We start from the raw sequence: 55,906 nt of genomic DNA, 5'->3' as shown, positions 1-55,906 counted from the left end.
ACCCGCCTGTCGCTCGACGTGCCGGCCAAGGGGGCGGAGTTCGACATCATGGTCGAGACCCGCGACTCCAAGCACACCGACGAGATCACCGAGGCGCTGCGCCAGCACGGCTATCCGCCTAGGACGATCTAGGGGCCCCTTCCTTCTCCCCTTGCGGGAGAAGGAAGGGGCCCGGGTGTCGATAGACGCGTGGGAAGGTTGAGGAGGCCTGCTGAGTTTGGCGGCGAGCGTCCGTCGACCCCTCACCCTCCCAGCCAGCGGCCGGGCCCCTCCCTCTCCCGCAAGGGGAGAGGGGATCAATCCTTCGGCCGTGCGGCCTTCTCCACCAGCCCCGAGGTCCCCTCGCGGGCCTCCAGCTTGGCGGCCACCGCGTCGGGCGTGACCCCGGCCGTGCTCAGCAGCACCAGCCAGTGGTAGAGCACGTCAGCGCTCTCGGCGGCCAGCGCGTCGGCGTCGCCCTGCACGGCGGCGATGACAGTCTCCACCGCCTCCTCGCCCAGCTTCTTGGCTACGTAGGCCGGCCCCTTGGACAGCAGCTTGGCGGTATAGGACGTGTTCGGATCATCTCCGCGGCGCGCTTCGATGGTCGCCTGCAGCCGCGCCAGGGCCGAGGCCAGCCTGTCCATATCCGCCATGCTCAGACCTCCCGCACCGGCAGTCCGGCGGCGGCGAGCTCGGCCTTGGCCTGGCGCACGCTCACCTCGCCGAAGTGGAAGATCGAGGCCGCCAGCACCGCGTCGGCCCCGCCGTCGCGCACCGCCTGCACCATGTGCTGGGCCGATCCGGCGCCGCCCGAGGCGATCACCGGGATCGGCGCCGTGCGGCTGACGGCGGCCAGCAGCTCCAGATCATAGCCCGATTTCACCCCGTCGCGGTCCATCGAGGTCAGCAGGATCTCGCCCGCGCCCTTGGCCACCACGGTGGCCACATAGTCCAGCACGTCCAGCCCGGTGGCCTTGCGCCCGCCATAGGTGAACACCTCCCAGCGGCCGGGCGACGTCTGCTTGGCGTCGATGGCGGCGACCACGCACTGGGCCCCGAAGGCGTCGGCGCAGGCGGCGATCAGGTCGGGGTTCTCCACCGCGGCGGTGTTGACCGAGACCTTGTCGGCGCCAGAGCGCAGCAGCCGCCGGGCGTCCTCCACCGCGCGCACCCCGCCGCCGACCGACAGGGGCATGAAGCAGACGTCGGCGGTGCGGGCGATCACGTCGTACATGCTGGCGCGGTTCTCGGTGCTGGCGGCGATGTCCAGGAACATCAGCTCGTCGGCGCCGGCCGCGTCATAGGCCTGGGCCTGCTCCACCGGATCGCCGGCGTCGCGCAGGGAGACGAAGTTGACCCCCTTGACCACGCGCCCGTCCTTGACGTCCAGGCAGGGGATGACGCGGACCTTGACCACCGCCTAGCACCGCGCGGCGGCGAGCGCCTCGGTGGGGTCTAGCGCGCCGGTGTACAGCGCCTTGCCCAGCACGGCGCCGGCGATCGGCACGCCCTTGCGCGCCTTCAGCCGGAAGATGTCGTTGACGTCGGCGACCCCGCCGCTGGCGATCACCGGAATGGCCACCGCGTCGGCCAGGGCGCCGATCTCCTCGACGTTGACGCCGGAAAGCGTGCCGTCGCGGCCGATGTCGGTGACGATCAGGGCGGCGACGCCCGCGTCCTCGAATCGGCGGGCGAGGTCGACGGGGTTCAGGTCCGAGGTCTCCACCCAGCCGTGCACGGCCACGCGGCCGTCGCGGATGTCCACGGCCACGGCGACCTGTTCGGGGAAGGCGGCGGCGGCCAGCTTGACCAGTTCGGGCTCGCGGACGGCGGCGGTGCCCAGCATCACCCGGCTGACCCCGGCCTCGATCCAGGCCTCCACCGCCTCGAAGGTGCGCACGCCCCCGCCGACCTGGACCGGGATGGCGGCGGTCTTGAGGATGGCCTCGACGGCGGCCTTGTTGACCGAGCGGCCCTCGACCGCACCGTCCAGGTCCACCACGTGCAGCCAGGCGAAGCCCTCGCTGGCGAACTTGCGCGCCTGGTCGGCCGGGTCGTCGTTGAACACGGTGACCTGGCCCATGTCGCCCTTGATGAGGCGCACGCAGCGGCCCTCCTTCAGGTCGATGGCCGGATAGAGGATCAAGGGCGCCACTCCAGGAAATTGGCGATGAGCTGCAAGCCGGCGCCTTGGGATTTTTCGGGGTGGAACTGCACCCCCGCGACATTGGCCTTCGCCACCGCCGACACGAACACGCCGCCATGGTCGGTGGTCGCCAGGACGTCGTGCGGCAGGTCGGGATGGAAGGCGAAGGAGTGGGTGAAATACATCTGAGGCTGCTCGCCCGAAGCCTTGATCAGGCCTTGGAACAGCGGGTGGGGCGTGGCGTCGACGTCGTTCCAGCCGACGTGGGGCACCTTGGCGGCGGGCGTCGTGGGCTCCAGCCGGCGGACCTCGCCCGAGATCCAGCCCAGCCCCGTATGAGCGCCGAACTCCAGCCCCAGCGTCGCCAGCAGCTGCATGCCGACGCACACGCCCAGGAAGGGCGCGCCACGGGTCTGCACCGCCTCGGTGATCGCCTCGATCACGCCGGGACGGCCCTTGAGCGCGGCCATGCAGGCGGCGAAGGCCCCGACGCCGGGCAGCATCAGCCGGTCGGCCCTGGCCAGCACCTCGGGGTCGTTGCTAACCACCACCTCGCAGGCGTGCGGCAGCGTTCCGGCCGCCCGGATGAGCGCCTTCTCCGCCGAGCGCAGGTTGCCCGAGCCATAATCGATCAGTGCGACAGTGGACATGATGGGGTCAGAGGACGCCCTTGGTGGAGGGCGCCGCACCCTGGGTCTTGGGGTCGATCTCCACCGCCGCGCGCAGGGCCCGCGCCAGCGCCTTGAAGCCGCTCTCGGCGATGTGGTGGGTGTTCTGGCCGTAGAGGGTCTCCAGGTGCACGCAGGCGCCCAGGTTCATGGCGAAGGCGTGGTGGAATTCCTTGAACAGCTCGGTGTCCATGGTCCCGACCTTGTCGCGCGGGAACACCACGTTCCACACCAGGTAGGGGCGGTTGGACAGGTCGAGCGCGCAGCGGGTCAGGGTCTCGTCCATCGGCACGTAGGCGTGGCCGAACCGGCGGATGCCCTTGAACCCGTCCAGCGCGTCCTTTACCGCCAGGCCCAGCACGATGCCGGTGTCCTCCACGGTGTGGTGCATGTCTATGTGCAGGTCGCCCTTGGTTTCGACCTCGATGTCGATTCCGGCGTGGCGGGCGAAGGATTCCAGCATATGGTCGAAAAAGCCCACGCCGGTGGAGACGGTCGACACGCCGGTCCCGTCCAGGTCCACCCGCACGCGGATGCGGGTCTCCTTGGTGTCGCGCACCTTCTCGCCGATCCGGTGCGTCAGCTGTGCAGAGCCGTCCGCCATGGCTGATCTCCCCAAAGTGGTGGCCTAGATCAGGCCGGCGGCTTCCGCCAGCCCTTTCAAGGGCGTTTGCGGACGCGGACCGTAGTGGCTGATCACTTCGGCGGCGGCGATGGCGCCCAGGCGCCCGCTCTGAGCCAGCGTCAGGCCCCGCGCCAGGCCGAACAGCACGCCGGCCGCGTACTGGTCGCCGGCGCCGGTGGTGTCGATCACCTTGGCCACCGGCTCGGCCGCGACGTCGGCGCGCTCGCCCTTGGAGATGAGGGTCGACCCGGCGGCGCCGCGCGTGACCACGGCGGTCTCCACCTTGGCCGAGAGCGCCTTCAGCGCGGCGCCGAAGTCCTCGGTTTCGAACATGGCGCAGACCTCGACCTCGTTGGCGAAGACGATGTCCATGTCGCCGGCGATGAAGTCGAGCAGGGCGTCGCGGTGGCGATGGACCACGAAGGCGTCCGACAGGGTCAGGGCCACGCGCCGGCCGGCCTTGCGCGCGATCCGCGCCGCCTTGGCGAAGGCCTCGCGGGCGGCGGGGGGGTCGAACAGATAGCCTTCCAGGTAGACGATCCCGGCCGCCTCGATCAGGGCGGGGTCGACGTCGTCGGGGGTGAGCGCGTTGGCGGCGCCGAGATAGGTGCACATGGTGCGCTGGGCGTCGTCGGTGACGTTGATCAGGCAGCGTCCCGTGCCCTCTTCGCCGACCATGGGGGTGGGGTCGAAGTGGACGCCGATGGCGGTGATGTCGTGGCGGAACACCTCGCCGAGCGTGTCTTTGGCCACCTTGCCGATATAGGCCGCCTTGCCGCCCAGGCTGGCCACGCCCGCCACCGTATTGCCGGCCGACCCGCCCGAAGCTTCGATCCCCGCCGCCATCCGCTTGTACAGACTGTCCGCGCGGGCGGTGTCGATCAGCATCATCGCGCCCTTGTCCAGCTTCTCCTCGGCCAGGAAGGCGTCGGAGGCCGGGGCGATGACGTCGACGATGGCGTTGCCGACAGCGGCGACGTCGTAGGAAAGCGGCATGAGTTCGGGCTCGGCGTTGAAAGGCGGCGGACTATAGCGGCCGGACCCGCCAGGGCAACGCGGCGTTGCGTCTTGCGGACAGCGGAGCGAAATGGCGCGAACAATTCGTGAACTGACGGAGCGCTTTTTCCGGGCGGGCGTCGGTTCCGACGTGTTCGGATTGGGGCCATCGCTGGCATTTGTTCCGAACCGGTGGGGAACATGTTCCGAACCGATTCCCCACCGGTTCCGAACCGGTTCGGAACTTTCTCCGCAGATGGAGGATGGAGGATGGAGGATGGAGGGAAGGGAAGAAGGAACGTCGGCTACGCCGACTCGTTTTTGTTCTTGATTTGTTCGTATCGATCGGTCTAGCTTGAGGCATGCCCCATCCACCCCGACAGAGCGAAGCCCAGACCCTGCCGCAAGAGGTCGCGGACTGGCTAGACGCTCTGTTGGGCGAGTTGGAGGCGTTCGCGGATGCGATCCTCGTCACGCCGGTAGAAGGTCCACTGCTTGATCCGTTTGGACGCCACCAGGCCCGCGTCGGTCAGCACGCCCATGTGCTGGCTGAGCGTCGGCTGGGTCACCCCCAGCTTCTGGGCGATGTAGACCGCGCACACCCCGTCCTCGACCAGGTCGCCGTCGGTCTGGGGCGGAAAGTGCGCACGCGGGTCGCGCAGCCACGCCAGGATCTGCAGGCGGGGCGGGCTGGCCAGGGCGCGGAAGAGGTCGGCGTTTTCCACTTTGGCTCTTTGCTAATCACCTAATTTATGACAGCGTTCGGTCCCTTAGTCGAAGCGATTTTCAGCGCCTCGATCATCCGATCGTTGGAGGCGAGATGGCGACCTACCCCTTCGTCACCCTGGACGTGTTCACGGACCAGCGTTTCGGCGGCAATCCCCTGGCCGTGTTCCCGGACGCCCGGGGCCTGGACGGCGCGCAGATGCAGGCGCTCGCCCGCGAGTTCAATCTGAGTGAGACGGCCTTCGTCCTGCCGCCGCAGGACCCGGCGAACACCGCCCAGGTCCGCATCTTCACCCCCCAGACCGAGCTGCCCTTCGCCGGGCACCCGAACGTAGGGACGGCCTGGGTCCTGGCCACGGCCGGCCGCGACCGGGACGGCGCGCTGCGGTTCGAGGAGATCGCCGGCCTGGTCGAGATCGCGGTGGAGCGGCGAGAGGGCGAGGTCGTGGCCTGTTCGGTCGCGGCCCCCCGGCCGCTGGCGCGCGACACCGCTCCCGGCGCTGCGCTGATCGCGGCCTGCGCCGGCTTGGCCGCCGAGGACGTGGGCCAGGCCTTCACCGCTTCGGTGGGGGCGGGCTTCGTCTGCGCGGCTGTGTCCGCCGAGGCGCTGCATCGCGCCAAGCCCGACCTGGCCGGCTTCGAGGCGGCAGGCAAGGCGTGGCCGGCCGGCGACTTCGCCCTGTGCCTCTATGCGCGCGGGACCGGGCGCGACGTGGCCATGCGCATGTTCGCGCCGGTGTTCGGCATCGCCGAGGACCCCGCCACCGGCGCCGCCGCGGCTGCGCTTGGCGCCCTGTTGCTGGACCTGGACGGCGGCGACGCCGCCAGCTTCGAGATACGGCAGGGGGCCGAGATGGGGCGTCCCAGCTTCATCCGGGTCGGGGCGCGCCGCACCCCGGATGGCGTCCGCGCCACAGTCGGCGGCGGCTGCGTGCCGGTGCTGAAGGGCGAGGCGCAGATCTAGTCGCCGCCCGCATCGTTCTTGTTATGTTCTATTGGCCGTGCGATGCTCGGCTATGGCTTCATCCGTCCCCATCGTCGGCGCGGTCAAGGGTCGCGGCGCCAAGTCCAACCATGTCGGCCGCTATGAGCCGACCCAGCACGAGGATTTCGACGACGGCTGGACGCTGGACGACCCGGCGCCGAGGAGGCTCGACACCACTCTGACGGCGGAGACGGCGCGCACCATCCTCACCCGCAACGACAGCCCCGACGTCGGCTTCGACCGCTCGATCAACCCCTATCGCGGGTGCGAGCACGGCTGCATCTACTGCTACGCGCGTCCTGCCCACGCCTATATGGGCCTGTCGCCGGGGGTGGATTTCGAGACCAAACTGTTCTTCAAGCCCGACGCCGCGCGCCTGCTGGAACGGGAGCTGTCCAATCCGCGCTACGCCTGCAAGCCGGTCCACATCGGCGGCAATACCGACCCCTACCAACCGGTGGAGGCGCGCACCCGGGTCACGCGCGGCGTGCTGGAGGTGCTGGAGCGGTTCAACCACCCGCTCAGCATCATCACCAAGTCGGCCCTGATCGTGCGCGACGCCGACATCCTGGGACGGATGGGCCGGGCGGGACTGGCGCGCGCCTTCGTCTCGGTGACGACGCTGGACCGCAGGCTCGCCCGCGCCATGGAGCCTCGCGCCGCCACGCCCGAGCGCCGGCTGGACGCGGTCAGGGCGCTGAAGGCCGCCGGGGCCAGCGTGGGGGTGTTGTTCGCCCCGGCCATACCCGGGCTCAACGACCACGAGATGGAGGCGGTGCTGACCCGTGCGGCCGAGGCGGGCGCGACCTCGGTCGGCTTCACGGTCCTGCGCCTGCCGCTGGAGATCAAGGACCTGTTCCGCGAATGGCTGGAGGCCGAGCGGCCCGACCGCGCCAGGCGGGTGATGTCGCTGGTCCGCCAGATGCGCGGCGGCAAGGACTACGACGCGGAGTGGGGCCAGCGGATGCGCGGCCAGGGGCCGATCGCCGACCTGATGCGCCAGCGCTTCGATCGCGCCTGCGCCAGCCTCGGGCTCAATCGGGAACGCGCGCCGCTGAGGACGGACCTGTTCCGCCCGCCGCCGAAGGCCGGAGACCAGATGAGCTTGTTCTGACGCCTCGTCCGCTAAGGCTGGGGCAGGGCGGCCTGTATCTGCTGCAGGACTTCGCCGGCGAAGGCGTCCTTGGTCGTGCACGATAGCGGCTTGTCCTCGTGCGCCCCAAAGCCTCGGACCTCGAGAATCCCGTCCATGCCGCTGCGCACCGTCAGCCGGCCGGACGCGACGGAGACGGTTATCGAGACGCGGGTCTTGGTGCGGCTGTCCCAGAGGAAGGGAATGCCGAGTCCGGTCCCGCAGTCGGCCTCTTTCTGGGTGAACTTGTGATCGGTCGGCAGCGTCGAGAAGCTCGTGCCGTCCGCGCTCATGGGCTCCAGCGCATAGCCCAGCGCCTCCAGGACCTTGCGCGCCGTGGCCAGCACGACATCCCCGCCCTGGGCGACTTGGACGGAGGCGCCTTCGCCCTGGGGTGGGAGCGGCTTGGGCAGCGTGACCCTGCCGGCGGCCTTGTCTGCGAGGGTTTCCTGGATTTCCCTGATCGCCGCCAGTTGAAGCGCGATCTGTTCGGTCGAGACGGTGATGATCAGGCCGTCGCCGAACTTGGGACTTAGTTTTATCTCGTAGATTTTCCCTTCCCGCCCCTCCAGTGTCGCCTCATCGAATTCAACCACGACATCTTCGGTGTAAATGCACCCAAAAAGCTTATCGCAATGAGAAGAGTCGGACGTTATTTTTTTCAGGGGTAGAAAATTTGCGGTGTCGTCAGAAGCAGTTTCGTAGAATTTCCATTCTTTTCCAGTGTATGTGATATGGACATAAAGCTGGTTTGCCACTTCTCCTGTCTTTTTATCTATAAATGTGCGTAGTCGCGAGTCGTGATCTATCCCGACAAAAGGGTCCACCTTGAGTTCCGGGCCGACCAATTTTGCACTTGGATCGAACCGGTCATTGGAGACCTGGACCGGCGGCAGGGCCGCATAGCTCGCTGAAGCGCCAGCCGACATCGCCATTCCGGCGACCAAGGACACGCCGAAGCTTTGCGCTGCGCGCAGATTCCAACAATTCATCACGCCCCCACGGCCGGGCGATCCGCCCGGATACAACCGTGTGTAAATTCCGCTGACTTCGCCCGTCAACGGCGGACTCGACGGGCGGGTGTGGCTACTCGCCCACCGTTTCCGGCGGGATCGCGTAGACCCGCGAGCAGTATTCGCAGGTGACGTGGATGGCGCCGTCGGGCTCGGTCATCTCGGCGATGTCGGCGGCGGGGAAGCTCTTCAGCATGCCCACCACCCGATCCTCCGAGCAGCGGCAGTAGGCGCGCAGCGGCTTGGGCGGATACAGGCGCACGCCGTCCTCGTGGAACAGGCGGTAGAGCAGGGTCTCCGGCGGGATCAGCGGATCGACCAGTTCGTCCTCGCCGAGCGTCTCGAACAGGGCCTGGGCCCGCACCCAGGCGTCCTCGGTCGAGCCGCGCGCGTCGTCCTCGGCGATGTTCTGGATCATCATGCCGCCGGCCCGATAGGCGCTCCCGTCCGCGTCGTGGACCTCGCCCACCGCCAGGCGCACGCGGGTCGGCACCTGCTCGGACTGGGCGAAATAGGTCTCTGCGCACAGGGCCAGGGTCTCGCCGTCGATCGGCGTGACGCCCTGGTAGCGGTCATTCATGTCGGCCGGGTCGACGGTCATGACGAACACGCCCTCGCCCAGCAGGGTCCGCGCGCCCGGCCGCACGAAGCTCTTGGCGGCCTCCGCCACCGCCTCGGCCACCCGTTCGGCGTCGAAGCTGCAATAGCCGCGCAGGCCGCCGGAGGTGTCGTAGTCGGCGACCACATAGCTCACCGGCCCCTTGCCCTGGGCCTGGACGATCAGCCGGCCCTCGAACTTCAGCGCCGAGCCGACCAGGGCGGCGAGCGCGCAGGCCTCGCCCAGCAGGTTGGCCACCGGTTCGGGATAGTCGTGGCGGCGCAGGATCTCGTCGACCACAGCCCCCAGGCGCACGATGCGGCCGCGCGCGGGCTGCTGCTCGATCTGGAAGGTGGCGACGAGGTCGTCGCTCGGCGTGGCGGAAGGCGATGAAGCGTGGGCGGGAGCTTGGGTCACGGACAGTCTCTGGCGCGACGGCGGCGTCGCGGCGTCTGGCGCACCGGAAGATGCGGATGATCGGGTCGCGCCGAGAGATAGGAAGCGGGATCGGCTTTTGCGAGCCGTGCATCGCTGAAGCCCTTGTCCGGCACGGTTGACGGCGCGAGCTGGGCGGGCGAGGTTAACCCCGCAACCAGGCCTCGGGGGACGCATGTCGCTGCTGACGGAATTCCGCGCCTTCATCGCGCGCGGCAACGTGGTCGACCTGGCGGTCGGTGTGATCATCGGCGCCGCCTTCGGCAAGATCGTCACCAGCCTGGTCGACAATATCATCATGCCGCCGATCGGCCTGCTGTTGGGCCAGGTGGACTTCTCCCAGCTCAAGGTCGTGCTCAAGGCCGCCGACCCGGCGGCCAAGCACGCCGAGGTGGCGATCGGCTACGGCGTGTTCGTCAACACCGCGGTGCAGTTCATCATCATCGCCGCGGCGGTGTTCCTGATTGTGAAGTTGGTCAGCATGACCCAGCGCAAGGAAGCCGAGACGCCCGCGGCCCCGCCCGCGCCCACCACCAGCGAGGCGCTGCTGATGGAAATCCGCGACGCGTTGAAGGCCAAGGTCTGACGCCGTTCTCCTCTCCCGCAGGGGGAGGGGGGAAGACCAGATGACAACAGCCACGCGGAACGCCATATCCGCCCCATGTCCGTCCGAGCCAAGATTTGCGGTCTATCCACGCCCCAAGCCGTGCAAGCGGCGGTGGACGGCGGCGCGGAGCTGATCGGCTTCGTCTTCTTCGCCCCCAGCCCGCGCGACATCGCGCCGGAACGGGCAGCGACCCTGGCCGCGCCCGCGCGGGCCAAGGGGCTGGACGTGGTGGCGGTGACGGTGGACGCCTCCGACGCGCTGCTCGACGCCATCGCCCGCACGCTGAAGCCCGACCTGATCCAACTCCACGGCCATGAAACCCCGGCCCGCGCCGCCGAGGTCCACGCCCGCACCGGAGCCGGGGTGATCCGGGCTTTCCGCGTCTCGGAGGCCGCGGACCTCGAGGCGGCCAGGGCGTTCGAGGGCGTCGCCGACTACCTGATGTTCGACGCCAAGGCCCCCAAGGGCGCGATCCTGCCCGGCGGCAACGGGGCGGCGTTCGACTGGAGCCTGCTGACCGGGCGCAGCTTCGCCAAGCCCTGGTTCCTGGCCGGCGGGCTCGATCCGGACAATGTGACCGAGGCCGTGCGCGCGTCCGGCGCACCGCTGGCGGACGTTTCCTCTGGCGTCGAGACCGCCCCCGGCGTTAAAGACCCCGCTCTCATCAAGGCCTTTCTGGAAGCGGTCCACCGCGTCTGACGCGACGGCCGCAGAACGCCAGCCCCCGAGCCGTCAATCATGACCGTCCCGCTGAAGCCCAACGACTATTCCGCCTATCCCGACGCCCAGGGCCGCTTCGGCGCGTTCGGCGGTCGCTATGTGGCGGAAACGCTGATGCCGCTGGTGCTGCAGCTCGGCGACGCCTACGCGGCGGCCAAGGTCGACCCGGCCTTCCAGGCGGAGCTGCGGGGCTATCTGACCCACTATGTCGGCCGGCCCAGCCCGCTGTATTTCGCCGAGCGGCTGACCGCCCATTTCGGGGGGGCCAAGATCTACTTCAAGCGCGAGGAGCTGAACCACACCGGCGCGCACAAGATCAACAACTGCATGGGCCAGATCCTGCTGGCCATGCGCATGGGCAAGACCCGCATCATCGCCGAGACCGGCGCGGGTCAGCACGGCGTGGCCACCGCCACCGTCTGCGCCCGCTTCGGCCTGCCGTGCATCATCTACATGGGCGCGGTCGATGTGGAGCGGCAGAAGCCCAACGTCTTCCGCATGAACCTGCTCGGCGCCGAGGTGCGGCCGGTGCATTCGGGCGCCTCGACGCTCAAGGACGCCATGAACGAGGCGATGCGCGACTGGGTCGGCAACGTCGAGGATACCTACTACATCATCGGCAGCGCCGCCGGTCCGCACCCGTACCCTGAGATGGTGCGCGACTTCCAGGCGGTGATCGGGACCGAGACCCGCGCCCAGATGCTGGAGGCCGAGGGCCGTCTGCCCGACGTGGTGGTCGCCTGCGTCGGCGGCGGCTCCAACGCCATCGGCATGTTCCACCCCTTCCTCAACGACGAGGGCGTGCGCCTGATCGGCGTGGAGGCGTCCGGCCATGGGGTCCATACCGACAAGCACGCCGCCACCCTCACCGCCGGTCGACCCGGCGTGCTGCATGGCGCCCGCAGCTACCTGCTGCAGGACGAGGACGGCCAGGTGCTGGAGGCGCACTCGATCTCCGCCGGCCTGGACTATCCGGGCGTGGGGCCTGAGCACTCGTTCCTGTTCGACGTCGGCCGCGCCCAGTACATCTCCTGCACCGACGACGAGGCGCTCGCCGCCTTCCAGCTCTGCGCCGAACTGGAGGGGATCATCCCGGCCCTGGAAAGCGCCCACGCCATCGCCAAGCTCGGCGACCTGGCGCGCGACATCGGCAAGGGCGGGATCATCGCGCTCTGCCTGTCGGGCCGGGGCGACAAGGACATCTTCACCGTGGCCGACGTGCTTGGGCGGTCGATATGACTGGGAGCCTCTCCCCTCTTCTCCCCTCCCCCTCGAGGGGGGAAGGGTCGGGGATGGGGGTGTATGCGCCCGGGTTTTCGAAGCTCACATACGAGGCGCCGCGCCTCTTGCGCTCCAGCCGTCGTCGTCCTGCACCCACCCCCACCCAACCCTCCCCCTTCGAGGGGGAGGGCTCGGAAGCCTGACATGCCTAATCGTATCGACGCCCGCTTCTCAGCCCTCAAGGCGCAGGATCGCGCCGCCTTCGTGGCCTATGTCATGGCCGGCGACCCCGACGCCGCCACGGCGCTGGAAATCCTGCGCGGCCTGCCCGCCGCCGGGGCCGACATCATCGAGCTGGGCTTCCCCTTCTCCGACCCCATGGCCGAGGGCGTGCCGATCCAGCGCGCCGCCCAGCGGGCGCTGAAGGGCGGGATGCGGATGAAGGGCGTGCTGGAGCTGGTGCGCGCCTTCCGTCAGGGCGACGCCGAGACCCCGGTGATCCTGATGGGCTATCTCAACAACTTGGAGGCCTATGGCCACGCGGCCTTCGCGCGCGACGCGGCCGAGGCCGGCGCCGACGGCCTGATCGTGGTCGATTGCCCGCCGGAAGAGGCCGATCCCCTGGCCGACGCGCTGGACGCGGAGGGACTGGCCCTGATCCGCCTGGCCACGCCGACCACCGACGACGCGCGGCTGGAAGTGGTGGCGCGGCGCACCTCGGGGTTTGTCTACTACGTCTCGGTCGCCGGGGTGACCGGGACCAAGGAGGCGGACGCCGACATTGTCGCCCCCGCCGTGGCGCGGGTGCGCGAGGCGACCGGCCTGCCGGTGGCGGTGGGCTTCGGTATCCGGACGCCCGAGCGGGCTGCCGCCATCGCCAAGGTGGCCGACGCCGCCGTGATCGGTTCGGCCCTGGTCGACGAGATCGCCGGAGCGCTTACCGATGGAACGCCGGCCGCGGCCCGTGTGCTGGCCCTGGCCAAGCGGCTGGCGGACGCTGTGCATGGCGCGCGCGTCTCCGAGACGGTAGGCTAGCCCATGGCCGACAGGAAACCCCCCAAAGGCGTCGGCCCCGCCGAACCGCCCAAGCCCGACGAAATCGTGGACGCGGCCGGGCACGCGCCGCACCGCCAGCGCGGCCTGGGCTGGCTGTCCAAGATCGCGCCGGGCGTGCGCGGCTTCGTCGGCCGGAAGGAGACGCCGGACAACCTGTGGGTCAAATGCCCCGACACCGGCGAGATGATCTACCGCGCCGATCTGGACAACGCGATGTGGGTGACGCCCTCGGGCTTCCACATGCGGATCGGGCCGGACCTGCGGTTCCGCTTCACCTTCGACGGCGGCGTCTACGACAAGATCGCCTCGCCCGTGGTGCGCGACGACCCGCTCGGCTTCTCCGACCAGAAGCCCTATCCGGAACGTCTGGCGGCGGCGCGCAAGGCGACCGGGCGGCAGGACACCGTGGCCATCGGCGCCGGGGTGATCCGCAGCGTGCCGGCCGTGGCCATGGTGCAGGACTTCGCCTTCATGGGCGGGTCTCTGGGCATGGCGGCGGGCGAGGGCTTCATCAAGGCCGCCGAGACCGCGCTGGAGCGCGAGGTGCCATTGGTGGCCTTCACCGCCGCCGGCGGCGCGCGGATGCAGGAAGGCGCCCTGTCGCTGATGCAGATGGCCCGCACCACCCTGGCGATCCAGGACCTGAAGCGCGCGCGCCTGCCCTATGTGGTGGTGCTGACCGATCCCACGACCGGCGGCGTCACCGCCAGCTACGCCATGCTGGGCGACGTCCACCTGGCCGAGCCCGGCGCCCTGATCGGCTTCGCCGGCCCGCGCGTGATCGAGCAGACCATCCGCGAGACCCTGCCCGAGGGCTTCCAGCGCTCCGAGTACCTGGAGCAGAAGGGCATGGTCGACAAGGTGGTCAACCGGCGCGAACTGCCCGACACCCTCGGCTCGATCCTGAAGACCCTGATGCTGGGACGCGCGCGCCGGGCGGCTTGATTTTCTCCTCTCCCACTGTGCAGGGGAGGAGACATGAGCGACCTGCTGCTTCCCCATGACGCCGCCCTGGAGCGGCTGCGCACCCTGCATCCCCTGCTGATCGACCTGTCGCTGGGCCGGGTGCAGCGGCTGCTGGCGGCGCTGGGCCATCCCGAGCGGCGGTTGCCGCCGGTGATCCACGTGGCCGGCACCAACGGCAAGGGCTCGACGGTCGCCTATCTGCGCGCCATCGGCGAGGCGGCCGGCCTGCGGGTCCATGCCTTCACCTCGCCCCACCTGGTGCGGTTCTCCGAGCGCATCCGCCTGGCCGGGACCCTGATCACCGACGCCCAGCTGGCCGACGTGCTGGCGCGGGTCGAGGCGGCCAATGCGGGCGAGCCGATCACCTTCTTCGAGATCACCGCCGCCGCCGCCCTCCAGGCCTTCGCCGAGACCCCGGCCGACCTGTGCGTGGTCGAGGTGGGGCTGGGCGGCCGCTACGACGCCTCCAACGTGTTCGAGCGACCGGCGGTGACGGTGATCGCCCCGGTGGACCACGACCACAGCGAATATCTCGGCGACACCCTGGCCAAGATCGCTTTCGAGAAGGCCGGCATCCTCAAGCCCGGCGTCGCCGCCGTGGTCGCGCGCCAGCCGGACGAGGCGCTGGCGGTGATCGAGGCGGAGGCCGAGCGGGTCGGCGCGCCGCTGATCCTGGCCGGCCGCGACTTCGACGCCTGGGCGCAGGGCGGCCGGCTGGCGTTCCAGGCCGAGGACGGCCTGTTCGACCTGCCGCCGCCGGCCCTGTTCGGCGCGCACCAGTTCGACAATGCGGGGCTGGCGGTGGCCGCCGCCCGGGCGCTGAACGATCCGCGCATCGACGCCGAGGCGCTTGGCCGCGGGATCGCCGGCGTGAGCTGGCCCGCGCGGATGCAGCGCCTTACGGCCGGGCCGCTGGCGGCGATGGCCAAGGCGCGCGGCTCGGACCTGTGGCTGGACGGCGGACACAACCCGCATGCGGCCCGCGCCCTGGCTGTGGCGGCGCGTAGCTTGTCGGCCCGCGATGGGCGGCCGGTGGCGATCGTCGTCGGCCTGCTGAAGCGCAAGGACGCGGCCGGGGTGTTCGCCGAGCTGAAGGCGGCCGAGGCGCGGCTGTTCGCCACGGGCTTCGCCTCCGACCTCTCCGCCCCGCCCGAGGAGCTGGTCCAGGCGGCGGCGGGGCAGGGGATGACGGTCGAGGCCTGCGCGGACGTGACCGAGGCGCTGGGCCGGGCGTTGGGCGTGGACGGGCCAGCGCCGCATGTTATCGTCTGCGGCTCGCTCTATCTGGCGGGCGAGGTGCTGGCCATGTCGCCGGACACGTGGCCGGCATGATCGGCGGACGCGGCGTATGGCTGCTGCTCGGCCTACCCCTGCTGCTCGCCGCCGCGCCGCCCAATCCGGCCGATCCGAGCGTTCCGGCCTTGCGCGGCGCGGTGGACACCCAGCGTCAGGCGCGGGCGGTGGCGCGCGATGCGGCCCAGCAGGGCGCCAGCGCGGCGGCGGTCCAGGTGAAGAAGCTGCAGGCCCAACTGGTCGATCTCGGCCGCTCGGAGTCCGACGGGCGGCGCACCATTGGCGGCGCGCGCGAGCGGCTGCAACAGGTCAACGTTCAGGAGGCCGAGCTCAAGCTGAAAATGGGGCGCAACCAGGAGAGCCTGACCCGGCTGATGGGCGCCTTGCAGATGTACCAGCGCGACCCGCCGCCGGCCCTGCTGGTCGACCCCCGCTCGGCGCGCGACGCGGTGCGCGCAGCCATCCTGATCAAGGCCATCGCCCCCGAGCTTGAGCGCCGCGCCCACGTGTTCACCTCCCAGTCCGAGGCGCTAAAAGGGCTGCGCCGCCAGGCCGACGCCGCCAGCGGGACCCTGTTCCAGGCCGAGAGCGCGGTGGCCGACCGCCAGGCCCGCATCCAGGACTTGATCGAGCAGAAGCGTGCGCTCCAGGTCCAGCTGGTCGCCGACGCGGCGGTGGCGAACGGCGACGTTCAGCGTCTGGCGGCGCGCGCTCGCTCGCTGGGCGAGCTGGTGACCACGCTGGGCGATCACGACGCCGCGGGGAGGGACACGGACGAAAATCTGCCGCCCCGCCTGACCCAGCCGGTCCAGGGCGCCGAGGTCTATGGGTTCGGCGCCGCAGGGGGCGATCCGCAGCACGCCAAGGGCCTGACCTGGCGCGCCGATGCGAATGCAACTGTTTTGAGCCCCACCGCCGCGATGATCGACTATGCGGGGCCCTTGAAAGGCTGGGGTCTTGTATTGATCTTAAAGGCTGGCGACTATCATCTGGTCATGGCGGGCCTGGGTTCGGTCGTTGCGGAGGTCGGGCGTACGGTGGCGGCGGGAGAGCCCGTCGGTCGGATGCCCCCGGACGGTCGTCCGGAGCTCTATCTGGAGGTTCGCAGGGCCGCGCGGCCCGTCGATCCCTCCCGATGGTTCGCTGCAGCCTCCGTGAACGGCCCTGTTCGCTAAGGGTTGATGACGGCTAAGCTTGCGTTCGCGGCGAAGGCGAGGGCAGGTAACGTGGACTTCCGAGGACCCTGATGCGCAAGATCCTGCTGATCGGCATTTCCACATTCGCGCTGGGCGCGGCCGCCATGGCCTATGCAGACCAGCAGCAGAGCCATCCGCCGAAGGCCGACACCTACAAGATGCTCGAGCTGTTCGGCGACGTGCTGACCACGGTCGACCAGCAGTACGTGGTGCCGGTGGACAACAAGAAGCTGATCCAGGCGGCGCTGGACGGCATGCTGACCTCGCTTGACCCGCACTCGGGCTATCTCGATCCCGACAGCTTCGACGACATGCGCGACCAGACGCGTGGCGAGTACGGCGGCCTGGGCCTGCAAGTCACGGCCGAGGACGGCGCGGTGCGCATCATCTCGCCGATGGACGACACCCCCGCCTCGCGCGCCCACATCCAGCCCGGCGACTACATCACCGCCATCGAGGGCCAGTCGATCCTGGGCCAGTCGCTCAACGACGCGGTCAAGCAGATGCGCGGGCCGGTCGGCACTTCGATCTCGCTGACCATCGCGCGCGACAAGACCCCGTCTTTCACCGTCAAGCTGACGCGCGAGATCATCGAGGTGAAGTCGGTCACCCACCGGCTGGAGGGCGACTACGGCTACCTGCATCTGTCGGGCTTCGACGAGAAGACCGGGGCCGAGACCGCCTCGGCCATCCGCGACATGAAGGCCAAGAACCCGCACCTCAAGGGCCTGGTGCTCGACCTGCGCAACAACCCCGGCGGCCTGGTGGACCAGGCGGTCGACGTGGCCGGCGACTTCCTGAACGGTGGCGAGGTGGTCTCCCAGCGCGGTCGCGACGCCAAGGACATCACCCGCTACAACGGCAAGGTGGCCGGCGACCTGATCCACGGCCTGCCCATGGTGGTGCTGATCAACGGCGGTTCGGCCTCGGCCTCCGAGATCGTGGCCGGCGCCCTGAAGGATCGCGAGCGTGCGACCATCGTGGGCCTGACCAGCTTCGGCAAGGGCTCGGTGCAGACCGTGATCCCGCTGCATGGCGGCGTCGACGGCGCGCTGAAGCTGACCACGGACCGCTACTACACGCCGTCGGGCGGCTCGATCCAGAAGACCGGCATCGCGCCTGACCTGTTCGTCGCCCAGTCCAAGAAACAGGCCGAGGCGGTCTACGACACCGCCCTGCAGTACACCGAGGCGGCGTTCAAGAACGCGCTGGACGCCCAGGAGGGCCGCAAGCGCTTCGTCCCCACCTCGATCGAGATTCCCGCCGCTCTGCCCACGACCGGGATCAAGAAGGTCTCGCTCAAGGACGACGACCAGGACGAGGACGAGCCCCCGCCCGCGCCCAAGCCCTCGGCGACGCCCGACGACAAGAACGACTTCCAGCTCCAGCGGGCGCTGGACGTGCTGAAGTACGGTTCGGTCGAGGCGGCCGAGCGCGCCAAGCCGGTCAAGAGCTACAGCAAGCCGACGCCCAAGTTCATCACCGCCCAGGCGGGTCCCGCGCCGACCATCCCCGGCGGTTCGGTCCCGGTGGCCGCCGCGGTCAAGCCGGCGGTCGCGGCGCCGTCGGCGGCGAAGAAGCCCTAGCGTTCCGGCGATGGCCGCCGTCGTCGACAACGCCGCCCATCGGCGTTTCGAACTCGAGGAAGACGGCCACCTGGCCTTCGCCGACTACCGGCGCGAGGACGACCGGCTGGTGATCCCCTATGTGGAGGCCGCGCCGGCCCTCAGGGGCTCAGGCGCGGCGGGCCGTCTGATGGAGGGTGTGCTCGCGGTCGCGCGCGAGGAGGGCCGCAGGGTCGTTCCGCTCTGCAGCTACGCCGCCGCCTATATCCGCCGGCATGCGGAGCACCACGACCTGCTGGGGTGAGAGTTGGCTGGCCTGCTGCGTCCTTCGAGACGCCCCTTTGGGGCTCCTCAGGATGACGATGCGTAGGGCATGTCTCAAAACCTACGTCATGCTGAGGAGCGCACAGCGCGTCTCGAAGCACGCAGCGCGATTACAGCTCCCTCACCGCAGCGACGCCAGACCGCCCTTAAGGGTTTCCGGTCGAACCTCGCGCCGCGTCTGCAGCACCATGGCGCAGCAGGCGATGGCGATGGCGCCCAGACCCAGCCACCATTCCTGCCAGACGCCGAAACTGATGGCGCTGATCAGCAGATAGGCCGCGGCGGTGGCGCAGGCCATGGCGGCCCACACCGGGTCTTCGCGGCCGACGCGCTGGATGCGGAAGAACAGCCAGCCCCAGAACAGCGCGCCCAGCAGCGCGCCCAGCACCCCGGTCTCCAGCCAGAGCTGGATGGCGGCGTCGTGGGGATGCATGGGGATGGCGTCGCCGAAGGCGCGGCTGGCGTCCAGGCCGTAGCCGAGCAGGGGCCGGTGCGCGATCAGCGCCGAGGCGAAGCGCCAGATGCTCACGCGGATGTGCCAGGACTCCTTGCCCATGTCGGAGGGGATGTCGGCCGCGGCATGGCCGTGGGGCAGGAAGACCAGCGGCGCGGCCAGGAAGTAGACCACCACCGCGACCATGCACACCCACGCCCCGAGCCTCGCATTGACCCGCATCCCGCCGAACACCACCAGCGACAGCAGTAGCGCGGCGACCGGAGCGTCCACGCCGAGCATCAGCGAGCTGACCACCAGGCAGGCGGCGACCACGCCGGGAATGGCCACGGGGATCTTATTCCAGGTGAGCAGCGCCAGCGGCCAGAACACCAGCACCACCGCATAGCATCCGCGCGCGGCGTCGCGCTTGGCCAAGTCTGCGCGCAGCGGGTGTTTGCCGAAGGAATTCAGGAAGCCGTAGATTTGGCCGCCCTCCGCCGCCTCGATCATCAGCACGCCCATCACCGCCAGCAGCAGGATTCCGGTCAGCTTCAGCGCCTTGGCGCGCTGGTCCGGCGGCAGGATCAGGGCGCCGAGGACGAAGGCGCAGTCCAGCACAGCCTGCAGCAGCAGCTTGGGCGCGGTCAGGGCCTCCAGGTCGCCGTAGCGATGGATGGTGTAGAGCCGACCCGCCAGCGGGCTCCAGGCGAAGCTGATCGCCGCCCAGATCGCCAGCGCGCCGATCAGCACGACGCCGAGCGGCGGGGCGCGCAGGCGAAAGACGAACAGCAGGGAAAAGCCGCCGCCCACCGCCACGATCACCGCCTCGCCTTGGTTGCCAGCATAGGCCACCGGCATGATCAGGGCGAACAGCACGATCATGAGCGCGCCGAACCAGCGAGGCGGGAAGCGGGTCGGCGCCGGGGCGGCGAAGGGGGCCGCGGCGGCCGGGCTGTCGCTGATGTTCAAGCAAAATCCTTGGCGAGAAACGCCGTTGTTCCCGGCTGTCGTGCCCCGGCGGGATCGGTGGCGGAAAGGGGCGCGCTTGGCAAGTGGGGCGCGGCGGTCTACGGGTCCGGCCCCAAGCCAGCCTCGCCGACGTCGTCGGCGCCGGTGGCCCGCCGCCAGACCGCAGATGTCCCACACCTCGCCGATGTCCCACACCAAGCCGATCCCATGTGCGGAATAGCCGGCGTCATGATGCGCGGCGGCCGGTCGGTGGACCGCGCCGTGCTCGACCGCCTAGCCGCGGCGCTGGACCATCGCGGCCCGGACTCGCAGGGCTTCCATGTCGACGGGCCGGTGGGCCTGGTCGACACCCGGTTGGCCATCGTCGATGTCGAGGGCGGACGCCAGCCCCTGTTCGCGCCCGGCGGCGCGGCCCTGGTCGCCAACGGCGAGATCTACAATGCGCCGGAGCTGCGGGCCGAGCTTGGCGGGGTGTTCCAGACCCTGTCGGACTGCGAACCGGCCGTGCACCTGTATGAGCGGCGCGGGCTCGACTACGCCCAGGCGCTGCGGGGCATGTACGCCATCGCCATCCACGACCCGACGGCGCAACGGCTGGTGCTGTCGCGCGACCAGTTCGGCATCAAGCCGCTGTATTACCTGGAGACGCCGGAGCTGTTCGCCTTCGCCTCCGAGCCCCAGGCCCTGTTCGCCGCCGGCCTGATCCAGCCCGAGATCGACCCCGCCGCCGAGGCCGAGCTGCTGCAGCTCAAATACACCTCGGGCGAGGCGACCATCTTCGACGGGATCGACCGCGTCGCGCCGGGCGAGACCGTGGTGGTGGTGGATGGGGTGGTGACCGAGCGTCGTCGCATCCCGACCCTGGCCGACCGGCCGGTCGAGCGGATCGATCTCGCCGAGGCCCTGACCCGCTTCGAGATGGTGATGACCGAGAGCGTCGCCGTCCACCTACGCACCGACGTGCCCTACGGGCTGTTCTTTTCCGGCGGGGTGGATAGCTCCATCCTGCTCAAGCTGATGCAGCGGCTGTCGCGCACCCCGGTGCAGGCGTTGACGGTGGGCTACGAGGGCCGCCAGTCCGGCGACGAGAGCTTCACCGCGCTGGAGCTGGCCAAGTCCGTGGGCGCCGACTGCCGGCGGATCGAGATGACGGCCGGGGACTTCTGGACCCTGGCGCCGCGCATCGCTGCGGCGATCGACGACCCCACCGCCGACCCCGCCGTGCTGCCGACCTATCTGCTCGGCCGCGCCGCGCGGGAGGCCGGGCTGAAGGTGACCCTGTGCGGCGAGGGGGCGGACGAACTGTTCGGCGGCTACACCCGCTATCGCCGCGCGCGCCTGCCGCTGCCGAGGTTCGGGGACAAGGAACGCCGTGGGGTGTTCGAGGCCATCCCCGCCCTGAACCACCGCTTCGCCGGCTGGGCGACGGGGTTCGACGCTATCGAGGCGCGCGAGACCCAGCGCTGGCCGTCGCATATGGCCCTGCTGCAGGCGGTGGACTGCATCGAGCGCCTGCCCAACGGGTTGCTGATCAAGCTCGACCGCTGCCTGATGGCCAACAGCGTGGAGGGCCGCACGCCCTTCCTGGACAAGGCCGTGGCCGATTTCGCCCTGTCGCTGCCGCCGGGGCTGAAGGCCAACCTGCGCTTTGGCAAGGTGCTGCTGCGCGAATGGCTGTCGCGCGCCCTGCCCCAGGCCAATCCCTTCGCACCCAAGCAGGGCTTCAACCCGCCGGTGGGTGGCTGGATGGCGGCCCAGGCCGAGCGGCTGGGCGAGCTGGCGGCGGCCCAGCCCGCCATCGCCGAGTTCGCGTCCTTCGAGACCGTGCGCGGGGTGTTCGAGCAGGCGGGCCAGAAGTCCCAGCCGGCGTGGAGCCTGCTGTTCTATGCGCTCTGGCACAGCCATCATGTGCTGGGCGTGCCCGCCGACGGCGATATCGCCGAGGTGCTGTCCCAGGCGAGCCGGGCATGATTTCCGTGCGCTGCGCCGTCGCGCCGGCTGTCGCCGCCCGCGTCATCCCGCTACACTGACCGCCCCGCTCATCGTTCGCGTCCCATGGCCTTCATCCAGAAATACCTGTTCCGCGAACTGCTGACGCCCGTGATCGCCACCACCGCCGCGCTCGCCGGGGTGGCGATCCTGAGCAGCAGCCTGGGCCTGCTCACCGTGGTGGTGAGCCAGCGCCAGGCGGCGTTCACCCTGTTCAAGCTGGTGCTGCTCTCGGCGCCCAACCTGGTCGCGCTGGTGCTGCCGATTTCGGCCTTCGTGGCGACGCTCTATGCGATCAACAAGCTGCATACCGAGCAGGAGATCGTGGTCTGCTTCGCCGCCGGCCTCAGCCGCTGGCAGGTGGTCAGCCCGGCCATGCGGCTCAGCGCCTTCGCGGTCCTGATCATGCTGGTGATCAACATGTGGGTCGCACCCGCCTGCGGCCGGATCGCCCGCGAGGAACTGTTCAAGGTGCGCACCGATCTGATGGGCAGCATCGTCAAGGAGGGCGAGTTCACCGAGTCCCCCGGCGGTCTGACGGTCTACGCCCAGAGCGTCGACGCCCAGAACGTCATGCACAACCTGTTCATCCATCAAGTGAAGGCCGACAAGAGCTCGGCCACCTACGACGCCAAGACCGGCATCATGGTGAAGCGGCCGAGCGGGCCGGTGCTGCTGATGAGGAACGGCTCCAATGAGCAGTTCACCGCCGCCGGAACGCTGAACTTCCTGCGGTTCGGGGAATACACCCTCGACCTAACCCCCTACGTCGACACCCAGGATCAGCTCGCCTACAAACCTTCGGATATGTACCTGCACGAGCTGGTGTTCGCCGACAAGCATGCGAACCTCAACAAGCCGCTCCGCCGCAAGATGTGGGCGGAGGCCAGTGCGCGCCTGTCGACGCCGCTCTACATCCCGGCTTTCGTGCTGTTCGCGCTGCTGGCGGTGATCGGCGGATCGTTCAGCCGCCTCGGCTATGTGCGGCGCATTATCGTCGCCATGGTGGCGGCGCTGCTGGTGCGCCTGCTCGGCGTCACCATCGAGGCGATCTGCGAGAACACCCCGGTGCTGAACTTCCTGCAGTATCTGGTCCCGCTGGTCCCGGGCTGGATCGCCGGCCGGCGGCTGTTCCTCGGGCCCCGCGCTATCTCGGACACTGCTCCGCTAGGCAAGGCGTTGCGACCGCTGGGAGCGTCGGCCTAGACCGATGTGCTGCGTCCTTCGAGACGCCCCTTGGGGGCTCCTCAGGATGACGTAGATGGGTCGCCAAAACATTCGTCATGCTGAGGAGCGCGGAGCGCGTCTCGAAGCACGCACTCCGCAAGCCTTCCCTCAGGGTTTGGCGGGCGGTGCGGCCCCGATCTGCATCAGCAGTTCGGTGAGCAGGTACAGGCGCGGCGTCACCGTCCTCAGCTCCAGATACTCCCGCGTGCTGTGGAAACCCCCGCCCACCGGGCCCAGCCCGTCCAGGGCCGGCGTACCCGCCGCGTGGGCCAGCGCGCTTTCGGACGCGCCGCCGTTGCCGGCGGTCTCCAGCGGCCGGGCGATGCCGGCGTAGATCGCCTTGGCCCGCGCCGCCAGGGCGTCGGTGGCCGGATTGTTGGGCAGGGGCGGGAAGGCCGGGGTCGTGCTGATCTCCACCTTGGTGTCGGGAACCACGGTGGTCTTGGCCTGGGCCTCCAGGGCGTCCTGGACCAGCTTGAGCTGGTCGGCGCTGCGCACCCGCACATTGACCTGGGCCTCCGCCAGGTCGGGGATGATGTTGTTCCGTTCGCCCGCCTTCAGCACCGTCAGGTTGGCGGTCAGCCCGTCGCCGGTATGGGGCAATTTCTCCACCGCCTGGAGCTGGTGGATCAGCTCCACCGCCGCGTTGCGCCCGTCCTGCGGGGCCACGCCCGCGTGGGCGGCGCGGCCGTGCACTGCGATTGTGTAGGTGGTCGAGCCCTTGCGCCAGACCGTGATCGCGTCCGGAGCGTCGCCGGGCTCCAGGTTCAGTTCGACGTCGTTCTGGCGCATCAGGCTGTCGATCAGTTTGCGCGTGCCGGGCGAGCCGGTCTCCTCGCTGGTCTCGATCAGCAGGGTGATGCGGGCGTAGCCGGTGAACTTCAGCTCGTGCAGCAGGGTCAGGGCGGTGATCCCCTCGACCACCCCGCCCTTCTCGTCGGAAACGCCGGGGCCATAAGCCTTGAGGTTGTCGGTGTGGTAGGCCCAGTGTTTGACCGTGCCGGCGGGAAACACGGTGTCGATGTGGCCGATCATCAGGATGCGGCCCTTGCCGGTCCCCTCCAGGGTGGCCACCACGTTCTCGCCCAGCCCCGGGGCCTCGGCCGGGACCTTGCGGATCGAGGCGCCCAGCGCCTGCAGACGGGGGATCAGGATCGCATCGACCCTGGCCGCGCCTTCCGCGTCGCCGGTGCCGGAGTCGATGTCCACCACCGACTTCAGCAGATCGAGCTGTCCGGCGCGCGCGGCGGTGGCGGCGTCGAACACCCGTGCGTCGCGGGGGGCGGCCTGAGCGCCCCAGGCCATCGCCATGGCCCCCGCCGTTCCGCAGAGCCAGAGCGCCCTATGTCCCAAAACCGTCATCTGAACCGTCCCCCGCCATTCGGCCTCATGCTAGCCGGACTACGTTGTTTTGGAAGGGATCGATGTCGCTGAGACGTTTTCGTGAATGCAACTATAGGAATTAATCGCAATCCGATCGCGGCCGCTCTGGATGGAAACCAAATGGAAACGGGATGGCCCGATAGTCCCTCGCGAGTGGGCAGGGCGGAAATGTCTCGCACGAAGTTGAGCCTGGTAGCGATCGTCAGTCTGCTGACGTGCGTATGGGGACATGCGCAGGCCCAGGGCGTGCCCACGCTCTGGACGCCGCGCAGCGTCGCCGCCGCGATAGAGGCCAAGGCCGCCGCCAGCAGCTTTGCAAAACTGGAACAGTTCGGGCGCGACAGCCGGCGGGTTCCGGTCCCCGAACGGCTGAACCGCCTCTATTACGTCGCCTGGATATTCCTGAACCAGTCCGACTATCCCCGCTTCGACTACTGGAACGGCGAACTCGCCCGCCAGGCCGACCGCAGCTTCAACCACCGCTATCGGATGGTCGCCCGGATCAACGTCCTGTTCAGCCGCTACGACCAGGGCGACAACACCGCCATCGCCGCCATCCGCCATATCGCCGACGGTGAGCGCGACTGGTTCGCCCGCGTGCATGCGATGCGCCTGACGGCCCTGGCGATGAGCAAGGACGGCCAGGTCGGCGCGGCGCTGCGGGTGTTGTCGGAGGCCGATACGTTGGTCCCGGCTGGCGATCCCCTGGCGAACATGGCGCGCTCGGGCATCTGGGAAATCGAGGGCGTAGCCCTGATGCAGATCCACGATCTGCGGGGCAGTGCGACGGCGTTCGGGCGCACGGAGTTCGAGTTCGGCACGCCGGGCTATCCCAGCCCCGATTTCGACGGCATCTACAATATGGCCAGCCTGGCCGCCCAGCTTGGGGACGGTCCGCTGGCCGCCAGCCTCGCCGCAGCCCACCATCGGCTGGCGGAGCGGTCGGACATCGTCGCGCTCAAGCAGTGGGACGCCAACCTGTGCGCCGCGGTGGCGGAGCACACGTCTCCGCGCGACGTGCTGGCCTGTCTCAAAGACCTTGGCCCGGACCTTGGAGCGGCCAAGTTCCTGGCGCCCAAGCTCCTGCCGGCGCGGGCGATCGCCTACGCCCAGACCGGGGACGTGGCGGCCGCGCGGCGCGACCTCGACGCGATCGGCCACCTGCGCAAGACCGGCGCCTTCTCCGCCACCCTGTTCGAACGTGAACCCATGGTGGAAGCCGCGGTGCTGAACGCCGAGGGGCGCTACAAGGAGGCCTACGCCAAATTGCTCGCCTATTCGGACCAGCGCGCCGTCACCACCTCGCAGCGCTTCAGCGCGGGCATCGGCCAGGTCACCGACGAGATGCAGAAGCAGCTCGGCGTACGGCGCGACCAGCTCGTCACCGCCCGGCGCAACGTGGCCCTGCAGCAGGATGTGATCTCCACCCAGCGATTGCTGGACGTGGTGGGCGGGGTGGTCGCGGCCTCGGTGTTCGCCCTGCTGCTGTGGCAGTGGAGGGTGACCGGCCAATTGCGCCGCGCCCGTCTGGCGGCCGACGCCGCCAACCGCTCCAAGAGCGAATTCCTGGCCAATATGAGTCACGAGATCCGCACGCCCCTGAACGGGGTGGTGGCGGTGGCCGATATGCTGGTCCGCTCCAACCTGGCGCCCAAGGAACTGGAGATGGCGGAGATCATCCGCTCTTCCGGCGACATCCTCCAGCGGCTGCTGTCCGACATCCTGGATGTGGCGCGCATCGAGTCCGGCCAGATCACCATCGAGGCCGCGCCCTTCCATGTGGGCAAGATGGTGCGTGCGGTCGCCGGCCTGTCCCAACTCAAGTGCGACGAAAAAGGCGTACGCCTGGTGATCGAGGTGGCGCCGGAGATCGATCGGGCGGTGATGGGCGATCTGGTGCGCGTGCGCCAGGTGGTGACCAACCTGCTCAGCAACGCCGTCAAATTCACCGAACGGGGCGAGGTGACGCTGGTGGTCGAGCGCACTGCGTCAGGCGCGGCCCGCTTCATGGTGATCGACACTGGGGTCGGCTTCGACATGGCCGACAAGGCCAAGGTGCTGGGCCGGTTCCAGCAGGCCGACAGCTCCATCACCCGTCGCTTCGGGGGCACGGGCCTGGGGCTGGCGATCTGTTGCGACCTGGCGACCCGCATGGGTGGCGCGGTGGACTGCTCGAGCGCGCCGGGCGTGGGCTCGCGCTTCTGGATGGAGCTGCCGCTCGAGCCGGCCGAAATGGAGGCCGTCGCCGAGACGGACGGCGGCGCGGAGGTGATGGCGACCGCGCTCCGTATCCTGCTGGCCGACGATCACCCCACCAACCGCAAGGTGGTGGAGTTGATGCTGGAAGGCGGGCTGGCGGACCTGACCTCGGTCGAGGACGGCCGGCAGGCGCTGGAGATGTTCAACAACCACCGCTTCGACTTGATCCTGATGGACATGCAGATGCCGGTGATGGATGGCGTGACCTGTATCCGCGAAATCCGCCGGCTGGAGCAGGCCGGCGGCCAACCGCGCACCCCCATCGTCATGCTCACCGCCAACGCCCTGCCCGAGCATGTGAGCATGGCCATGGCCGCCGGCGCCGACCTCTACCTGGCCAAGCCCTTCACCGCTTCGGCTTTGTTCGACACCATCGCCGCCGCCTTCCCCGCAGAGGCGGGGGAAGAGGGAGAGGGCATGGCGGCTTAGGGAGCCGCGAACGGGTCCGCCGCCATCTCCCGCACCGCGTCGCGGTATTCCGAGATCAGCCGCTGGCACAGCTCGGCGGCGGCCGGCACGTCGCGGATCGAGCCTACGCCCTGTCCGGCCGACCAGACCGTCTTCCAGGCCCGCACCTCGGCGTTCATGTTCATCTCGGTATGGCCGGGATTGGCGTCGTCCAGCACGCCGTTCGCCTCCAGGCTGGCGCGCAGGAAGTTGGCGTTCACCCCGCTGACCTTGGAGGTGTAGACGATGTCGGCGGCGCGGGCGTCGAGCATCATCTGTTTCTGCTCGTCGCTGACCATGCTCTCGCGCGTGGCGATGAAGCGGCTGCCCAGATAGGCCAGGTCGGCGCCCATCAGGTGGGCTGCGGCGACGTCGCGGCCGGTGTTCATCGCCCCCGACAGGATCAGCGTTCCCTTGAACACCTCGCGGATCTCCGCCAGCAGGGCGAAGGGACTGAGCAGGCCCGCGTGACCGCCGGCCCCGGCGGCGACGGCGATGATCCCGTCGACCCCCGCCTCGGCCGCCTTCTCCGCATGGCGGCGCCCGATCACGTCGTGGAAGATCAGCCCGCCATAGCTGTGCACTGCGTCCACCACCTCCTTGACCGCCCCCAGCGAGGTGATGATCAGCGGGACCTTGCGCTTCACCACGATCTCCAGGTCGGCCTGGAGGCGGGGATTGGTCTTGTGCACGATCAGGTTGACGCCGTAGGGCGCTGCGCTTGCGGTCTCGGCCAGCCGCGCCTCGATCTCCTGCACCCAGGCGTCGAAACCCTCGGTGGTGCGCTGGTTGAGCGCCGGGAAGGTCCCCACCACGCCCGAGCGGCAGCATTCCGTCACCAGGTCCGGCCCGGAGGTCAGGAACATGGGCGCGGCGATGGCGGGGATGGCCAGACGCCCGGCCCAGGCCTTGGGAAACGAACCTTGGGAAATCGGCATGCGGGTCTTCTTGCGTGAACCGGTTGACGCATAAGAGAGCGTTTTCGCCCCCGACGCCAGCCCGCGAAAAGCGGCTCCGGCCTAGTGGATCGTTTCCTTCCGGGTGCGATGCACCTCGACTGTCAGGTGGCTGAAGGCGGCGATCTCGGCGATGCGCCGGCGATAGACCGCGACCGGTTCGGGATCGGGCGAGGCGATCACCACGATGGCGGCGTCGTGGCCGGGGCCCAGGCGCCAGACGTGCAGGTCGCTCACCCGGTCGCCGTCCCGCTCCAGCCGGGTGCGCAAGGCGTCGGCCAGGTCCGGGGCGCCGCCCATGTCCAGCAGGTTGCGGCCCGCCTGCCGGGCCAGGGTCCAGGCGAAGCGGGACACCACCACGGTTCCGACCAGGCCGGCCACCGCGTCGAGCCAGGTCCAGCCCAGCAGCTTGACGCCCACCAGGCCCAGCACCGCCAGCACCGAGACCACCACGTCGCTGACCAGGTGAATATAGGCGGCGCGCAGGTTCAGGTCCTGTCGCCCGCCCGGCTTGGCGGTGTCGTGGGGATGGCCGTGCTCATGGTCGTGGCCATACCCGTGCGCGTGTCCGTGCTCATGGGAGTGGTGATCCTGGTCGTGCAGCAGCCAGGCGCTGACCAAGCTTACCACCAGGCCGAACACGGCGATCGGCAGGGCGTCGTCGAAGGCGATCGGGACCGGATGGATCAGCCGCTCCAGGCTCTGCGTCCCGATCAGCAGCGCCACGCCGCCCAGCAGGATCGCGCTGCCGAAGCCGCTGAGATCGCCCACCTTGCCGGTGCCGAAGCTGAAGCGGGGGTCCTCCGCGTGCCGGCGGGCGAAGCGGTAGGCCAGCATGGCGATCAGGAACACCCCGGCGTGGCTGGCCATATGCAGGCCGTCGCCGAGCAGCGCCATCGAGCGGAAGGCCAGCCCGCAGCCGATCTCCACCCCCATGGCCACGATCGAGATCGCCACCACCCAGCCGATCCGGCGCGCATTGCGGTCGTGGGCGGCGCCGAGGAAGACGTGGTCGTGACGCAGGCCCTCGGCCGGGTCCGGGTCGCTGAGGAGAGGGTCGAGAGGCGCGGCGGTCTTCACAGGCGGGTCCGGGATCGCCGTCGCCGGGCGGGGCGGGCGTTGGGCCGCCCATAGCCCTCAATCGGGCAAATGCCTACAGCGCCTTTTTCAGCACCAGGCTGAAGGCTGGGCCGCCGTCGGTGCGTTGGTCGGTTCGCACCACCCGACCCGAGGCGCGCGTCCCGTCATAATAGGTGTCGTAGTATTCGCGATCCGCGCCGGCCAACCCGTCGACCTGTAGGCGCAGGGCGAAGGCGGGTGGGCGGTACTCGACGAACATGCCCAGCGACTGGGCCTGGGCGGCGGTGGAGGTCTCTTCGGGCGTGTAGGAGACCTGCGCGGCCTGGGCGTTGGCCTGCAGCCCCCAGCGCAGGGACTTGGTCAGGTCCTGCTTCACCGCGATATGGGCGTCATAAGGCGCCTCGCCTGAGAGCCGCCGGGCCGTTCCTGTCACCGGGTCGACGATGTCGGAGCGCCGCACCGCGCCGCCGGTCTCCACCGACAGCCCATTCAGCCCGACCAGCGACAACGGCACGGCCAGCGACACGTCCACCTGCTGGCGCTCGCCGCCGATCACCGCGCCCGGCAGGTCGACGCCGGCGACGTTGCGGGTCAGCTCGGTGACGCTCTCCAGCCGCGCCTGGGTCAGGGACAGGTTCAAGGCGCCGGCCCCCGGCAACGCCTGGATCAGCTGGGCCTGGGTGCGCCATTCCCGGTTGGGGGCGAGGTCGGTGACCATGCCGCTGTCGCCGGCTCGTTGCAGGCTCTGCGCCACCGTGACGAAGGCGCCCAGGTCCACCGGCGTCACAGCGCGGCCATAGGACAGCACCCACTTGCCGCCCGACCACGGGGTCAGCGTCGCGTCGATCTTGGGGTCGGCGGAGGTGTAGCCCTGGCGCGCCTGGGCCTGGTTGCGCCAGGTCAGGTCGGTGTAGCCGAGGTCGGCCCCCGCATCGAAGCTGAGCCGCTTGGACGCTGCCCAGTGCAGGGCTCCGCCCGCCGTCGTCTCGTCGGTGCGCAGTTGCATGGGCCCCTCCGCCGGGCCCGAGGCGTCGTCGATGGCGTCGTCGACCTGGCGCACGCGGCCGGTCAGGTCCACGCGCAGGCCGTGGTCGACGTCTAGCCCGGCCTTCAGGTTGGCGAAGGTCTCGTTGTGATCGTTCTGGGCCGTGCTTCCTTCGCCGATCGGCAGCACCGACTGGATCTCCAGGCTGTGGCCGGCGTCCAGGGCGAGGTGAGCCCTGGGCGTGGCCATCCAGGCGGCGTCCACCTCCAACCCCACCTTGCGCCAGGGGGTCTGCTGGCCCTCGGCGGGGGCGAAGCCGGGCCAGCTCACGCTCGGGTCTATCGCGTCGCCGGCCTGGAGGTCGATATGGGCGTTGAACTGGATGTCGTCGCGCGCGGGGCCGTTCAGCGTCCAGCCCCCGCCGATGGTGCTGGCGCCCAGCCGGCCCTGGACCAGGGTGGCGGCGGACGGGGTGGTCGGTGCGGCGGTTAGCACCTGGGCGCGGGCGGAACTCACAATCGCGATAGCGAACAGGCAAGCAGAAGTCAGCGCTGTCAGGCGCCGCACCTCCTTCCCCCGCCTCGTATCGCCCATATCCGCCCAGCCCCAGCCGTCGCGTTCCTGGCTGTATCTAAACTTACAGCGATGTAAGGCAAGCGGACTCAGGGTCGCCGCTCCGGTCCCGGCCTACGGCGCCGCTTCCTGTTGCAATCCGGCCATGGGATGCGCCCTGGACAAGCAGGGCCGGTCTGGCCACACCAGCGGTGACATGGACGGATCGTCCATCGGGAGATCGGCCGGATGGCGCACCTTGTCCTGTTGAACGCCGGCGGCACCATCTCGGCGGAGGCGGGGCCGGGCGGGGTGCTGCGAGGTGGGGCGGGACCGGCCGTTCTGGCCCAGGGCCTGCCCGACGCCGCCCTGCCGGTTCGCGAGATCGGGGTCTATCGCGGCCTGTCGGAGGATATGACCTTCGCCGACGTCTCGGGCCTGCTCGCCGCCCTGGCCATGGCCGTCGCCGATCCGCAGACGCGAGGCGTGGTGGTGGCCCACGGCACCGACACCCTGGAGGAGAGCGCCTTCCTGGCCGACCTGATGCACGGCGCCGACACGCCGGTAGTGTTCACGGGCGCGCAGCGGGCGCCGGGGGCGCTGGGCTTCGACGGGCAGATCAACCTGATGGACGCCTTGGCGGTGGCCGGGTCCGAAGAGGGGCGGGGACTGGGCGCGGTGATCGTCTTCGCCGGCCGCATCCTGGCCGCCCGCCACGCCCGCAAGCGCCGGACCACCGCGCCCGACGCCTTCGGCGCCGACGGCGGGGACCTGGGCCGGGTGGCGGCCGGCGCGGTCCAGTTGTTCGCCCGGCCCGTCCGCAGCCCGCCGATGGACTTCCATGGCCTGGACGCCTCGGTGGAGATCGTCACGGCGGGGTTGGGCGCGTCCGGCCGTATCCTGGACCTGCTGACCCAGCAGGGCGCGCGCGGCGTGGTGCTGCAGGCGCTGGGGCGCGGCAATGTCGGTCGCCCGCTGGTCGAGGCGACGGCCAGGGCCACGGCTTCCGGCTGCGCGGTGCTGGTGGTGTCGCGCAGCGACGAGGGCGGGGTGGCTCCGGAATACGAGGCGGGCCGACGGTTGGCGGATGCGGGCGCGCACTTCTGCGGCCGGCTCGACGCCGCCAAGGCGCGGCTGGCCCTGGCCTGCCTGCTGGCCAACGGACTGGACTCCGCCGGTGTGGGCGCGGCGCTGAAGACCTACGGATTCTCCTGAGCGCGCAGCCCGCTCAATCGCTCGGGATGAAGTCTTCGCCCTGTAGGCTCGGCGCGGGTTCGGGCCTTACGGGCTCGCCGTTGCGCGCGGGTTCGTCGACCCAGGCGGGACGGTCGGCCAGTTCGGGCGCCAGCCGGCGCAGGCCGTCCTGTACGTCCTGCCGCCGTCGCCAGGGCCGCCAGCTGTCGGACGGCGTCACCGGGTCGCCGAGGTGGAAAGTGGCGATCACCGAGGCCAGTGGCCCGATCCCGACGGGCCCCAGCTTGCGCAGCCGTCGCTGCGAACCCGTATCCAGGGCCTCGACGGCGGCGGCCAGTCCACCCGTGCGGGCGAAGGCGGCTTCGAACGTCGCCGGCTCCACACCCAGGAAGTGGGCGAGGCTGCGGGTCCGATGCCGCCGGATGGCGGCGCGCGCCTCCGCGTGTTCCGGGCCCTGGCCGACCTCGATGGCGAGATCGCATTCGGTGTCGAAGCCGGTGGAACGGTTGTTCAGGTTGGTGGAGCCGACCCGCAGCATCACATCGTCGATGATGGTGTGCTTGGCGTGGACAATGATGGTCTTGCCCGCCTGGGTTTCGGGACAATAGGCGTGGAAGCGGCCGTGGCGGTCCGCCCCCTGCAGTCGCCGGATCAGGGCCGAGCGGGTCTTGTCCATGGTCATGCGGTCGAACCAGCTCGGGCTGTGCTCGGTGGAGACGATCAGCACCTCGGGCCCGTCGTCCTGCTCCAACCGCGCGGCCAGGGCCTCGCCGATGGCCGGCGAGGCGACGTACTGGTTCTCCATGTAGATGAAGCGCCGGGCCGCCTTGATCGCTTGGAGATGCAGGGCCTCGTTCTCGCAGACCTCCGGCTGGTCGCGCCAGGCGGGTTCGGTGCGGGCCAGCCCGACCTGCACGTCGTGGAAGTCCGCCGTGAACCCCTGCGGCCAAAGGTCCTGGGTCGTGGCCTGGGTCGGGGAGGGGGCTGGCGGCAGGGTCACGCCCGTGGAGCGGCGCCAGCGGCGGCGGAACAGGTCGCCCAGCATGGCCGCCGCCTCGCCCTCCACCATCAGCATCACCTCGTGGCGGGGATCGTGCATCCCGCCGGTGGGCATGTTGCGGCGGCGGTCGCCGTCCAGGTGGCGGACGCTGTCCCAGCGGTCGGTGGAGATGTCGCCGCCGCCGCAGAAGGCCAGGCTGTCGTCGATCACCAGCACCTTCTGATGATGGCAGGCCCCGAACGGCACGCTGGCGTCCAGGCGGAAATGCACCGGCGTGTGCTTGAAGCAGGCCCGCGCGCGATGGGGGAAGAAGTGCTGGGAAGCCGCGACGGGCAAGGCCGATTTCCAGATCAGCACCCGCACGTCCAACGCGGGCCGAGCCTGGGCGAGCTGGCGCAGGAAGGGGCCGGCCCGGTCGTCCTCGGGCCCGCCGCCCTCGGTGTCCGGGGTGAGCTGGGTCAGGGGATCGAACGACCAGCCGAGCAGATGGATGGAGCGGCGGGCTCGGCGCATCGCCGCCTTGGCCGCCAGGAAGTAGTCCTGGGTGTCCAGGATCGCGAGGGCGCGCGAAGCCGGAGCGGTGCGCCAGCAGGTCGATCCCGGTTGCAGCAACACCGCCGTCGTTCCCCGCATTCCGGCCTCGATCCCAGGCCGGGTCGATCCGCATCGACCTGTCCGGGCTTGCTGAAATGCTCGTCGCGACGGCGGGTTCCGAGCTTGGCTGTTGGCTCCGCGACCCTGTGTCTTAAAGAGTCCACATCGTCCGTCATCGAACTGTGACAGGCCCGAGATATTTGGGATACGGCGCTGGGGCTACGCGCCTAAGGAGATATAAAATGATCAGGACCCTTGCGGTCGCCCTTGGCGCGACTCTCATGGCTGGCGTGGTCGCCGCGCAGGCCGCCATCATCACCGGCGCCGGCGCCACCGCGCCCGCGCCGATCTATCAGAAGTGGGCCGAGGCCTATAAGGCCAAGACCGGCGTCGGCCTGAACTATCAGGGCATCGGCTCGGGCGGCGGCATCAAGCAGATCGAAGCCAAGACCGTCGACTTCGGCGCCTCCGACAAGCCGCTGGCGGCCGCCGATCTGGAGAAGTTCGGCCTGCTGCAGTTCCCGACCGTGATCGTCGGCATCGCGCCGGTGGTCAACATCCCCGGCGTCGCCGCCGGCCAGCTGCACCTGAACGGCCAGGTCCTGGCCGATATCTACCTGGGTGAGATCAAGCGCTGGTCCGACCCGCGCATCGCCGGCCTGAACAAGGGCGTGCGCCTGCCCAACCTGCCGATCACCGTGGTCCACCGCTCCGACGGGTCGGGCACCACCTTCCTGTACACCTCCTACCTCAAGGCGGTCAGCCCGGCCTGGGGCAAGGTCGGCGCCAGCGACAGCGTCGCCTGGCCGGTGGGCCAGGGCGGCAAGGGCAATGACGGCGTCGCGGCCTATGTGAAGCAGACGCCCGGCTCGATCGGCTACGTGGAATACGCCTTCGCCAAGAACAACAACCTGGCCTATGTCGACATGGCCGACCGCGAAGGCCACTTCATCGCCCCCAACGAGCAGAGCTTCAGCGCCGCCGCCGCCCACGCCGAATGGCGTTCGGCCGACGGTTTCGCGCCGACCCTGCTCGATCAACCGGGCGCCAACGCCTGGCCGATCTCCGGGGCGACCTTCATCCTGATCTATAAGAACCCGGGCAACGCGGCCTCCACCGAGTCCGTGCTGAAGTTCTTCGACTGGTGCTACGCCGCGGGCGACGGCATGGCCAGCGAGCTGGCCTACGTGCCGCTGCCGGCCAATGTGAAGACGGCGATCCGTCACGCCTGGGCCACGGAAGTGAAGGCCGGCGGCAAGCCGGTCTACGTGGCTCACTAAGGACTTGTAGATCGACGGGAACGCCGGCGCGGTGTGTCGGCGTTCCTTGTCGCAACTGAACCTTGCCCAGGCGATCCGGCCCGACCGGGTCTGTCCCGGGCGGATTTTGTCGCGGGCGGATTTTAGACGATGGCCGAACTGATGGTGGGTGCAACCAAGCGGGCGAGGCCGGCCGGCGCCGGATTCGATCCCGTCTTCCGCATCCTGTGCTTCGCGGCCGCCACCACCCTGCTCACCGCCATCGCCGGCGTGCTGATCTCGCTGCTGATCGGCGGCGAGCCGGCCTTCGCCAAGTTCGGGCTGAGGTTTTTCACCTCCACGGTGTGGAACCCGGTCACCGACGAATACGGCGGCGCCGGCCCCATCGTCGGCACCCTGATCACCGCCGCCTTGGCCCTGCTCCTCGCCCTTCCTCTGGCCTTCGGGGTGGCGGTCTTCCTCACCGAATTCTGCCCCCGTCCCCTGCGCCGGCCCATCGGGGTGGCGGTGGAGCTGCTCGCGGGCGTGCCGTCCATCGTCTACGGCATGTGGGGCCTGTTCGTGCTGGCGCCCCTGTTCGCCAAGTATGTCGAGATCCCGATCATGGGCCTGGCCCCGCCCGGCTCGATTTGGGAGACCATCCTTTCGGGCGTGCCCAACGGCTCGGGCCTGATCGCCGCCTCGATCATCCTGGCGATCATGATCCTGCCCTACATCGCCGCCACCCTGCGCGAACTGTTCCTGACCGTGCCGGCCCGGGTGCGCGAGAGCGCCTACGGCGTCGGCTGCACCTCGCTGGAGGTGGTCTGGTCGGTGACGCTGCCCTATGTGCGCAAGAGCGCCATCGGCGCGGTCATGTTGGGGCTCGGCCGGGCGCTGGGCGAGACCATGGCGGTGACCTTCGTCATCGGCAATTCGCACGGCTTCCCGACCGGGATTTTCGACAGCGGTTCGACCATCGCCTCGACCATCGCCAACGAGTTCGCCGAGGCCACCAGCGACATGCACACCTCCGCCCTGCTGGCCCTGGGTTTCGTGCTGTTCCTGATCACCTTCGCGGTGCTGGCCATGGCCCGCGCCCTGCTCGGCCGCAAGGATCCCGTCTGATGGCGCTCGCCTTCAATCGTCGCGGCCGGCGCAGCGTGGCCAACGGCGCCTTCATCCTGGCCTGCACCCTGGCCACCGCCCTGGCCCTGGTGTTCCTGGTGGCGATCCTGGCCTCGTTGCTGGTCAACGGCGTCGGGGGGATCAACCTGGACGTCTTCACCATGAGCACGCCCGCCACCGGATCGAGGGGCGGCCTGCTCAACGGCATCGTCGGGTCGTTGGCCATGTGCGCCATCGCCATGGTGCTGGCGATCGTGATCGGCATCCTGGCCGGCACCTGGCTGGCGGAGTTCGCCCGCGACAGCACCTACGGCAAGGTGGTGCGCTTCACCAACGACGTGCTGCTCTCGGCCCCCTCGATCCTGGTCGGCCTGTTCATCTACTGGCTGCTGGTCCGCCCCTTCCACGGCTTCTCCGGCATCGCCGGGGCCGTGGCCCTGGCCCTGCTCGCGGCGCCGGTGGTCACGCGCACGACCGAGGACGTGCTCAAGCTGCAGTCCCGTCAGCTTCGCGAAAGCGGGGTGGCGCTCGGCGCGCCGGTCTGGACCGCCATCCGCGCCATCATGTGGCGGGCGGCGGCGGGCGGCATCATCACCGGCGGCCTGCTGGCCTTCGCCCGCATCTCCGGCGAGACCGCGCCCCTGCTGTTCACGGCTCTGAACAACCAGTTGTTCAGCCTGGACATGACCAAGCCGATCGCCAACCTGCCCTCGATCATCTTCAACTACGCCCTCAGCGCCTACGACGACTCCCGTCGCCTGGCCTGGGTCGGCGCGCTCCTCATCACCATCGCGGTGCTCGGCGCCAATGTCATCGTGCGCGCCTTCGCCCGGGAAAGAAAACGGCCATGACCGCCACCCCGCCCGCAGCCGTCGCCACGGCGCCCGAGCCCCAGGTCTTCGAGAGCTTTGTCGAAGCCATCCCCCAGGAGCGGATCAAGCTCGAGACCCGCAAGCTGAGTTTCTTCTACGGCAAGAACCAGGCCCTGCACGAGGTCAGCCTGCCGTTCGCCGGGAACTCGGTCACCGCCCTGATCGGCCCGTCGGGCTGCGGCAAGTCCACCCTGCTGCGGGCGATGAACCGCATCTATGCGCTGTATCCCGGCCAGCGCGCCGAGGGGGAGGTGCTGCTCGACGGCGAGAACATCCTGGACCGCAAGGTCGATCTGACCCAGCTCCGCTCGCGGGTCGGCATGGTGTTCCAGCAGCCCACTCCGTTCCCGATGTCGATCTACGACAACGTCGCCTTCGGCGTGCGCCTGTACGAGAAGCTGTCCAAGCCCGACATGGACGCGCGGGTGGAGGAGAGCCTGCGCCGCGCGGCGCTGTGGGACGAGGTGAAGGACAAGCTGAAAAGCTCCGGCCTGGGCCTGTCCGGCGGCCAGCAGCAGCGCCTGTGCGTGGCGCGCGGCGTGGCGGTGCGGCCCGAGGTGATCCTGCTCGACGAACCGGCCTCGGCGCTGGACCCCCACTCCACCGCCAAGCTGGAGGAGACCATCGTCGAGCTGAAGCGCGACTACACCATCGTCATCGTCACCCATAACCTGCAGCAGGCCGGGCGCATCTCCGACCACGCCGCCTTCATGTACCTGGGCCGGTTGATCGAATTCGCCCGCACCGACCGCCTGTTCGACAACCCCCGCGCCAGCCGCACCGCCGACTACATCACCGGCCGTTTCGGCTGAACGTTCGCCTCTCGTGGGCCTTCCAGACGCCGCCGTCGTGACGGCGGCGCGCCGACGCGTGGGCGCGACGCGGGGCAAAACAGCGCGTCCGTCGCGATGGCTTGATCCGGAACGCCTTCGCCTTTAACCTCCCGGGACGCCGCGTGGGAGCATACCCTCCATTCAGGCGTTCCGCCGCAAGGGGACGACGTCTTGACCATTCGGCGGCAAGGCGCGTTCCGTTCAGAGAGCGCCCCATGTTCCCCCCACCGCGAATTTGGTCTGCTGGCATCTTTTTGGTTTGAAATGGCGCTTGGAAGACGACCTGCACATTCGGCTGGCCTCAGCCGCCGCATGATTTGGACCCTGGCCTTATGAGCGTGATCCCCCGCGTGAGCTTCCCGACCCGCGTCGAGGTGCTTGGCTCGAAGGGTGTCGAGCGTCCCGATGTCGTGGTCGCCATCCCGGTCAAGGACGAAGAGGCCCGAGTCGAGGCCTGCCTGGCGTCGCTCGCCGACCAGGTCGAGGTCGACCCGACCCGGTTCGCCGTCGTCCTGCTGCTGAACAACTGCACTGACACCACCGCCGCCAAGGTCCGGGCGCTGTCGCCGCACCTGCCGTACGCGCTGCACCTGCACGAGGTGGAGCTGCCCGAGGCCTACGCCAACGCCGGCTGGGCCCGGCGGCTGGGCATGGAGGCGGCGGCCGAGCTGGCCTCGCCCGACGGCCTGATCCTCACCACCGACGCCGACACCCTGGTCGAGACCGACTGGGTCGCCGCCAACCAGCGCGAGATCGCCGCCGGCGTGGACGCGGTGGCCGGCTACGTCATGGCCGACCCGGTCGAGCTGATGGAGCTTCCGGCCGAGATCCTCGAGCGCGGCTCGTTGGAATGGGAATACCAGCAGCTGGTGGCCGAGATGGGCGCCCGTGTCGATCCCGAGCCCCACGACACCTGGCCACGCCACAACCAGAACTGCGGCGCCTCCGCCGCCATCACCGTGCGCGCCTACCGCCGTATCGGCGGCCTGCCGCCGCGTCCGGTGGGCGAGGACCGCGCCCTGTTCGAGATGCTGCGCCATATCGACGGCAAGATTCGCCACAGCCTGGATGTCCAGGTGGTCACCTCCGCGCGCACCGACGGCCGCGCCCTGGGCGGGCTGTCGGACGCGATCCGCCTGCGCGGCGAGCCCGACCACGCCTGCGACGAGATGCTGGAAGTGGCCATGGTCGCCTTCCGCCGCGCCGTCTGGCGCCGCCGTCTGCGCGCCTTGTGGCAGGCGGGCGGGCGCGAGGCCCTGATCCATTCCGATTGGGCCCAGCGCTTGCACGTCTCCGAATGGGAGCTGCGCCAGGCGGCCGATCACGCCTGTTTCGGAGAAACCTGGGCGGACATCGAAGCGATCAGCCCGCGCCTGGTGCGCGAGCTGGTCACCGGCCGTGGACTGAAGCGGGAGCTGCGCCGCATGCGCCGCCTCGTGGAAGCGGTGCGGGCCGGCATGGTCCTGGACGCCTCGCCCAAGACCGCCGTTCGACGCGCGCGGGCGGTCCAGGCCGCCTAAGGGATCGGGCGCTTTGCGTCAGGCCGACTGCGTAGGCCTTCCTAATCTCTTCACACCTCTCCACCGTCTTCCCCGATCAAGTCGGGCGATGACGAGAAATTTCGAGTGACAGCGGCCGGAAACCGTCAGGCTTCCGGCCGCCACCCATCCGCAGCTACTTCGCGTCGGGGTATTGGATCGTGCCCTGTAGGTGTTGCATCACCGCGCGGGCGTCGTAGGCGTGGGGATTGTTCGGCTTGGGGCCGCGACCCATCAGGATCTCGACGGTGGCGGTGTATTGCGTCACCTGCTGCACATCCAGAGAACCGCCCCAGACCGGGTCGTTCCAATAGCCGTAGCCCCAGCCGAACCCGCGACGACGGACGCCCCAATACGGACCACCCCAGCCGCCGGCGAAATAGGGATCGGGATCGGTGTAGAGGCTGGTCTGGGCGCTGGTGTTGCGGTCCACGGCCTGGAACCAGTCGAAGCCGTTGTTCACCGTCAGCTGGGCCGAGCGGAACAGCAGGTAACGGTTCACCCGCTCACGTGAGGCCAGGGTGTTGCCGGCGAACTCGACCTGCCAGCGGTTAGGTTCGATCTGTTGTTCGCTATAGCCGCCGGACGCCGAGTGATTGTGGGCGCCAAGGGGTTGGTAAGGGGTCGCGGTTTCGCACCCCGCCAGCAGGAGCGCCGCAGCCACGGCGATCAGTGCCCGCTTCATGAGCTTCTTCTCCAGGCCACCTCAGCCAGAGGTGGCTTCTTCCGCTTCAATGGCCGGTTGCGCAAGCGCGTTCCGGAGCCAGCGAGAATAGTCAGTGAAACGTGTCGGCCGTGTTGCGGAATTGGACCCTCGCCGGGGCGACGATCCCCACCGCGCTGACGTTCACCGAGTGGATCACCGCATCGATCTCGCGCCGCCAGAAGTCCAGGAACCGATGCACCCGCGGGAACTCCGGGGCGACGTCCAGGGTCTGCCACATGAAGCGCTGCAGCAGGCTGGGATGGTCGGGCATGTAGTAGAGCACTTCCGCCGTGGTCAGTCGGCCGCCGCGGAGTTGGGTTTCGAAGTCGCGAAGCTCCATCGTCGATCTCCATGCGCTTATGCACACACGCAGGAGATCAAGCGTTGCGTTAACTATCCGTTGCACGAAATCGTCACAAAGCGCCCAGGTCTGGGCCGCCGCCCGGAAAATGGGCAGGGCTTGGCCAGGCCTCAGGCCTTTCCGGCGCGCCGATCCCGCTGCGCCAGCACCCGCAGGCGCAGCGCGTTCAGCCGGATGAAGCCGGCCGCGTCGCGCTGGTCGTAGGCCACCGCGCCCTCTTCGAAGGTGACGAGCTGCTGGTCGTAGAGCGGGAAGGGCGCCTCGCGGCCGATCACGGTGACGTTGCCCTTGTAGAGCTTCACCCGCACGCGACCGGTGACGTTCTCCTGGCTCTTGTCGATCATGGCCTGCAGCATCTCGCGCTCGGGCGAGAACCAGAAGCCGTTGTAGACCAGCGACGCGTAGCGCGGCATCAGCTCGTCCTTCAGGTGGCCGGCGCCGCCGTCCAGCGTGATCGACTCGATGCCACGGTGGGCGGTCAGCAGGATGGTCCCGCCGGGCGTCTCGTAGACCCCGCGCGACTTCATGCCGACGAAGCGGTTCTCCACCAGGTCCAGCCGCCCGATCCCGTTGTCGTGGCCGAGCTGGTTCAGCTTGGTCAGGAGCGTCGCGGGCGACATCGCCTCGCCGTCGATGGCGACGGGGTCGCCGCGCTCGAAGTCCATGGTGAATACGGTGGGTTTGTCCGGCGCGTCCTCGGGCGAGATGGTGCGCTGGTGGACGAACTCGGGGGCCTCGACCGCCGGGTCTTCCAGCACCTTACCCTCGGATGAGGAGTGCAACAGGTTGGCGTCGACCGAAAAGGGCGCGTCGCCGCGCTTGTCCTTGGCGATGGGGATCTGGTGCTTTTCGGCGAAGTCGAGCAGGTGCTCGCGGCTCTTGAAGTCCCATTCCCGCCAGGGCGCGATCACCCGGATGTCGGGCTCTAGCGCATAGTAGCCGAGCTCGAAGCGGACTTGGTCGTTGCCCTTGCCGGTGGCGCCATGACAGACCGCGTCGGCGCCGACCTGGCGGGCGATCTCGATCTGTTTCTTGGCGATCAGCGGGCGCGCGATGGAGGTGCCGAGCAGGTACTGGCCCTCATAGACCGTGTTGGCGCGGAACATCGGGAAGACGTAGTCGCGCACGAACTCCTCGCGCACGTCCTCGATGAACACGTTCTCGGGCTTGATCCCGAGCATCAGCGCCTTTTCCTTGGCCGGCCCCAGCTCCTCGCCCTGGCCCAGGTCGGCCGTGAAGGTCACCACCTCCGCGCCGTACTCGGTCTGCAGCCACTTCAGGATGATCGAGGTGTCCAGCCCGCCGGAATAGGCGAGCACGACCTTCTTCACGGGGCGGGTGTCGGCCATGGGGTGTCCTTCGGGCAGGCGGGGAGTGCGCGCGTTTAAGGGCGCCCGGGCGATGAGGGCAAGCGCTAATCTCGGCCGGCGACAGGCGAACGGGAGCGACCTGTTAACCAATAAATGGTCGGCGATCTCAAGCACATTAAAGATTGTGGAAACCTGAACCGTGCAACCTGGGCCGAGTTGAAGATGGCGCTCCTTCGCGCGGCATAGGATTTCACGTCATATGCGTCTGGCTGAAGATCATGAGTTCTTGGTGCTCGCCTACGGGGATTCCCCCTTTCTCGGCGATTGCCTGACTTCATTGAAGGCTCAGCGGGCTTCTTCGCGAATCCGGATTTCGACGTCCACGCCCTCGCCCTACATCGACCGCGTCGCCCAGGACCATCAGGTCGAGGTGCTGGTCAATCCGGTTCGAACCGGGATCGGCAGGGATTGGAATTTTGCGCTGGAGCGGGCGGAGCGGCGCTACGTCACCCTGGCCCACCAGGACGATCTCTATCGCCCGGCCTTCCTGCCGGAAACCCTCGCCCTGTTCGAGGCGCACCCCGAGGCCGGGGTGTGCTTCACCGGCTACGAGCAGATCGACGACTGCGGCAGGATCACCTGGTCGAAGATCAGTCTGGTCAAGCATGGCTTGGAGCGGTCGATCATCGGCTCGAAAGTGCGGGTGAATCCCGCGCGGATGCGGTGGTTCCTCTCATTCGGCAATCCCTTGCCGTGCTCGTCGGTCACCCTGGACATGCGGCGGCTGGACGGCTTCCAGTTTTCCGAGACGCTTTCGAGCAATCTGGACTGGGATGCGTGGCTGCGGCTGTGCCGGGGCGGTATGTCCTTCCTGCACGCGCCCGAGCGGCTGATCGGACGCCGTCACAACGACCTGACAGAAACCTCCCGCCTAATCCGTGACGGCCGGCGCCGGCGCGAGGATCGGGAGATGTTCCGCCGCACCTGGGCCAAACCCCTGGATGGCGCGATGGCCTACGTCTATTCGGTTTCCTATTGAGCCCGATGATCGCAAAGCTGCTGAGGTTCGGAGTCGTCGGCGGCTCCATGTCGTTGCTCAACTACGCGATCTTCATAGGCGCTATCCGCCTGAACACGGGTTATCTGATTGCGGCGTCGATCGCCTGGTTGGTCACGGTCGCGATCAGCTATGCACTCAACCGTCGCTTTACGTTCCGGCGGAGCGGATGGGGCGGCCTCAAGGATGTGGCGGGATATGTCGCCGGCTACGTCCTGCAATTCTTGGTGTCGCTTGCCGGGCTTCAACTCCTGATCGGCGTGCTTGGACTCGGACCGAGCCTGGCCTTCGTCGTCAATCTAGTCGCCACCTCGACCTTCAGCTTCTGCTATATGCAGCTTGCGGTGTTTCGCGAGGGGGCGGCGTCTTCGAAGGCGCCGGCTTGACGCATACGCTCTAGGCGCGGTTCGGCTCGTCGCCCTTGTCCTCGCCGGTTCGGCGATAGACATGCGGATTGTTGTAGACCTTGGCGCCGAATGTCTTCAGCACCGTGGTGCGCAAAGCGTTGTCCGCCCGCATGATCGCATCCGATAACGGCTGATCGGGTTCGCCTCGAAATGAGGTTGCGTGAAAATATTCGGCCATCTCAGGTGATTGGGAGGAAAAATAGTAGTTCGAGACGCAGCATCGCGTCTGGTCGCGCTTAACTTCCTGCACCGAATGCCAAGAGGTGCGATTGGTCGCCATCAGCACCAGGCGATTGAACAGCGCGGGTATGGTTCGGGGCGCGCCCTTGGGCCCCTGGTCCCAAAGCTGCAGATTGCCGCCGAAGTCTTCGCGCCAATCCGGCGTCACATAATAAAGCAGGTTGAGCACGCGATAGCGCGCGCGTGCGCCGTCGTGGGAATTGTCGAGGTGGGGCTTGAGGTATGCGCCTTTGGGCATGGCGCTGAGACCTCCAGCATAGAGGTCGGCGTCCGGCTGAAGCGCCTGTAGGCCGGTGATGGCGGCGACCTCGTACAGCACGCGCGGGTCTTGGAATGCGTAGACGATCTCTTCCAGGATGGCCGGATAGGCGTCCATCTGGGCGGCGACGAACTTCCGTTCCTTGATCGAGTTCTTGAACATCATGCGCCCATGATCGGGAAATGCGGCATGGATGGCTTGGGCCATATCCACCGGCAGCAGGTCGTCGACGAAGGATGACGGGACGCGCCCATGTTCGTTGAAAGCGCTCCTCATCGAGGCGCCGGCCTGTTGAAGGCGCGCCACGATATGATCGGCCATCTCGCCGCGGGTAAGGGGGCTCTTTTCAGTCACAGCGAAACTCCGCTCGACGCTGGTTGAGGCCTGACGACATGAACGGATGCGCAACCCATCGACTGCATCTTCAATTCCTGCGGCGCGGGGCGCGCGATAGCCGTCGCCTTCGGGACTTCGATCCCGACCTTGGCGGCGTCCTTCCGGTCGAACAGATGCACACGCCCACGACGACAAAGGGCGTACACTTGGCTTGCGGAAAGGGCTTGCAAGTCGAACACCAGCGGACGGGCGCGCAACCCGGGATCGTTGCGCACGAGCCCGCTGACGTCGCCCCCGTTCACCACAACGAAATCGGCCGTATCGGCGCTGATGGCCTGACTTGCCCGCGCGAACGGCGCCGCATCGGCGTGGGCCTGCAACGCCCGCCAAGGCGCAAGGACGAGCACTGAGGCGGCGAGGGACAGCATGATCGCATTGCGCGCGAGGAGGGGCGACCAGGCGCTCCGAGTCAGCTCGACGTAGGCGGCGGCCGCGATCAGGCAGGCGCAACCGAGCAGGCCGTGGAGATAGCGGTAGCCCCATCCAAGGCCTTGATAGGGCATCACGAGGGCCACCGTCGCCAGAGTCAGGATCGACGCCGCCGCCATGTTGCGTAGCGCTCCGCCGGTTCGGAGAGCCGGGACGAAACCGGCGAAGAGCAGGACCGCCATCAAAGGGTTCTGCCAGCTGATGAAGCGGATCAGGTTCTCGGCCATCAGGCGCACCGCCTCCAGCGGGTCGCTTTCGGACACCAGCTGCAGAACGTGGCCGGCGAAGGCCTGTACGCCGCCGCCCTTGCCCTGGGGTGCGGCCAGACCCATCAGATGGAACATCACGGGCCAGTACAGAATCCAGAACAGCCCGATCGCCGCATATCCGCACGTGAACACGACAGCGCGCCTCCACCGACCGCTGGCGAAGGCATGGAGGATAAAAGGCGCGACCAACAAGGGATGGAATACGAGCTGATGCAGGCCGCAGGCGGCCCAGCCGACGGCGAGGGCGGCTCCGTCGCTCCAACCGCTATCCCTTTGATAAAGGCGCAGCCAAGTCAGATTCAGCGCCAGGTGCGCAGACATCGCGTAGGGCGTCATGGCCGTGAACAGGAGCTGGGAGGAGCTCGCCAGGAACACCGCAGCCACGGCGGCGGCGTCCGGCCTGTCCGGCCACAAGACTTTCGCGATGTCGTAGACCATCGCCACCGAAAAGGCGCTCAAGAGCGGCCCGGCCCAGGCCGCTCCGCCTACGGCCATGAGCAATCCGCGAAAGGCGGCGTTCAGGGGCAGATAATCCGAACTCCATACCGCATGGCCCGGAACCTGGAGGCCGAATTCCGGCTGGAGGGCGGGCACATACTCGCGCCAGATCGCCGGCACGGGCGCAATGAAAAGTCCGCGATGGAAGGTGGTCGCGTCGGACACCGCGAAGAACTCGTCCAAGGAAAGGGGATAGCGGGAGAACACCAACCGCCATCCGACCAGGCCCGTAATCAGGACGGCGAGGGCGGCGAGGGCCGCCACGACCCGGGCGCTCCGCCATGCGGTGGGCCACGCCCATGCCGGAAAGCCGCGACCTGCCAACCCCTTGGCCATCAGCAGTAGAAACACGCCCTCCAACGCGAGGACCTGCAGGTCCTCCTTCACCAGGAAGACGTCCGCTTGCCGCAAATCCCTCGATTTCAGCAGCATCAGAATGAAAGCGAGCAGGCACAAGCTCACGCAGACGATCATCCACCGCTGAGTCAAATTTGCCGGCCAGGCCCACGAGCACCGGGCGCCCCGACCGGCCTCGGCGATATCGGAATCGGCGGATTGAGCCGCTGGGCCGTTCATCCGGCCATTCATACCGGCCATCCGTTTGGATTCCGCTAAGGCTGTCGCGCGGCGTGACCCCGGCGCCGTCAGCGCCTATCTTGTCCGCATGACCGACATAACCCTGCTCGATCCCGCCGAAGCGGATGCGGATGTGGAGATCACGGCCCCCATCGAGGTCGATCCCGCAAAGCCCATGCGCCTGTATCTGGTGGACGGGTCGGGCTACATCTTCCGCGCCTTCCACGCCCTGCCGCCCTTGACCCGAAAGTCCGACGGCCTGCCGGTGGGTGCGGTGCAGGGCTTCTGCAACATGCTGTGGAAGCTGATCTGCGACACCAAGGACGGCGACGACGGCAAGGGCCTGGGCGCGCCGACCCACCTGGCGGTGGTGTTCGACGCCAGCGAGAAGACCTTCCGCTCCAAGATCTACGAGCAGTACAAGGCCCACCGCCCGCCGCCGCCGGCCGACCTGATCCCCCAGTTCCCGCTGATCCGCGAGGCCACCCGCGCCTTCGGCGTGCCGGCCATCGAGCTGGAGGGCTATGAAGCCGATGACGTGATCGCCACCTACGCCCGCCGGGTCGCCCAGGCTGGCGGCGAGGTGGTGGTGGTCTCCTCCGACAAGGACCTGATGCAACTGGTCAACGAGCAGATCTGCCTGCTCGATCCGGTCAAACAGGTCCGCATCTGCCGCGAGCAGGTGATCGAGAAGTTCGGGGTGCCGCCCGAGCGGGTGGTCGAGGTCCAGGCGCTGGCCGGCGACAGCGTCGACAACGTGCCGGGCGCGCCGGGCATCGGCATCAAGACCGCCGTCCAGCTTCTCGAAGAGTTTGGCGATCTGGACTCGCTGTTGGCGCGCGCGGGCGAGATCAAGCAGCCCAAGCGGCGCGAGACCCTGCTGACCCACGCCGACCAGGTGCGCATCTCGCGCCAACTCGTCACCCTCGCCGACGACGCGCCCGTCCCCGATCCGGTGTCGGACTTCGTGGTGCGCGCGCCCGATCCCGCCGTCCTGGCCCAGTTCCTCAACGAGATGGAATTCCGCACCCTGGCGCGTCGGGTGTCGGAGGCCAGCCCCGGCATGGTCCCGGCGCCCATGGTCTCGGCCCCCCAGGCGGTGGCGATCGATCCCACGGCCTATGTCTGCATCCAGGACCTGGAGACGCTGGACGCCTGGATCGCCCGCGCGTTCGAGGCCGGGGTGATCGCCTTCGACACCGAGACCGACTCCCTATCCTCGGCGGCGTCCGGGCTATGCGGCGTGTCGCTGGCCACAGCGCCGGGCCAGGCGGTCTACATCCCGCTGGGCCACTGCGCCGCGGAGGGGCTGGACCTGATGGCCGCCCAGGACTGGACCCAGATTCCGATGTCGCCGGCCATCGCGCGGCTGAAGCCGCTGCTGGAAGACCCGAGCGTGCTGAAGGTGGCGCAGAACGCCAAGTACGACCTGGCGGTGATGAGCCGTTACGGCGTCGACGTCGCGCCGATCGAGGACACCATGCTGATGTCCTATGTGCTGGACGCGGGCCTGCACGGCCACGGCATGGACGAGCTGTCCCAGATTCACCTCGGCCACATCCCGATCCCGTTCAAGCAGGTGGCCGGCAGCGGCAAGAAGGAGATCAGCTTCGCCCAGGTGGAGCTGAAGACCGCCACCGCCTACGCCGCCGAGGACGCGGACGTGACCCTGCGGCTGTATCACGTGCTCAAGCCGCGCCTGCTGAAGGCCAAGCTTCTCACTGTCTACGAGACGCTGGAGCGGGGTATGCCGCCCGTGCTGGCGGCGATGGAATGCCACGGGATCAAGGTCGATCCGGACCGGCTGCGCGCCCTGTCGCACGAGTTCGGGATCAAGATGGTCGAGGCGGAGGCGCGTGCGCACCAGCTTGCCGGCCACCCCTTCAACCTCGGCAGCCCCAAGCAGATCGGCGACGTGCTGTTCGGCGAGCTGGGCCTGCCGGGCGCCAAGCGCACAGCCACCGGGGCCTGGTCCACCGACGTCAAGGTAATGGAGGACCTGGCCGAGCAGGGCCACGACCTGCCGCGCGCCATCCTGGACTGGCGCCAGATCGCCAAGCTGAAGAACACCTATACCGACGCCCTGGTCCTGGCCGTGGCGCCGGCGACCGGGCGGGTGCATACCTCGTTCTCGCTGGCCTCGACCACCACCGGGCGGCTGTCATCGTCGGACCCCAACCTACAGAATATCCCGATCCGGACGGATGAGGGGCGCAAGCTGCGCACCTGCTTCATCGCCGAGCCGGGCAATGTGATCGTCTCGGCCGACTATTCCCAGATCGAGCTGCGGTTGCTGGCCCACATCGGCGATATTCCGCAGTTGAAGGACGCCTTCCGCCGGGGCCTGGACATCCACGCCATGACCGCCTCGGAGATGTTCGGCGTCCCGGTCGAGGGCATGGACCCGATGGTGCGCAGGCGCGCCAAGGCGATCAATTTCGGCATCATCTACGGCATCTCGGCCTTCGGCCTGTCCAACCAGCTCGGCATCCGCCAGGACGAGGCCGGGGCCTATATCCGCACCTATTTCGAGCGCTTCCCCGGCATCCGCGACTATATGGACAAGACCCGCGCCCTGGTGCGCGAGCAGGGGTTCGTCACGACGCTGTTCGGCCGGCGGATCAACATCCCCGAGATCGCCTCCAAGTCGGCCGCCCAGCGCCAGTTCTCCGAGCGCGCCGCCATCAACGCCCCGATCCAGGGCGCCGCCGCCGACATCATCCGCCGGGCCATGATGCGCATGCCGGCGGCCCTGAAGACGGCGGGCCTCAGCGCGCGCATGCTGCTGCAGGTCCACGACGAACTGGTGTTCGAGGCGCCCAAGGCCGAGGCCGACGCCCTGTGCAAGCTCGCCGCCGAGGTGATGTCGGGCGCGGCCGAGCCGGCGGTGGCCCTGTCGGTGCCGCTGACGGTCGACGCGCGCTGGGCGGCGAACTGGGACGAGGCGCACTGAGGCCAAGCTTTGCGGACATGAACGCCAGCTAACTACGGGCTCACGACGCGTTCAGCCGCCATCGCCCAGGTTACTGCAACGGTCGTGATCCATCACGGCCCTTTGCAGGGGAAATCCGATGTCAGCGCCTCTCCGCGCGGCGGCTTCGAGGTCGAAGGCCGAGACCGCTTCCAGCACCGCCACGGTGGTCAGCCTGAGCGAGCGGGTCCGCCGGCTCCAGGCCGAGGCCAAGGGCGCCGCCCGCGAGCAGGTCGACCTGTTGGCCGCCAACCTGCTGCAGGCGCACCAACTCGCCGAGGAGATCGCCGAGGGCGGCGCCGCCTATCCCGTCGGGGTGCGCGATCTCGCCCGCCGGCTCAGCGTGGACAGCGCCGTGAGGTTCGCCGCGATCGAAGCGATCATGGCGCGGGCCTGAGCCGTCCGATCCGGCGCGCCCTCATCTGACGTAGGAGCCGGCGTTGAGGTCGATGGTCGATCCGGTGGCGTGGTCGGCCAGGCCGCTGAGCAGGAAGGCCGCCATCGGGGCGATATCGTCCGGCTCGGTGAGGCGCGACAGGGCCAGGTCGCTGACCGCGTAGTCCTCGCCATACTGGTCGATGAAGGCCTGGGCCATCTCGGTGCGGGTGAAGCCGGGCGCCAGGATGAAGGCCTTGACGCCGGCCTTGCCGAAGCCGCGCGCGATGGATCGCGTCAGCGCGACGACGCCGGCCTTGGACGCCGCATAGGCGAGGTAGTCCGGCTGATCGCCGCGGAAAGCGGCGCGGGAGGCGATGTTGACGATCCTTCCCCCATCGCGGGTCATGAAATGCGCGATGGCCAACCGGCTGAGGATGGCGGTCGCGGTGAGGTTGACGGCCATGGTCGTCTCCCAGTCGCCGAGCCATTCGCCCATCGGCTTGTCGAGCGCGGACTCCACCGCAATCCCGGCATTGTTGACCAGGGCGTCGATCCTGCCGAAACGGCCTTCGATCTCCGACCAGAGCGCCGCGCAGGTCTCCGGGTCCGCGAGATCGGCTCCGAACGCCTGGGCGCCGTTTCCAAGGCTGTGCGCCAGCGCCTCCGCCGCCTCGCGTCCGCGACCGTAGTGGACGGCGACCCGCGCGCCCGCGCCGCCGAGCCGGCGCGCAATGGCGGCGCCGATGCCCCGGCTGGCCCCGGTGACGAGCACGGTCTGGTCGGAAAGGTCTATATGCACGACGAAGCCCCTGGTCCCAGCGGCGGCGCACCGCCTGATCGGCCGGACGAATAGGGGGGCGATGCGTCCGGTGGCGCCCCTCCAAAGAGGGGTGTACGGAATTGGGCAAGACGGGACCGGTCCTGAATGCCAACCTCGCAATCGACCCTGGTCGAGATCATCGGCGCCATCGGAAGGGCCGATTTCGCCGCCGTGACCGCCAAGGCGGTCTGCGAGCTGATGGACTTCGAGCTTTCGGCCATCGTCGTCCATCGAGGCGAAGCGCCGCCCGCCCTGTTGTTCGAGAACTTCGACACCGTCGGATGTCGGCAGGGAATCCAGAACTACGTCGGGTTCACCCATGCGGCCAATCCGCTGCTGGAGCGTGGTCCGGTCGCCGGCGCCTTCAGGGCGCGGGACTTCCAGATCCGGGCGGATCGGATCGCGGCCGACGCCAGGTCCTACCTCGTGCGCTCTCCCGACGAGGAACTGGGCTTCCGCACCGTGGGGTGGCCCGCGAGACTGGAGGAGGTGGGCCTGTATTTTCCAGCCTGCGGCGGCATGGTCGAGCTCGGCCTGTATCGTGATCGCGGCCGAGCGTCCGTCCAACACGACGCGCTCAAGGACCTGGAAGCGCTGAGCGCGCCGATCGCCGCCGCCTTCGACCGGAGCGCCACGCTCGCCGATGCGACGCCGCCCCAGCGAAGGACGTTCCACAAAAGCCTCACGCCGCGTGAGGCTGAGATCGCCGACCTGCTCCTGATCGGCTGTTCGTCGGAAGCCATCGAACTGCGGCTCGGCATCAGCCGCCATACGGTGAAGGACTACCGCAAGCAGATCTATCGCAAGCTGGGGATCGGCACGCTGTCCGAGCTATTCGCCCTGGGCGCCGGTTCGCTGGCCCACTCTCTTCCGAGCCGCCGCAGGCCTCTCTAGGCCGCCACGCCCGTCGTCATCATCTCCTGCACCCGCGTCAGCAGTTCCGGGGTCGCGGCCAGTTCGGCGCGCATGGCGGGGTCGCGGGCCAGGCGCATGGCCTCGGTGCGGGCGCGCGCGGTCACCGGACCCAGGGGCGCGGTCTCGCCGCTGACCAGCTTCAGCAACAGCATCAGGCGGTGGGCGGCGGACGCCGGGGCGCGGGCGATGGCGGCGATCAGCTTGGCGTCGGCCTCGATCATGCCGGCGACCTCGCCGATCCGCACCGCGACCTCGACCCGGTCCTCCTCGGCCAGGCCGACCCGGCGCAGCGCATGCTCCAGCTCCGCCAGATGGGCCAGCTTCCAGGCCGGGGATTCGGAGCCGGTGAACAGGACCCGTTCGAAGCGCAGGGCGCCGATCGTGGTCTTCAGCCACTTGGCCGCCGCGCGCTTGTTGACGCCGCCGACCACGTTCTCGCCGAGCCGCATCAGCGCCTGGGCCTCGCCCAGCGGGCCGCCGCCGGCCTGTTCCAGATAGATCTGCACGAAGTTGGAGTTGAGCAGGCTCTTGGAGCGCTCGATGAAGGCGGCCTGGACCTCTTCGGGCCCGACCACCTTGGAGCCGGCCATGACCAGCACGCGGGCCAGGGCGCGCATGGTGCGGATCTCGCCGCCCGGATCGGTGGGATGCAGGCGGCGCGTACTGTTCAGCTCCGCCAGGATGCGGCGGGCGAGCGAGGTGCGCACCGAGTCGAAAGCCGGGTCGCCCAGCCAATGCGCCAGGCGGTTCAGGGCGACGTCGATCGGCGGGAACTCGTGGTTCAGCGACGGGTCCTTCTGGATCATGATCGCCACGGTCTCGGGCGCGACCAGCCGGGTCATCAGCGCCAAGCCCGACCCCATGTCGGGCGACGCCTCGCCCACCAGGGCCGCCAGCCCGCCGCGCGAGCCGAGGATCTCGCTCAGCGGCTGTTCCAGCACCCGGAAGGCGAGAAGGCGGCCAGGACCTTCGGTGGGGGCGGATTCCGCCATGTCGAGCAGCAGGCCGATCTTGTCCACCCAGCTTAGCCCGCCAGCCATGACGGCGGCGGCCGAGCCGCCCAGCACGAAGGCGGGTTCGGCCGAGACCAGGGCGATCTCCACCGCCGAGGCGAAGTTGGACGAGGCGACGATCGGGAACAGGTGGCGGCGATGGGCGGAGGTCACCCGCGAGATCGCCTCGTCCACCAGCTTCTGATAACGCCGCATGACTTCGTGCACGGAGCATTTGCGCGCCTGGGCCTCGGGCACCGACAGCCGTTGCAGGCAATGCTGGATCTCCATGCCCGAGGCGTCCAGGCGTTCGATCAGGTCGGCGCGATGCAGCAGTTCGAAGGCGGTGGAGCGCTCCCGCTTGAGCCAGCCGTCCAGCAGCCGCGCGATCCGTTCGCGGGCGTGGATGGTGTAGAGGTCCGACGGCGTCACGCACAGAAGCCCGGCCTCTTCCTCGAGGATATGCGTCTTGGGCTTGAGCGGCTGGATGTCGCCGCGGGTCAGGATGGCGATGCTGGCGTATATACCCGTATCCGGGTCGAGGATCTCCTTGGTGACCTTCACCGCCGCCGCGCGATTTTCCGCCAGCATGGTCTCGGCGCGCTTTACGGCCTCCAGGCGTTCCTCGGTGGCGAACTCCAGCGCCCATGGCGAACTGGGTTTTCGCCGGGCGAACAGCTCGTAATGGACGTTATCGTTGACCATGTAGTGCTCCCGCCTTCTTTTTTATCCGGCGGCGGCTTAAATTTGCCTGAAGTTGCGTGATCTACGTCGGCTTGCGACTTGCATTCGGAAAAGCGACCTTCTGCACATGGCGAAGATCACCCTTGTCGACGATGACGAAAACATCGTCACCTCCATCTCCCTGGCGCTCGAAAGCCACGGGCACGTGGTCAGGGCCTACCACGACGGCGTCGCCGGCCTCCAGGCCCTAGAGCAGGAGCCGCCGGACCTCGCCATCCTGGACGTGAAGATGCCCCGCATGGACGGGATGGAGGTGTTGCGTCGCCTCCGCCAGACCTCCGAACTGCCGGTGATCATCCTGACGTCCAAGGACGAGGAGATCGACGAGATCCTGGGCTTCAACCTTGGCGCCGACGACTACATCCACAAGCCCTTCTCCCAGCGGCTGCTGATCGAGCGGGTCAAGGCGGTGCTGCGCCGGGCCAGGGCCGACGACGAGGAGGAGCCGGACGTCACCGGCATGTCGCCCGCCGCCGCCGCCGCCGCCCAGGCCAAGCCGCTGAAGCGCGGGAAGCTGACGCTCGATCCCCAGCGCCACGACTGTCTCTGGGAAGAGCGGCCGGTCAAGCTGACGGTGACCGAGTTCCTGCTGCTCCAGTCCCTGGCCCAGCGGCCCGGCTTCGTGAAGAGCCGCGACAACCTGATGGACGCCGCCTACGACGATCAGGTCTATGTCGACGACCGCACCATCGACAGCCACGTCAAGCGAATGCGCAAGAAGTTCCGCCAGGTCGATCCCGAGTTCGACGCCATCGAGACCCTGTATGGCGTGGGATATCGCTACCGGGAGACGTGAGCGTGAACGCGGCGGCCCAGGCGACGCGCGCGCCGACTTCGCCGCCGACCGACCGGGACCTCGCCCTGCCGTCGTCCGCCTCGCGACGGCCGCCGGCGCGCGGGAGCGGGGTCGAGCGCCGGGGGCGGTTCCGCTTCCACGGGTCGCGGCTGGCCAGGCTGATCCTCGGCCTGAACCTGGCGGGCCTGGCCATCCTGGTCGTCGGGGCCTTGGTGCTGAACGAGTTCAGCCGGGGGCTGGTCGAGGCGCGGGTGGACAGCCTCTCCACCCAGGGTGAGCTGATCACCCAGGTGATCGTCAAGGCGGCCACCACCGGCGAGCCCAAGCCGGACATGAGTCCGGACGCCGCCCGCGTGGTGCTGGAAATCCTCGCCATTCCCCGCTCGGAGCGGGCCCAGCTCTATGACCGGAGCGGCCGCCTGATCGCCGACACCGATGTGATCGCCGACAAGGTGGTCGAGCGGCCCCTGCCGCCGGCGCTCAAACCCGGCCAGCATATTCACTGGCCGTGGTCGGGCGCGGCCTTCGAGGCGCGTCGTGAAGCCCGCGCCCACGCCGAGGAGCATGCCGAGGTCGCCCGCGCCCTCACCGGCCAGAAGGTGGCCGGGGTGCGCATGTCGGAGACGGGAGGGCGGCTGGTCAGCGTCTCGATCCCGATCCAGAACGTGCAGGCGGTGCTGGGCGTGCTGACCATCCAGGCCGGCGACGTCGACCGCATCGTCGCCGCCCAGCGGATGGCGCTGATCCCCTTTATCCTGATGGCGGTGGGGGCGGTGCTGGCCTCCAGCCTGCTGCTGAACGGGGCGGTGGCCGAGCCGATCCGGCGGCTGTCGCGCGCTGCCGACAGCGTGCGCCTGTCCCGCGCGCGGGCCATCTCGCTGCCCGACATCGCCGCGCGCCAGGACGAGGTGGGCGATCTGGCCCGCTCGCTGGATTCGATGACCTCGACCCTGACCGCGCGCATGGACGCGATCGAGCGCTTCGCCGCCGACGTCAGCCACGAGATCAAGAACCCGCTGACCTCGATGCGCTCGGCGCTTGAGACCCTGGAGATGGCGCCCGAGGGGCCGATCCGCGACCGGCTGGCTGCGGTGCTGAAGCAGGACGTCGGCCGGCTGAACCGGCTGATCACCGACATCGCCAACGCCTCGCGCCTGGACGCCGAGCTGTCGCGTGATCCGTCGCGCACGCTGGATCTGCAGCGTTTTCTGGAGGACGTCGTCGGCCTCTACCCGTCCGAGGCCGTCCCCCTGGGCGGTCCCACCGTCACCCTGGTGGCGAGCGAAGCCCTCGATGGTTTCCGCGTGATCGGCCGGGAGGGGCCGCTCGGCCAGGTGTTCCGCAACCTGATCGACAACGCCCGCTCCTTCAGTCCCCCGGACGGCCAGGTACGCGTCAGCCTGCACCGGGTGCGGCGCAGCGGCGGCTTCTACATCGCCACCCATGTCGAGGATCAAGGGCCGGGTGTGCCGCCGGAGAACCTGGAGCATATCTTCCAGCGCTTCTACACAGCGCGTCCCAAGGGGCAGGCGCCTGGCGGCTCGGCCTTCGGGGGCCATTCGGGCCTGGGCCTGTCCATCGCCCGCCAGATCATCGAGGCGCACGGCGGCATGATCCGGGCGGAGAACATGGAGGGCTCCAGCGGCGCAGTGCTGGGCGCGCGCTTCGTGGTCGAGCTGCCGGCCGCCGCCCCATGAGCCCCATCCCATGAGCGAGGTCGCATGAGCGTGCTCCACGCCACCACCCTGGCGCGTCGGGTCGACGGAGAATGGCGGGGCGTCCTGGTCCGTGGACGCTCCGGCGTCGGCAAGAGCGACCTGGCGCTGCGGGCCTGGGAGCGGGGCTGGCGGCTGGTGGCCGACGACCGCACCTTGGTCTGGATGTCGGCCGGTTTGGTCTACGGTCGGGCGCCGGACCCCATAATCGGCCTGATCGAGGCGAGGGGCGTCGGTCTGGTTGCGATCCCGGCGCTGCCCTTCGTGCGCCTCGCCTTGGTGGTGGACGCCGCCGAGGGCCCGGTGGAGCGGATGCCTGAGCCGGAAAGGGTTTGCGTGCTCCAGGCCGATCTCCCGCGGCTGCGCTTCGACCTGTTCGAAGCCTCCACATTGATCAAGATCGGACTGATGCTGGAGGGGCATGCGGCGCTTGGCGACGACGGCCGGCTTTGACAGGGGCGAACCTGAGGGTATCTAGCTAGCTCACGTTCGCGGCTCCCAGCCCGCGAAGCGGCGGGCAGGGGCGGGGCCCTGCAAGGGGATGGAATGATCGGACTGGTGATCGTCACCCACGGGCGGCTCGCCGAAGAGTTCGTTGCGGCGATGGAGCATGTGGTCGGACCGCAGACGGCGGTGCGCGCCATTTCCATCGGGCCGGACGACGACATGGAGCGCCGCCGCGCCGACATCGTCGAGGCGGCGAAGGCCGTCGATTCGGGCGAGGGCGTGATCTTGCTCACCGACATGTTCGGCGGCACGCCGTCAAACCTGGCGATCTCGGCCATGGACGAGGCCCGCGCCGAGGTGATCGCGGGGCTGAACCTGCCCATGCTGATCAAGCTGGCCAGCGTGCGGGGACGCGAGTCGCTGCAGGCCTGCGTCGCCCAGGCCCAGGACGCCGGGCGCAAGTACATCTCCGTCGCGTCCTACGTCCTGGCGGGGGAGAAGTGAGCCCGAGCATTCGGCGGACTGTGGAGATCGTCAACGAACGCGGCCTGCACGCCCGGGCGTCGGCGAAATTCGTCAAGGCCGCATCCCAGTACGACTGCGAGATCACCGTGCTGCGCGAGGGCCAGAGCGTGGACGCCCAGTCGATCATGGGCCTGATGATGCTGGGCGCGGGTCCTGGCTCG

The 55,906-nt window shown here is 68.9% G+C and carries 52 protein-coding genes and 1 pseudogene (1 of these 53 cut by a window edge); 31 read left to right on the top strand and 22 right to left on the bottom strand.

Annotated elements, in window-relative coordinates; all coding sequences use genetic code 11:
• Positions 1 to 132, top strand: a pseudogene (locus GSQ87_RS22835) (threonine ammonia-lyase); the annotation flags it as partial.
• Between the two features lie 164 nt (positions 133 to 296).
• Here the strand turns inward: GSQ87_RS22835 and GSQ87_RS15875 are convergent.
• The 7 genes from GSQ87_RS15875 to GSQ87_RS15845 form a co-directional block, all read right to left on the bottom strand.
• The gene (locus GSQ87_RS15875; protein ID WP_158917776.1) at positions 297 to 626 is read right to left on the bottom strand and encodes a phosphoribosyl-ATP diphosphatase; all 330 of its coding nucleotides are present in this window, start codon (positions 624 to 626) and stop codon (positions 297 to 299) included.
• Between the two features lie 11 nt (positions 627 to 637).
• The gene (gene hisF / locus GSQ87_RS15870) at positions 638 to 1,399 is read right to left on the bottom strand and encodes an imidazole glycerol phosphate synthase subunit HisF (protein ID WP_158916316.1); all 762 of its coding nucleotides are present in this window, start codon (positions 1,397 to 1,399) and stop codon (positions 638 to 640) included.
• Positions 1,400 to 1,402: 3 nt separating this feature from the next.
• Positions 1,403 to 2,128, bottom strand: a complete 726-nt coding sequence (gene hisA, locus GSQ87_RS15865) for a 1-(5-phosphoribosyl)-5-[(5-phosphoribosylamino)methylideneamino]imidazole-4-carboxamide isomerase (RefSeq protein ID WP_158916315.1) — start codon at positions 2,126 to 2,128, stop codon at positions 1,403 to 1,405.
• On the bottom strand, positions 2,125 to 2,778 hold the full coding sequence (hisH, locus tag GSQ87_RS15860; RefSeq protein ID WP_158916314.1) for an imidazole glycerol phosphate synthase subunit HisH: 654 nt from the start codon (positions 2,776 to 2,778) through the stop codon (positions 2,125 to 2,127). Before hisH ends, hisA begins: the two co-directional genes overlap by 4 nt.
• Positions 2,779 to 2,785: 7 nt before the next feature.
• On the bottom strand, positions 2,786 to 3,400 hold the full coding sequence (gene hisB, locus GSQ87_RS15855; protein WP_158916313.1) for an imidazoleglycerol-phosphate dehydratase HisB: 615 nt from the start codon (positions 3,398 to 3,400) through the stop codon (positions 2,786 to 2,788).
• Positions 3,401 to 3,424: 24 nt separating this feature from the next.
• Entirely contained in the window at positions 3,425 to 4,417 is a 993-nt protein-coding gene (locus tag GSQ87_RS15850) for an adenosine kinase (protein ID WP_158916312.1), read from the bottom strand.
• A gap of 422 nt (positions 4,418 to 4,839) precedes the next feature.
• Entirely contained in the window at positions 4,840 to 5,142 is a 303-nt protein-coding gene (locus GSQ87_RS15845) for a helix-turn-helix transcriptional regulator (protein ID WP_158916311.1), read from the bottom strand.
• A 95-nt stretch (positions 5,143 to 5,237) separates the two neighbouring features.
• Between GSQ87_RS15845 and GSQ87_RS15840 the strand changes: the two genes are divergently transcribed.
• Positions 5,238 to 6,107: a PhzF family phenazine biosynthesis protein gene (locus tag GSQ87_RS15840; RefSeq protein ID WP_158916310.1), complete on the top strand. Its 870-nt coding sequence runs from the start codon at positions 5,238 to 5,240 to the stop codon at positions 6,105 to 6,107.
• A 52-nt stretch (positions 6,108 to 6,159) separates the two neighbouring features.
• Positions 6,160 to 7,242 carry a PA0069 family radical SAM protein gene (locus GSQ87_RS15835; protein ID WP_158916309.1) on the top strand — a complete coding sequence of 361 codons (1,083 nt, stop codon included), beginning with the start codon at positions 6,160 to 6,162 and terminating at the stop codon, positions 7,240 to 7,242.
• Between the two features lie 11 nt (positions 7,243 to 7,253).
• Here the strand turns inward: GSQ87_RS15835 and GSQ87_RS15830 are convergent, their stop codons facing one another.
• Both GSQ87_RS15830 and GSQ87_RS15825 read right to left on the bottom strand, forming a co-directional pair.
• A complete protein-coding gene (locus GSQ87_RS15830) occupies positions 7,254 to 8,321 on the bottom strand; it encodes a hypothetical protein (protein ID WP_158916308.1) in 1,068 nt (355 codons plus the stop codon).
• Positions 8,322 to 8,346: 25 nt separating this feature from the next.
• Positions 8,347 to 9,288 (bottom strand): Hsp33 family molecular chaperone, encoded by a 942-nt coding sequence (locus tag GSQ87_RS15825; RefSeq protein ID WP_254063020.1) that lies wholly within the window; start codon positions 9,286 to 9,288, stop codon positions 8,347 to 8,349.
• 193 nt (positions 9,289 to 9,481) lie between these two features.
• Here GSQ87_RS15825 and mscL point away from each other — a divergent pair, with 193 nt between their 5' ends.
• The 9 genes from mscL to GSQ87_RS15780 all read left to right on the top strand — a co-directional run bounded on the left by mscL (position 9,482) and on the right by GSQ87_RS15780 (position 18,234).
• A complete protein-coding gene (gene mscL, locus GSQ87_RS15820; RefSeq protein ID WP_158916306.1) occupies positions 9,482 to 9,892 on the top strand; it encodes a large-conductance mechanosensitive channel protein MscL in 411 nt (136 codons plus the stop codon).
• Between the two features lie 75 nt (positions 9,893 to 9,967).
• Positions 9,968 to 10,612 carry a phosphoribosylanthranilate isomerase gene (locus GSQ87_RS15815; protein WP_158916305.1) on the top strand — a complete coding sequence of 215 codons (645 nt, stop codon included), beginning with the start codon at positions 9,968 to 9,970 and terminating at the stop codon, positions 10,610 to 10,612.
• Between the two features lie 39 nt (positions 10,613 to 10,651).
• On the top strand, positions 10,652 to 11,872 hold the full coding sequence (gene trpB / locus GSQ87_RS15810; protein ID WP_158916304.1) for a tryptophan synthase subunit beta: 1,221 nt from the start codon (positions 10,652 to 10,654) through the stop codon (positions 11,870 to 11,872).
• 186 nt (positions 11,873 to 12,058) lie between these two features.
• The gene (gene trpA, locus GSQ87_RS15805) at positions 12,059 to 12,889 is read left to right on the top strand and encodes a tryptophan synthase subunit alpha (RefSeq protein WP_158916303.1); all 831 of its coding nucleotides are present in this window, start codon (positions 12,059 to 12,061) and stop codon (positions 12,887 to 12,889) included.
• 3 nt (positions 12,890 to 12,892) lie between these two features.
• Positions 12,893 to 13,855 (top strand): acetyl-CoA carboxylase, carboxyltransferase subunit beta, encoded by a 963-nt coding sequence (gene accD / locus GSQ87_RS15800; protein ID WP_158916302.1) that lies wholly within the window; start codon positions 12,893 to 12,895, stop codon positions 13,853 to 13,855.
• Between the two features lie 33 nt (positions 13,856 to 13,888).
• Positions 13,889 to 15,208, top strand: coding sequence for a folylpolyglutamate synthase/dihydrofolate synthase family protein (locus GSQ87_RS15795; protein WP_158916301.1), 1,320 nt, complete (start codon positions 13,889 to 13,891; stop codon positions 15,206 to 15,208).
• Positions 15,205 to 16,344, top strand: coding sequence for a murein hydrolase activator EnvC (locus GSQ87_RS15790; protein WP_158916300.1), 1,140 nt, complete (start codon positions 15,205 to 15,207; stop codon positions 16,342 to 16,344). The genes GSQ87_RS15795 and GSQ87_RS15790 overlap by 4 nt, the downstream gene beginning before the upstream one ends.
• Before the next feature lie 71 nt (positions 16,345 to 16,415).
• Positions 16,416 to 17,951, top strand: coding sequence for a S41 family peptidase (locus tag GSQ87_RS15785; RefSeq protein ID WP_158916299.1), 1,536 nt, complete (start codon positions 16,416 to 16,418; stop codon positions 17,949 to 17,951).
• A 10-nt stretch (positions 17,952 to 17,961) separates the two neighbouring features.
• Positions 17,962 to 18,234, top strand: a complete 273-nt coding sequence (locus GSQ87_RS15780; RefSeq protein ID WP_158916298.1) for a GNAT family N-acetyltransferase — start codon at positions 17,962 to 17,964, stop codon at positions 18,232 to 18,234.
• A 141-nt stretch (positions 18,235 to 18,375) separates the two neighbouring features.
• On the opposite strand, the gene GSQ87_RS15775 is transcribed toward GSQ87_RS15780, so the two are convergent.
• The gene (locus GSQ87_RS15775) at positions 18,376 to 19,659 is read right to left on the bottom strand and encodes an O-antigen ligase (RefSeq protein WP_158916297.1); all 1,284 of its coding nucleotides are present in this window, start codon (positions 19,657 to 19,659) and stop codon (positions 18,376 to 18,378) included.
• 57 nt (positions 19,660 to 19,716) lie between these two features.
• Here GSQ87_RS15775 and asnB point away from each other — a divergent pair, with 57 nt between their 5' ends.
• Both asnB and GSQ87_RS15765 read left to right on the top strand, forming a co-directional pair.
• Complete coding sequence (gene asnB, locus GSQ87_RS15770; RefSeq protein ID WP_216839353.1) at positions 19,717 to 21,630, top strand: asparagine synthase (glutamine-hydrolyzing); 1,914 nt, start codon at positions 19,717 to 19,719, stop codon at positions 21,628 to 21,630.
• Between the two features lie 84 nt (positions 21,631 to 21,714).
• A complete protein-coding gene (locus GSQ87_RS15765) occupies positions 21,715 to 22,854 on the top strand; it encodes an LptF/LptG family permease (protein WP_158916296.1) in 1,140 nt (379 codons plus the stop codon).
• Between the two features lie 129 nt (positions 22,855 to 22,983).
• On the opposite strand, the gene GSQ87_RS15760 is transcribed toward GSQ87_RS15765, so the two are convergent.
• Positions 22,984 to 24,237, bottom strand: a complete 1,254-nt coding sequence (locus GSQ87_RS15760) for a glutamate carboxypeptidase (protein WP_158916295.1) — start codon at positions 24,235 to 24,237, stop codon at positions 22,984 to 22,986.
• Positions 24,238 to 24,441: 204 nt separating this feature from the next.
• Between GSQ87_RS15760 and GSQ87_RS15755 the strand changes: the two genes are divergently transcribed.
• Positions 24,442 to 26,946 carry a response regulator gene (locus GSQ87_RS15755; protein ID WP_158916294.1) on the top strand — a complete coding sequence of 835 codons (2,505 nt, stop codon included), beginning with the start codon at positions 24,442 to 24,444 and terminating at the stop codon, positions 26,944 to 26,946.
• On the opposite strand, the gene GSQ87_RS15750 is transcribed toward GSQ87_RS15755, so the two are convergent.
• The 3 genes from GSQ87_RS15750 to GSQ87_RS15740 all read right to left on the bottom strand — a co-directional run bounded on the left by GSQ87_RS15750 (position 26,943) and on the right by GSQ87_RS15740 (position 30,552).
• Positions 26,943 to 27,902 carry a nitronate monooxygenase family protein gene (locus GSQ87_RS15750; RefSeq protein WP_158916293.1) on the bottom strand — a complete coding sequence of 320 codons (960 nt, stop codon included), beginning with the start codon at positions 27,900 to 27,902 and terminating at the stop codon, positions 26,943 to 26,945. The genes GSQ87_RS15755 and GSQ87_RS15750 overlap by 4 nt on opposite strands.
• An 81-nt stretch (positions 27,903 to 27,983) precedes the next feature.
• Positions 27,984 to 29,000 (bottom strand): CDF family Co(II)/Ni(II) efflux transporter DmeF, encoded by a 1,017-nt coding sequence (gene dmeF / locus GSQ87_RS15745; protein ID WP_216839351.1) that lies wholly within the window; start codon positions 28,998 to 29,000, stop codon positions 27,984 to 27,986.
• A gap of 73 nt (positions 29,001 to 29,073) precedes the next feature.
• Entirely contained in the window at positions 29,074 to 30,552 is a 1,479-nt protein-coding gene (locus tag GSQ87_RS15740) for a hypothetical protein (protein ID WP_158916292.1), read from the bottom strand.
• Positions 30,553 to 30,786: 234 nt separating this feature from the next.
• Between GSQ87_RS15740 and GSQ87_RS15735 the strand changes: the two genes are divergently transcribed.
• A complete protein-coding gene (locus GSQ87_RS15735; protein ID WP_158916291.1) occupies positions 30,787 to 31,752 on the top strand; it encodes an asparaginase in 966 nt (321 codons plus the stop codon).
• Between the two features lie 13 nt (positions 31,753 to 31,765).
• Here the strand turns inward: GSQ87_RS15735 and GSQ87_RS15730 are convergent, their stop codons facing one another.
• Positions 31,766 to 33,364: a phospholipase D-like domain-containing protein gene (locus GSQ87_RS15730; protein ID WP_158916290.1), complete on the bottom strand. Its 1,599-nt coding sequence runs from the start codon at positions 33,362 to 33,364 to the stop codon at positions 31,766 to 31,768.
• Between the two features lie 203 nt (positions 33,365 to 33,567).
• Here GSQ87_RS15730 and pstS point away from each other — a divergent pair, with 203 nt between their 5' ends.
• The 5 genes from pstS (at position 33,568) to GSQ87_RS15705 (ending at position 38,916) form a co-directional block, all read left to right on the top strand.
• Positions 33,568 to 34,605 carry a phosphate ABC transporter substrate-binding protein PstS gene (gene pstS, locus GSQ87_RS15725; RefSeq protein ID WP_158916289.1) on the top strand — a complete coding sequence of 346 codons (1,038 nt, stop codon included), beginning with the start codon at positions 33,568 to 33,570 and terminating at the stop codon, positions 34,603 to 34,605.
• A gap of 129 nt (positions 34,606 to 34,734) precedes the next feature.
• Entirely contained in the window at positions 34,735 to 35,691 is a 957-nt protein-coding gene (pstC, locus tag GSQ87_RS15720) for a phosphate ABC transporter permease subunit PstC (RefSeq protein WP_158916288.1), read from the top strand.
• Entirely contained in the window at positions 35,691 to 36,542 is an 852-nt protein-coding gene (gene pstA, locus GSQ87_RS15715) for a phosphate ABC transporter permease PstA (RefSeq protein ID WP_158916287.1), read from the top strand. Before pstC ends, pstA begins: the two co-directional genes overlap by 1 nt.
• Complete coding sequence (gene pstB, locus GSQ87_RS15710) at positions 36,539 to 37,375, top strand: phosphate ABC transporter ATP-binding protein PstB (RefSeq protein WP_158916286.1); 837 nt, start codon at positions 36,539 to 36,541, stop codon at positions 37,373 to 37,375. Before pstA ends, pstB begins: the two co-directional genes overlap by 4 nt.
• A gap of 353 nt (positions 37,376 to 37,728) precedes the next feature.
• Positions 37,729 to 38,916 carry a glycosyltransferase family 2 protein gene (locus tag GSQ87_RS15705; RefSeq protein ID WP_158916285.1) on the top strand — a complete coding sequence of 396 codons (1,188 nt, stop codon included), beginning with the start codon at positions 37,729 to 37,731 and terminating at the stop codon, positions 38,914 to 38,916.
• Positions 38,917 to 39,070: 154 nt separating this feature from the next.
• Here the strand turns inward: GSQ87_RS15705 and GSQ87_RS15700 are convergent, their stop codons facing one another.
• The 3 genes from GSQ87_RS15700 to GSQ87_RS15690 all read right to left on the bottom strand — a co-directional run bounded on the left by GSQ87_RS15700 (position 39,071) and on the right by GSQ87_RS15690 (position 41,350).
• Positions 39,071 to 39,619, bottom strand: a complete 549-nt coding sequence (locus tag GSQ87_RS15700; RefSeq protein WP_158916284.1) for a hypothetical protein — start codon at positions 39,617 to 39,619, stop codon at positions 39,071 to 39,073.
• A gap of 91 nt (positions 39,620 to 39,710) precedes the next feature.
• Positions 39,711 to 39,980, bottom strand: a complete 270-nt coding sequence (locus GSQ87_RS15695) for a Usg family protein (protein WP_158916283.1) — start codon at positions 39,978 to 39,980, stop codon at positions 39,711 to 39,713.
• Between the two features lie 131 nt (positions 39,981 to 40,111).
• Positions 40,112 to 41,350, bottom strand: a complete 1,239-nt coding sequence (locus GSQ87_RS15690) for an argininosuccinate synthase (protein WP_158916282.1) — start codon at positions 41,348 to 41,350, stop codon at positions 40,112 to 40,114.
• Positions 41,351 to 41,570: 220 nt separating this feature from the next.
• Here GSQ87_RS15690 and GSQ87_RS15685 point away from each other — a divergent pair, with 220 nt between their 5' ends.
• Positions 41,571 to 42,350, top strand: a complete 780-nt coding sequence (locus GSQ87_RS15685; protein WP_158916281.1) for a glycosyltransferase — start codon at positions 41,571 to 41,573, stop codon at positions 42,348 to 42,350.
• Positions 42,351 to 42,355: 5 nt separating this feature from the next.
• Complete coding sequence (locus tag GSQ87_RS15680) at positions 42,356 to 42,754, top strand: GtrA family protein (RefSeq protein WP_158916280.1); 399 nt, start codon at positions 42,356 to 42,358, stop codon at positions 42,752 to 42,754.
• A 10-nt stretch (positions 42,755 to 42,764) separates the two neighbouring features.
• Here the strand turns inward: GSQ87_RS15680 and GSQ87_RS15675 are convergent, their stop codons facing one another.
• The gene (locus tag GSQ87_RS15675; protein WP_216839349.1) at positions 42,765 to 43,628 is read right to left on the bottom strand and encodes a 2OG-Fe(II) oxygenase; all 864 of its coding nucleotides are present in this window, start codon (positions 43,626 to 43,628) and stop codon (positions 42,765 to 42,767) included.
• Positions 43,625 to 45,328: a hypothetical protein gene (locus GSQ87_RS15670; protein WP_158916279.1), complete on the bottom strand. Its 1,704-nt coding sequence runs from the start codon at positions 45,326 to 45,328 to the stop codon at positions 43,625 to 43,627. The genes GSQ87_RS15675 and GSQ87_RS15670 overlap by 4 nt, the downstream gene beginning before the upstream one ends.
• 289 nt (positions 45,329 to 45,617) lie before the next feature.
• Between GSQ87_RS15670 and polA the strand changes: the two genes are divergently transcribed.
• Both polA and GSQ87_RS15660 read left to right on the top strand, forming a co-directional pair.
• Positions 45,618 to 48,395: a DNA polymerase I gene (gene polA, locus GSQ87_RS15665; protein ID WP_254063157.1), complete on the top strand. Its 2,778-nt coding sequence runs from the start codon at positions 45,618 to 45,620 to the stop codon at positions 48,393 to 48,395.
• Between the two features lie 118 nt (positions 48,396 to 48,513).
• Positions 48,514 to 48,810: a hypothetical protein gene (locus GSQ87_RS15660; RefSeq protein WP_158916278.1), complete on the top strand. Its 297-nt coding sequence runs from the start codon at positions 48,514 to 48,516 to the stop codon at positions 48,808 to 48,810.
• 21 nt (positions 48,811 to 48,831) lie between these two features.
• Here GSQ87_RS15660 and GSQ87_RS15655 read toward each other — a convergent pair whose 3' ends face one another.
• Complete coding sequence (locus GSQ87_RS15655) at positions 48,832 to 49,590, bottom strand: SDR family NAD(P)-dependent oxidoreductase (protein ID WP_158916277.1); 759 nt, start codon at positions 49,588 to 49,590, stop codon at positions 48,832 to 48,834.
• Between the two features lie 126 nt (positions 49,591 to 49,716).
• Here GSQ87_RS15655 and GSQ87_RS15650 point away from each other — a divergent pair, with 126 nt between their 5' ends.
• Positions 49,717 to 50,505 (top strand): helix-turn-helix transcriptional regulator, encoded by a 789-nt coding sequence (locus GSQ87_RS15650; protein ID WP_158916276.1) that lies wholly within the window; start codon positions 49,717 to 49,719, stop codon positions 50,503 to 50,505.
• Here the strand turns inward: GSQ87_RS15650 and GSQ87_RS15645 are convergent.
• Positions 50,502 to 52,223 carry a hypothetical protein gene (locus tag GSQ87_RS15645; RefSeq protein WP_158916275.1) on the bottom strand — a complete coding sequence of 574 codons (1,722 nt, stop codon included), beginning with the start codon at positions 52,221 to 52,223 and terminating at the stop codon, positions 50,502 to 50,504. The genes GSQ87_RS15650 and GSQ87_RS15645 overlap by 4 nt on opposite strands.
• A 106-nt stretch (positions 52,224 to 52,329) precedes the next feature.
• Between GSQ87_RS15645 and GSQ87_RS15640 the strand changes: the two genes are divergently transcribed.
• The 5 genes from GSQ87_RS15640 to GSQ87_RS15620 all read left to right on the top strand — a co-directional run.
• Positions 52,330 to 53,058: a response regulator transcription factor gene (locus GSQ87_RS15640; RefSeq protein ID WP_158916274.1), complete on the top strand. Its 729-nt coding sequence runs from the start codon at positions 52,330 to 52,332 to the stop codon at positions 53,056 to 53,058.
• Between the two features lie 2 nt (positions 53,059 to 53,060).
• Entirely contained in the window at positions 53,061 to 54,755 is a 1,695-nt protein-coding gene (locus tag GSQ87_RS15635; RefSeq protein ID WP_254063018.1) for a stimulus-sensing domain-containing protein, read from the top strand.
• 24 nt (positions 54,756 to 54,779) lie between these two features.
• Positions 54,780 to 55,226, top strand: a complete 447-nt coding sequence (locus GSQ87_RS15630; protein ID WP_158916273.1) for an HPr kinase/phosphorylase — start codon at positions 54,780 to 54,782, stop codon at positions 55,224 to 55,226.
• Positions 55,227 to 55,319: 93 nt separating this feature from the next.
• The gene (locus tag GSQ87_RS15625; RefSeq protein WP_158916272.1) at positions 55,320 to 55,724 is read left to right on the top strand and encodes a PTS sugar transporter subunit IIA; all 405 of its coding nucleotides are present in this window, start codon (positions 55,320 to 55,322) and stop codon (positions 55,722 to 55,724) included.
• A protein-coding gene (locus GSQ87_RS15620; RefSeq protein ID WP_158916271.1) for an HPr family phosphocarrier protein crosses the window boundary here: on the top strand, positions 55,721 to 55,906 show its 5' portion. 93 nt of this gene lie beyond the right edge of the window; 186 of the gene's 279 nt are visible here — the first part of the coding sequence; it begins with the start codon at positions 55,721 to 55,723; its stop codon lies off the right edge, out of view. The genes GSQ87_RS15625 and GSQ87_RS15620 overlap by 4 nt, the downstream gene beginning before the upstream one ends.

The organism is Caulobacter sp. S45 (genome assembly GCF_009765965.1).
In the GTDB taxonomy this organism is placed as follows: domain Bacteria; phylum Pseudomonadota; class Alphaproteobacteria; order Caulobacterales; family Caulobacteraceae; genus CAHJWH01.
Note: the sequence above shows the minus strand (reverse complement) of the source record. Positions and strands in the feature narration are given on the sequence as shown.

Coding starts and splice junctions, on each gene's coding strand:
- GSQ87_RS15875 (WP_158917776.1), bottom strand. CDS start 626: ATGGACAGGCTGGCCTCGGCCCTGGCGCGGCTGCAGGCGACCATCGAA.
- hisH (WP_158916314.1), bottom strand. CDS start 2,778: ATGTCCACTGTCGCACTGATCGATTATGGCTCGGGCAACCTGCGCTCG.
- hisB (WP_158916313.1), bottom strand. CDS start 3,400: ATGGCGGACGGCTCTGCACAGCTGACGCACCGGATCGGCGAGAAGGTG.
- GSQ87_RS15850 (WP_158916312.1), bottom strand. CDS start 4,417: ATGCCGCTTTCCTACGACGTCGCCGCTGTCGGCAACGCCATCGTCGAC.
- GSQ87_RS15840 (WP_158916310.1), top strand. CDS start 5,238: ATGGCGACCTACCCCTTCGTCACCCTGGACGTGTTCACGGACCAGCGT.
- GSQ87_RS15835 (WP_158916309.1), top strand. CDS start 6,160: ATGGCTTCATCCGTCCCCATCGTCGGCGCGGTCAAGGGTCGCGGCGCC.
- mscL (WP_158916306.1), top strand. CDS start 9,482: ATGTCGCTGCTGACGGAATTCCGCGCCTTCATCGCGCGCGGCAACGTG.
- GSQ87_RS15815 (WP_158916305.1), top strand. CDS start 9,968: ATGTCCGTCCGAGCCAAGATTTGCGGTCTATCCACGCCCCAAGCCGTG.
- trpB (WP_158916304.1), top strand. CDS start 10,652: ATGACCGTCCCGCTGAAGCCCAACGACTATTCCGCCTATCCCGACGCC.
- trpA (WP_158916303.1), top strand. CDS start 12,059: ATGCCTAATCGTATCGACGCCCGCTTCTCAGCCCTCAAGGCGCAGGAT.
- accD (WP_158916302.1), top strand. CDS start 12,893: ATGGCCGACAGGAAACCCCCCAAAGGCGTCGGCCCCGCCGAACCGCCC.
- GSQ87_RS15795 (WP_158916301.1), top strand. CDS start 13,889: ATGAGCGACCTGCTGCTTCCCCATGACGCCGCCCTGGAGCGGCTGCGC.
- GSQ87_RS15790 (WP_158916300.1), top strand. CDS start 15,205: ATGATCGGCGGACGCGGCGTATGGCTGCTGCTCGGCCTACCCCTGCTG.
- GSQ87_RS15785 (WP_158916299.1), top strand. CDS start 16,416: ATGCGCAAGATCCTGCTGATCGGCATTTCCACATTCGCGCTGGGCGCG.
- GSQ87_RS15780 (WP_158916298.1), top strand. CDS start 17,962: ATGGCCGCCGTCGTCGACAACGCCGCCCATCGGCGTTTCGAACTCGAG.
- GSQ87_RS15765 (WP_158916296.1), top strand. CDS start 21,715: ATGGCCTTCATCCAGAAATACCTGTTCCGCGAACTGCTGACGCCCGTG.
- GSQ87_RS15760 (WP_158916295.1), bottom strand. CDS start 24,237: ATGACGGTTTTGGGACATAGGGCGCTCTGGCTCTGCGGAACGGCGGGG.
- GSQ87_RS15750 (WP_158916293.1), bottom strand. CDS start 27,902: ATGCCGATTTCCCAAGGTTCGTTTCCCAAGGCCTGGGCCGGGCGTCTG.
- GSQ87_RS15735 (WP_158916291.1), top strand. CDS start 30,787: ATGGCGCACCTTGTCCTGTTGAACGCCGGCGGCACCATCTCGGCGGAG.
- GSQ87_RS15730 (WP_158916290.1), bottom strand. CDS start 33,364: ATGCGGGGAACGACGGCGGTGTTGCTGCAACCGGGATCGACCTGCTGG.
- pstS (WP_158916289.1), top strand. CDS start 33,568: ATGATCAGGACCCTTGCGGTCGCCCTTGGCGCGACTCTCATGGCTGGC.
- pstC (WP_158916288.1), top strand. CDS start 34,735: ATGGCCGAACTGATGGTGGGTGCAACCAAGCGGGCGAGGCCGGCCGGC.
- pstA (WP_158916287.1), top strand. CDS start 35,691: ATGGCGCTCGCCTTCAATCGTCGCGGCCGGCGCAGCGTGGCCAACGGC.
- pstB (WP_158916286.1), top strand. CDS start 36,539: ATGACCGCCACCCCGCCCGCAGCCGTCGCCACGGCGCCCGAGCCCCAG.
- GSQ87_RS15705 (WP_158916285.1), top strand. CDS start 37,729: ATGAGCGTGATCCCCCGCGTGAGCTTCCCGACCCGCGTCGAGGTGCTT.
- GSQ87_RS15700 (WP_158916284.1), bottom strand. CDS start 39,619: ATGAAGCGGGCACTGATCGCCGTGGCTGCGGCGCTCCTGCTGGCGGGG.
- GSQ87_RS15695 (WP_158916283.1), bottom strand. CDS start 39,980: ATGGAGCTTCGCGACTTCGAAACCCAACTCCGCGGCGGCCGACTGACC.
- GSQ87_RS15690 (WP_158916282.1), bottom strand. CDS start 41,350: ATGGCCGACACCCGCCCCGTGAAGAAGGTCGTGCTCGCCTATTCCGGC.
- GSQ87_RS15685 (WP_158916281.1), top strand. CDS start 41,571: ATGCGTCTGGCTGAAGATCATGAGTTCTTGGTGCTCGCCTACGGGGAT.
- GSQ87_RS15680 (WP_158916280.1), top strand. CDS start 42,356: ATGATCGCAAAGCTGCTGAGGTTCGGAGTCGTCGGCGGCTCCATGTCG.
- polA (WP_254063157.1), top strand. CDS start 45,618: ATGCGCCTGTATCTGGTGGACGGGTCGGGCTACATCTTCCGCGCCTTC.
- GSQ87_RS15660 (WP_158916278.1), top strand. CDS start 48,514: ATGTCAGCGCCTCTCCGCGCGGCGGCTTCGAGGTCGAAGGCCGAGACC.
- GSQ87_RS15650 (WP_158916276.1), top strand. CDS start 49,717: ATGCCAACCTCGCAATCGACCCTGGTCGAGATCATCGGCGCCATCGGA.
- GSQ87_RS15645 (WP_158916275.1), bottom strand. CDS start 52,223: ATGGTCAACGATAACGTCCATTACGAGCTGTTCGCCCGGCGAAAACCC.
- GSQ87_RS15640 (WP_158916274.1), top strand. CDS start 52,330: ATGGCGAAGATCACCCTTGTCGACGATGACGAAAACATCGTCACCTCC.
- GSQ87_RS15630 (WP_158916273.1), top strand. CDS start 54,780: ATGAGCGTGCTCCACGCCACCACCCTGGCGCGTCGGGTCGACGGAGAA.
- GSQ87_RS15625 (WP_158916272.1), top strand. CDS start 55,320: ATGATCGGACTGGTGATCGTCACCCACGGGCGGCTCGCCGAAGAGTTC.